The following is a 53,628-nucleotide window of genomic DNA, read 5'->3' as shown; positions in this document are numbered from 1 at the left end:
CGGCTTCGTCGTCGGCGTCTACCTCCAGCAGGGGGCGGGACTCAGCGCGACGGCGGCGGGGCTCGCGAGCCTGCCGATGACGATCCTGATGATCCTGCTGAGCTCCCGTGCCGGCCGGTGGGCAGGGCGCTGGGGCCCGCGCATCTTCATGACCGTCGGGCCGCTGATCATGGCCGTCGGAGCGCTGATGCTGCTGACCGTGAACGCCGCGTTCGACTACTGGGCGCAGGTGCTCCCGGCCATGATCGTGATGGGCCTGGGCCTGTCGCTCACCGTCGCCCCGCTGACGGCCGCGATCCTCGGGGCCATCGATGAGAACCACTCCGGCATCGCCTCCGCCGTGAACAACGCCGTCTCCCGCGTCGCCGGTCTGCTCGTGGTCGCGATGCTGTCAACCATCGTCGGCGGCACGCTCGACCTCGACGGCTTCCACAACGCCGCGTGGGTGACGGCGGCGCTCCTCGTGCTCGGCGGCGTCGTGTCGTGGATCGGGATCCGCCGGAACCCCTCGGAGGCCGCGGCCCCGCCCGCCGACGCCCCGGCGCAGCCGACGCCTCAGCCGCGATGAGCCTCCCTCGTCCCCCGCGCGGTCGCGTACACGGCCAGCTCCGACGGCGTCTCGGCGAGCTGTGCCCCGATGCGCTTGCCTGCCGAGCGCCTCGGCGTCAAGTCCCTGGCGGTCGCCGCTCGCGCGGGTGAGGATGCGGGTGATCGATCCGATGGGAGCCCCTCCTCATGACCGTTTCCACCCTCGACGCCGACACCGCCGTCGCCTTCTCGCCGCGCGGCCCCTTGTCGAGCGCCGTCCTCGGCGTCCTCACGGGTCGCGGTGACGACGCCGCCACCCTCCCCGACCTCGCCGCCGCAGCCGTCGCCGCGAGCGACGACGTGGTCAGGGACGACGACATCCAGCTCGCCCTGTTCGTCCTCTACGCGTCCTCCTACGGCTCGCTTCCGCAGCTCGATGCGAGTCTCGAGTGGGATGCCGGGGTGGTCACGGCACGCCGCATCCTCGAGGACGCCTTCGAGGCCGCACTGCGTGACACCGTGCCGGTGCCCGAGCTTCCGGAGGCCACGGTCGACGCCGTGGGTCGCGCCCTGTTCGCCCTCGCCGCCGCGGACACCGGCCCCAGCCTGTCGCGCCACATCGCCAGGAAGGCCACCCGCGAGCAGGCCGAGGAGTCCCTGATCCTGCGATCGGTGTACACGCTGCGGGAGGCCGATCCGCACTCGTGGGCGATTCCGCGGCTGACCGGGCGCCCCAAGGCCGCGCTCGTGGAGATCCAGTCGGACGAGTACGGCGGCGGCCGCCCGCAGCGGGTGCATGCGGAGCTCTACGCCCGAGCGCTGCGCGCCGCAGGACTCGACGACACGTACGGCGCCTATGTCGACGACGCTCCGGCGATCACGCTCGCCTCGCACAACATGATGAGCCTGTTCGGGCTCAACCGCCGGCTCGTCGGCGCGATCGTCGGTCATCTCGCCGCCTACGAGATGACCTCGTCCATCCCGTGCCGGTTCTACGCCGACGGTCTGCACCGGCTGGGGTTCGCCGACGAGGTCGCCGCGTACTTCGAGGAGCATGTGGAGGCCGACGCGGTGCACGAGCAGATCGCCGCCCGTGACCTCGCGGGCAGCCTCGCCGAGGACCGTCCGGAACTGCTGGCGGACATCCTGTTCGGCGCGGCCGCGTGCCTCACGGTCGACGGCTGGGCCGGAGCCCACACCCTCGACGCCTGGAGCGAAGGGCGCTCGGCACTGCGGGAGAGGACGACCGCATGAGCGGCCGGGACGAACCGGTCACGGTCACCGCGTACCCCGACGGCCCGCTGCTCGTGCGCGGCGAGATCGAGCTGCACGCGAGCGACGGCACGGTGATCGACCCGCGCCGACGCACCGTGGCCCTATGCCGCTGCGGGCTCTCCGCGCTCAAGCCCTTCTGCGACGGCACGCACAAGGCGGCCGGCTTCCGCACCGAGGACTGAGCAGGGTCAGCCCTCCGGCCAGTAGTGACTGTCGGGGACGGCACGCGCACCGAAGATCGCCTGCCCGACCCGCACGCACGTCGCCCCCTCCTCGACGGCGATCTCATAGTCGCCGGACATGCCCATCGACAGGGCGCCGTCGCCGATGAGTTCGGGGGTCTCCTCGCGCGCCCTGTCCCGAAGAGTGCGCAGCAGCGCGAAGCACTCCCGCACCCGGGCGTCGTCCGGTGTGAGCAGCGCGAGCGTCATCAGCCCGCGGACACGGAGGGCACCGTAGGACGGCAGGGCCTTGAGGAACCCCGGGAGCTCCTCGGGCGGCATCCCGAACTTCGAGTCCTCGGCCGAGGTGTTCACCTGCACGTACACGTCGAGGCTGCGCCCCGCGGCCTGCAGGCGCCGGTCCAGGGCCTCGGCGACCCGGAGCCGGTCGAGCGCCTGGAACTCCGCGGCGAACGAGGCGACGTCCCTGGCCTTGTTCGTCTGCAGGTGGCCGATGACCACCCAGTCCACGTCGAGATCGGCCGTCTCCCGGTTCTTCCGCACGGCTTCCTGCACCTTGTTCTCCCCGAGCCGGTGCAGCCCGGCGCCGATGGCCACCCGCACCCGCTCGGTCGGGACGGTCTTGCTCACCGGGAGCAGGTGCACCGCACCGGGTTCCCGTCCCGCACGCTCGGCGGCGGCGTCGATACGGGCGCGGACGGCGGCGACGTTGGCGTGGAAATCCGCGGCGGTGACCGCCGTCGGGTAGCGCTCCGGGCCATCTCCCACGATCTCGGACTTTGACATAGGCCAAAATCTAACATAGCTTCGGGACACGTCGCGCGCCCGCCGACGCCCCTTTCGCGAAGGAGCCCTCTCATGTCCGCACCCGGCCTGTTCTCCGACATCGCCCTCTCGACCCCGCGCCTGCGTACTGAGGTCCCAGGGCCGCGGAGCCGGGCGCTGCACGAGCGCCGGCAACGGGTCGTCCCCCGCGGCGTCGGCAGCGTGCTCCCCGTCTACATCGAGCACGCCGACGGCCCCTGGGTCACCGACGTCGACGGCAACCGCTTCCTCGACCTCGGCAGCGGCATCGGCGTGACGACGATCGGCCACACCAACCTCGCCGCCGTCACCGCCGCGGCCGAGCAGCTCGATCGGGTCACGCACACGCTCTTCACCGTCACCCCGTACGAGGGCTACGTGCGCCTCGCGGAGCTGCTCGCGGAGAAGGTGCCCGGCACTCACGAGACCCGCACGGCCTTCGCGAACTCCGGCGCCGAAGCCGTCGAGAACGCGGTGAAGATCGCCCGGAGGCACACGGGACGGCGCGCGGTCGCCGCCCTCGACCACGCGTTCCACGGGCGCACCAACCTCGCGCTCGCCATGAACCACAAGGCGGCGCCGTACGGGACCGGGTTCGGCCCGTTCGCTCCCGACATCCACCGTGTCCCCAATTCCTATCCCTACCGGGACGGCCTCGACGGGACGGAGGCCGCGGCGCGCACGATTGCCCATCTCGAACAGCACATCGGCGTCCACGACCTCGCCGCCGTCATCGCCGAGCCCATCCAGGGCGAGGGCGGCTTCGTCGTCCCTGCCGCGGGCTACCTGCCGACCCTGCAGGAGTGGTGCACCCGGAACGGCGTGGTGTTCATCGCCGACGAGATCCAGACGGGCCTCGGGCGCACCGGGACGTGGTTCGCGAGCACGCACTTCGACCTCGTTCCGGACCTCGTGCTCACGGCGAAGGGCATCGCGGGCGGGTTGCCCCTGGCCGGGGTGACCGGCCGCGCCGAGATCATGGACGCACCCGACCCGGGCGGCCTCGGCGGCACGTTCGGCGGAAACCCGGTCTCGATCGCCGCCGCCATCGCGGTGTTCGACGAGCTGGAGCACGGGACCTTCTTCGCAGACGCCCGGCGGATCGGCGCGCACCTGTCCGCGCGGCTCGAGGGGCTGCGCGCCCGTCACGCCGTCGTCGGCGACGTCCGCGGGATCGGTGCCATGCAGGCCTTCGAGCTGAGCATCCCTGGCACGACGCGACCGCTGGCCGGGGCCGCCTCCATGGTCGCGGAGTTCGCCGCCCAGCGCGGCATCCTGCTGCTCACGGCGGGCAGCGACGGCAACGTGATCCGCTTCCTGCCGACGCTCACGACGACGGACGAGCAGCTCGACGTCGCGGTGGACGTCATCGACGAGGCCCTCAGCGCGCTCCGCTGAGCACTTGCAGGCACAGCGCTTCGCCGCTCCAGCGCACGCGGGCGAGGTCGTGCACGATCAGGTCGGGGTGGGCCGCCGCAGAGCTGGCGCCCACTCCGACCACGAGCCCCGCGCCGGCCGCCCGCGCCGCACGGATCCCCGGGGCCGAGTCCTCGAAGACCACGCAGTCCCGCGGGTCCCGCCCGAGCAGACGCGCGGCGCGGAGGTAGGGGTCGGGCGCGGGCTTGCCGCGGTCCACGTCTTCGGCGGCGACGAGCAGGGCGGGTGCCGGGATGCCCGCACCCCGCATCCGCGCGGTCGCGACCGCCCTGTTGCTGCTCGTCGCGACCGCCCAGAGCTCGGACGGCAGCGCAGCGAGCAGGGCAGCGGCCCCCGGGATCCCGGTGGTCGCCGGGGCGACGGCGAGCTCTCGCGCGAGGAGATCGACGGTCGCCTCGGCAGCCCGCTCCGGCCCGACGATCGCCGCGACCACCTCACTCGGTCGCATGCCGTGCGGGGCGTCTCGGAGGAAGTCGAATCCCGGGGCGTACAAGTGGGCCCAGGCGTCCCACGCGATCGCCGCCGAGGGGACCGAATCCACCGGCACGCCATCGCAGTCGAACAGGACCCCCGCGGCGTGCACGATCACCTCGGAGCCCTGAACCTCCTGTGCTATTTTTGGCATAGGTCAAATCTATCCGAGGAGAGTGCATGTCCGCGTCCCGCACGCCCCGCACGGCCGTCGCCGTCCGCCACGTCCCCTTCGAAGACCTCGGGATCCTCGCTCCCCTGCTGACGGAGCGCGGTTACGAGACCACCCTCCTCGATGCCGGCATCGACGAACTCGACGCGGACGCCGTCGCCGGAGCCGACCTGCTCATCGTCCTCGGCGGACCGATCGGGGTGTACGACGACGATCGCTACCCGTTCCTGCGCTCCTCGAAGGCCGCCGTCGCGGCGCGACTCGACAGCGGCGGCGCCACGCTCGGCGTCTGCCTCGGCGCGCAGCTCCTCGCCGAGTCCCTGGGCGCAGCGGTCCGGCCGACCGGCGCGGTCGAGATCGGCTTCGGTCCGCTCACGCTGACGCCCGAGGGCCGGGAGTCGGTCCTGGCCCCGCTCGACGGCGAGCCGGTGCTGCACTGGCACGGGGACGAGTTCGCGATCCCCGCCGGGGCGCAGTCCCTGGCGCACACGCCCGGCTTCCCGCATCAGGCCTTCGCGGTGGGGCGCACTCTCGGCCTCCAGTTCCACCTGGAAGCCGACCACCGCGTCATCGAGCGCTGGCTCATCGGCCACGCCCATGAACTGCATCACCACGACATCGACCCGCGGGTGATCCGGGAGCAGGCACGCGCCCTCGGCCCCCGGCTCGAGACGCTCGCCACCCGCGTCCTCACCGACTGGCTGGATGCGGTCGAGGCCTAGCGAGCCGGCCGGGGCAGCGGAAGAGGCCGGACCCCCAGCGAATCCGGCCTCTGCTCCCCTCGACCTCAGGCGGCGCGACGCAGCGGCACCGTCGGGAAGTCGATCGGCACGTCGAGCGCGATGTTCACGTAGTTCGTGAAGAGGTTCAGCGCGACCTGGCCGATGGTCTCGACGATCTGCTCGTCGTTCCAGCCGTGCGCGCGGAGGGCGTCGACGTCGGCCGAGCTCACCTGACCCCGCTCCTCGACGAGCTTGAGCGCGAAGGCCAGCAGTGCCGCCGTGCGGGGGTCGTCGGAGGCGCCGTCCTGGGCGGCGGCGAGCACCTCGGTCGACAGGCCGGCCTTCTTGCCGAGCGCGGTGTGCGCGGCAAGGCAGTAGCCGCACGAGTTGCGGTTCGCGACGGCGACGGCGATCTGCTCACCCAGGGCCGCACCAAGCGTGCCCCCACCGTAGGCGCCGAACGCGCTCCACATGCTGGTGAGCGCGGCGGGCGAGTTCGCGACCGCGCGGAACATGGCGGGGACGGCACCGAAGGCGGAGCCGATCTGCTCGAGCTGGTCCTTGACGGGGCCGGTGGCGGTCTCACGGTCGACGAGAGGGACGTTGGGCATGGGTTGCTCCTTTGTTCGAGACGAGCCGGGTTCGGCTTCCCCTTCAGTCTTCCGCGGCAGTGAGTACGATACGTATCATTTGATCTTGCATTCATGACACATCGTCCAGAAGAATGGAGGAATGCCGCCGCTCGACCGCCTCACCCCGTTGCTCGACCGCTTCCGGGTGCGCAGCCGCCTGTTCCACACCGGACCACTCTGCGGCACCACGGTCTTCGCGGCGAGCGCGGGCCACGGCTTCCTCCACGTGCTGCGTCGCGGCGAGATGGAGGTGACGCATCAGCGCCCGGACGGACGCATCGAGCGCGAGACCATCACCCGCCCGAGCCTGTTGTTCTTCCCCCGCCCGATCGATCACACCTTCCTCAACGCCCCGACCGAGGAGTCCGACTTCGCCTGCGCCACGATCGACTTCGACGGCGGGACGACGCATCCACTCGTGCGCACCCTGCCCTCCGTGATCGTCCTACCGCTCGACGAGGTGGCCACCCTCGCGCCTGCGCTCGACCTCCTGTTCGCCGAAGTCGACAACGTGCGCTGCGGTCGTCCCCTGCTCGCCGACCGGATGTTCGAGGTCGTGCTCATCCAACTCCTCCGCTGGATGCTCGACCACTCCGGTGAGCTGGCGCTTCCCCCGGGACTGCTGCCCGGACTCTCGGACGAGCGTCTGGCACCCGCGCTCGTGGCGATGCACGAGGCGCCCGGCGACCCCTGGAGCCTCGACACGCTCGCGCGCACCGCAGCCATGTCGCGCAGCGCCTTCGCCGCCCGCTTCAAGGAGGTCGTCGGCCGCGCGCCGGGCGACTACCTGACGGAGTGGCGGCTCACGATCGCCCAGGAGCAGCTGCGTGCCGGCATGTCGGTGAGCGCGGTCGCCGCCGATCTGGGCTACGCCAGCGCGTCGGCGTTCTCCCGCGCGTTCGCCCAGCGGCTCGGCCATTCGCCGCGCGCCTGGCTCGGCCTCGCGGCCTGAGGGCGGCGGGGGTATCGGCTCAGAGGTGGAGGCAGGAATCGAACCTGCGTGCACGGTCTTGCGGACCGCGACCTGGCCACTCGGTCACTCCACCGGGTTCGGGCGTCGTCAGTCCCGGGGCGGTGAGTACCCCTGCAGGAACCTGCCGAAGCGCTGCACGGCGTCGACGAGGACGTCGGTCTCGGGCAGGAAGGCGACGCGCACGTGGTCGGAGTCCGTGCCGTTGAAAGCCCGCCCGTGCACCAGGAGGATGCGTTCCGCATCGAGGAGGTCGAGCACCAGGCGCTCGTCGTCCTGGATGCCGTAGACCTCCGGGTCGAGCCGCGGGAAGAGGTAGAGTCCGCCACCGGCCTCCTGCACCGCGACACCGGGGATCTCCCGCAGCGCCGCCGTCGCCGCGTCGCGCTGAACCGTCAGACGCCCCTCCTCCGCGACGAGGGCGTCGAGCGACGTGTCGTGCTCCAGCGCCGCCGTGATCGCATGCTGCGCCGGTACGGACGCGCACATCCGCATCGAGGCGAGCAGCCGCACCCCGGAGAGGAAGGCGTCGTCTGCCGCGAACCCGGTCGTCAGCGCCCAGGCCGCCCGATATCCGGCGACGCGGTGCGTCTTCGAGAGTCCCGCGAAGGTCACACATGGCACATCGGGCGCGACCTGCGCCGTAGAGAGGTGCGTGAAGCCGGGGTACACGACGCGGTCGTAGATCTCGTCCGAGAGCAGGAGGAGTCCGTGACGACGGGCGAGGTCGGCGATGCCCTCCAGCGTCGCGCGGTCGTACACCGCCCCGGTCGGGTTGTTCGGGTTGATGATGACGATGGCCACCGTGCGCGGTCCGATCGCCGCAGCCATGGCCTCGAGATCGGGACGCCAGCCGGCCTCCTCGACGCAGGGGTAGTGGACCGGCTCTCCTCCGGCGAGGACGGTCGATGCCGTCCACAGCGGATAGTCGGGGCTCGGGATGAGCACCTCGTCCCCCGGTTCCAGGAGCGCCTGCAGGGTGAGGCCCACGAGCTCGGACACCCCGTTGCCGACGGTCACCGCGTCGATCCCCAGGGCCGGGAATCCGGGACGGCGCGCATAGTGCGCGCAAATCGCCTCGCGCGTCTCCGGCAGACCGGGGGACTCGGAGTAGCCGTGGGCACGGGGAAGCGCCGCTCGCAGCGCCTCCACGATGACCGGCGGCGCCTCGAAGCCGAACGGGGCGGGATTGCCGATGTTCAGGCGGAGGATCTGCTCGCCGCGGGCTTCCAGCTCTGCCGCCCGCTCCGCCACCGGACCGCGCAGGTCGTAGAGCACGCCGTCCAGTCGCGACGACCGCCCGACCCGGAAGACACCCGCTGTTTCGCCCTGCGTCACGCGCCCTCCTCGGTCGAGACCGGGCCGGCAGCTGCGGCGACATCGTCGGCCAGGCGACGCAGCTCCGCATCGTCGAGCTCGTGCACGGTCACCCGCACCTGGCGCCCCCCGGCGGATTCGTCCTCCAGAGTGAACTCGGAGCCCGGACGGACGAGCCAACCGCGGCGCGCCAGTCGATCCGCGACCACGGCGGCCTCCTCGCGGACGTCGACCCACACGTTCAGGCCGCTCTCCCCGGAGGCCTCCACTCCGCGGGCGGCGAGGAGCGCCACGAAGGACCGGTTGCGAGCGGCGTAGCGGGCGCCCGCCGTCGCGATCAGCCGATGGACCTCCTCGTCACGGAGCATGGCCGCGGCGAGCTGCTGCATGACATGGCTCACCCACATCGTCCCGGGGCTGAGCCGGAGGGCGAGCCGCTCCGCCGTGACCGGGTCCGAGGCCGTCACCGCCAGGCGCATGTCCGGCCCGAGGAACTTCGACACCGACCGCACGAGGGCCCAGCGTTCGTGCGCCGGGCCGATGATGCTCGCGTAGGGCGTGGGGGCGAGCAGGGAGAAGTGATCATCCTCGATCAGGAGGACATGCGGATGGGGCGCGAGCACCTCCTGCAGCTCCGCAGCGCGGGCGGCGCTGGTGCTGACCCCGGTGGGGTTGTGTGCACGGGGCGTGCAGACGATCGCGCGCACGCCGGCCTCCAGAGCCTCGCGCACTCCCTCCACGGTCAGCCCCTCGTCGTCGACCGGGATGGCGACGGGCGCGTACCCGGCCAGCCGCGCGGTCTGGATGCTGGAGAGGAAGCAGGGGTCTTCGAGGCCCACCCGGTCGCCGTGCACGAGCGTCTGGGCGAGCAGCCGCTCCACGGCGTCGACGGCGCCCGCGGTGACCGAAAGCCGGAAGGGGCGCGGCTGGTCCTCTGCGATCCAGCGCGTCGCCCATTCGGCGAGTTCGGCGTCGATCACCGACTCGCCGTAGAGGACGGACCGGGGATGCACCGTCGCGAGCGCCGAGGCGAGATCGGGAAGGAAGGTCGCCTGGGGGTTCCCACTGGCGATGTCGCGCAGGGCCGTTCCGGGCGTGAAGCCCTCATCCGGCGTGGCAGCCGGTCCGAGCACCGTCGTGCCGGTGCGCCCGCCGGTGGTCGCGATGCGCGCCGTCACGAGGGATCGATAGGCCGCGAGCACGGTGTTGCGATTGACGCCGAGGCGCTGTGCGAGCGTGCGGACAGGAGGGAGGCGGTCGCCGGCGACGAGGGTCCCCCGTTCGACGAGGTCACGCACGCTCTCGGAGATCTCGGCGGCGGTGACACCGCTGATCGCATCGGTCTCGCCGTCTCTGCTCTCCGCCGTGCCCATGACTCGACGGTAGGGGAGATTTTGACCTATGTCAAAACCTCCCCCACCGATCAGGGACGGTCGTCGACCTCCACGCCGTCCTCGATCTCCTCCGGCTCCAGATCGGTCACGTCGACCTCCGGGGCGTCGCCTTCTCCGTTGTTGGCGGTCGGGGGCTCCCCCTGGAACCCGGTCGTCTCGTCCTGGCGCGGATCGGTCATACTGCCTCCTCGGTCGATGGGGTTCCATGATCTCCGTACCGTCGGACGGCGGCGAGCGCCTTGACAACGCCGACTCCTCCCGCTCCCTGCGCACGCAGGCGGAGTCCAGGGAAGCGCGATACCGTGCAGAGGCGATGTCTGCTCCGACGGACCCGCTCTCCACGATCACCGCGATCCCCCGACAGAGGACACGATGACCCCCGGCACCCTGCCCCTCGCCGCTTCCACCCCCGGCTACGACGGATTCATCGGCTGGGTGCTCAGCCTCATCGAGACCCTCGGCGAGGTCGGTGTCGGCCTCGCGGTGCTCATCGAGACGTTCGTCCCCCCGATCCCGTCCGAGGCGATCCTGCCCGCGGCGGGTTTCCTCGCCTACGACGGCCGGATGAACGCCTGGGGCGCCTGGGCCGCGGCCACCCTCGGAGGGCTCGTCGGCGCGTGGATCTGGTACGGGCTCGGCGCGGCGGTCGGCCGGGACCGCACCCGACGCATCGTCGGACGCATCCCCCTCCTCGACCACGACGACTTCGACAAGGCGGAGGCGTTCTTCGCCCGCTGGGGCGGCGGCGCGGTGCTGTTCGGCCGCTGCGTTCCTCTCGTGCGCTCCTTCATCTCGATCCCCGCCGGCATCGAACGCATGGCGCTGTGGAAGTTCACGCTGTACACCCTGGCCGGGTCGGCCGTCTGGAACGGCATCTGGATCGGCCTCGGGTTCGCGTTCGGCCCCGCCATCCGGCCGATCCTCGAGCAGTGGAGCGGCGTGATCTCCGACGTGGTCGTCGGCCTGCTCATCCTGCTGCTCCTGGTGTTCATCGCGCTGCGCATCCGCCGCCGCGTGCGGGAGGCCGCGGCACGGCGCGCGGAGGACAACGGGTCCGCCTGAGTGCCCTCCGTCCGGCGGCTTCACGGAGAAGTCCGCCGAGACGAAGGGCACCGGGAGTCAGTCCCTCGGAGTGGCGGAACGAGCCGCGGCGACGGCGTCGGAGGGGATGACCAGCGTGGGCCTCGTGGCGTGGTGGAGGACGTTCGCGGAGGTGCTGCCGAGAACCGTCGCGGCGAGTCCCCGTCGTCCCCGCGAGCCGAGGACGATGAGCGTGCTGTCGCGTTCCTCCGCGGCGGCGATGATCGCCTCCGACGCGGAGACGACGCTGGACGACACCAGCGGTTCGGCGCGGAGGCCGAGCGCGCGGGCGAGTTCCGCTCCTGCAGCCGCGACCTGCTCAGACGCGTCGAGGAGCGCCGCATCCACGCCCTCCAATCTCTCGAGCACCGGGTGCCCCTGAAGGTGCGCCGCGAAGCCCTCCATCGGCTGCCGGGCGAAGAAGATCACGGCCTCCGCACCCGGGAAGAGGGTCGCAGCGGCCTCCACGGCCGTGCGGGAGTTCGGGGATCCGTCGTAGGCGATCAGGACTCTCGGAATGGACATGGTGGTCTCCTTCGTTCGGCGCGGCAGTTCCGGTTCCGCGGTGTTCACAGCGTGCGGGTGGAGATCGTCTCCACCGTCCGGTCGGGTCGGCGGGTGCGGAAGAGCACCGCGACGAGCAGGGCTCCGACCAGGGCGATCCCCCCGGCCGCGACGAACGCCGCGGAGTATCCGGAGGTGAGGGCCGCGGCGTCGCCCAGGTGGCTCGCACCGAAACCTGCGGCGACCGCCGACACCGCTGCGAGGCCGATCGCCGAACCGACCTGATAGCTCGTGTTGACGATGCCCGAGGCGAGGCCGCCCTCCTCCGGCGGTGCAGCCGAGATGGCCACCTGCAGGGACGGGATGAACGCGAGCGCCTGCCCGAAGGCGACGACCAGCGACGGCCCGAAGGCATCGACCCAGTAGTTCCCGTCCGGGCGGATGAAGGCCATCCAGCCGAGGCCGGCGGCGAGTACGACCAGACCCAGGACGATGGGCATCTTCGGCCCGAACGCGGCGATCACCCGCGGAGCCAGCACGATCATCCCGAGCATGATGAGAGCGGTCATCGGCAACAGGGCCGCCCCGGCGGGGAAGGCGCTGAATCCGAGCACCTGCTGCAGGTAGAGGTTGAGGAAGAACCACATCGGGATCCATGCGGCGCCGAGCAGCACCTGCGCGAGGTTCGCCGCACCGAGATTCGGCGACCGGAAGATCGACAGGCGCATGAGGGGTTCCCGCTTCACACGCTGGATGATCAGGAAGAGTACGAGCAGGACGACACCGGCGCCGATGGCGATCCAGGTCTCAGCGGCCGCCCACCCGACGACCTCGGCGCGCACGATGCCGTAGACCAGCGCGGCGAGCCCGAGGGTCACGGTGAGGGCCCCGAGGACGTCGACGGAGCCCTTCGCGCCGAGCGTGCCACCGGGAAGCGCACGCCACATCAGGGCGAGGACCAGCACCGCGATGGGGACGTTGATGAAGAACACCCACGGCCAGGAGGCGAACTCGGTGATGACGCCGCCGAGGAACACGCCCGCGGTGCCACCCGCCGGGGCCGCCGCCCCGTAGAACGCCATCGCCTTCGTGAGCTCGCGCGGGTTCTGCCCGAACAGCATCATCAGCAGCGTGAGCGCGGCAGGCGCGATGAGGGCGGAACCGGCGCCCTGCAGCACACGGCCGACGAGTTCGGTGACGACGTCGCCGGCGAACCCGGCCACCAGGGACCCGGCTGCGAGGATGACCCACCCGGTCGCGAACATACGTCGCGGCCCGAACAGGTCGGACAAGCGCCCGCCCAGGAGCAGCAGGCCACCGAGGGCGATCACATAGGCGTTGAAGACCCAGGAGAGGGTATTCGGGGTGAACCCGAGATCCTCCTGCATCCGCGGCAGCGCCACGCCGATGATGGATGCGTCCATGATGACCATGAACTGCGCCAGGGCGATGAGGGTCAGCCCCCACCAGCGCGCGGGACTTCTCGTTGACGATGACACGTCGTGCTCCATTTCCGTCGGGAGGAGGCGCCGAACGGCGCCTTTCGTGTTAATACCCTAGGGGGGTATGGTATTCCGGACAAGCGGAGAGATCATCGCCGTGAGCAGTCGCCGGAACCCTCAGCGCTTGCGATCAGAGCCGCTCGAACGCGCCGACGCGCCGAAGGAACCATTCGTCGTCCCACCAGCCGGTCGCGCGCGCATGCTTGACGTCGTCCCAGATCCGGAAGAGGCCACGCCGCGCTGAGGCCCCGCGGGCGAGTGGACGACGGGCCACCGCGCGCTCCCAGAGCCTGAGCCCCTCGGCCGCGTCGGCGAGGTGGAACAGGTCCAGCTCGCGGTGCGAGTACCGCGCAGCACCGGGATCGATCACTCCCGTCAACACGAACGCCTCCGGATCGACGAGGAAGTTGCCGGCGTGGCAGTCGTCGTGGATGAAGACGGGAGGGTCATCGGCGAGCGGGCGGAGGAGGTCGGGCACCGCGCGTGCCGTCCCACGGATACGCTCCCGGAGTCCTGGGTCGATGTGATCCGCCTCCTCGAGCCAGGAACCGAGGTCACGGACATCCGCGGAGTAGCTGGCGAGGAAGTCGGCATGGGTGCCGCCGCGAAGGTCCTCGAACGCGGCCCCCTCCTGCGCATGCCAGTGGGTCACGACGTCCACGACCTGCTCGGCGAGAGCGTGCGCCGCCGCGGACGACGGTTCCGGCGTGGCCTCGGCGAGGGGCACTCCCGGCACATAGGTCTGCACCATGACCTCGCGGTCGCCCTCACGCTGCAGCGCGATCAGCTTCGGCACAGCGATCCATGGCGGCGTCATCCGGCCGAGCGCGGCGAGGGCCACCGCCTCCCGCGCTGCGGTCCCCGGGCGATGGAAGGCCTTCACCACTCGGCGCCCGCCGAGGACGTCTTCGACACGGACGGTCGCATAGAACCCTTCGAAGACCTGCATCGACGCCCTCCCCGCGAACTCCATCTCGCCCTGATCCTCGAACGTAGTCGGCACGCGACAGCCGGGAAAGCGCGGCGGTGTCGGCGGGGCAGGGCACGATGGGGTCATGACGGACGGCTACGACCCCGGGTTCCTCGGCATCCCGCTCCCGCTCCCCGTGCCCCCGATGGCGGTGCGCACCCTGCCGGCGCCGCGGTTCACGGTGCTGCTGGACCCGGAGCGGCGGCTCGCCGCGGTGACGGCCGTCACCATCGACGGCGCCCGCCTGCGGGATCTCCCCCGGACGGGCGAGTGGCGTCTTGACCCGCGGGTGCCGGCGGAGGAGCAGGCGGGTCCGGCGGTCTATGCGGGGAACGATCTCGACCGCGGGCATCTGGTGCGCCGCCGCGATCCGGGCTGGGGCGAGCGCGCCGACGCCCGCGCGGCCATGGAAGCCACCTTCACCTACCCCAACGCGGCGCCGCAGGCGGCCGTCTTTAACCAGTCGAAAGACCTCTGGCTCGGGCTGGAGGACCACGTGCTCGCGTATGCCGAGACGACCGCACAGCGCCTGTCCGTCTTCACCGCCCCGGTGCTCGCCGACACCGACCCGCCGTACCGCGGCATCCGCATCCCCCTCCGGTTCTGGAAGATCGCGGCCTGGAGCTCCGAGGGCCGACTCGCCGCCGCCGCGTTCCTCCTCGACCAGACCGAGCTCGTCGACACCCGGGAGGGCGCCCTCGCCGTCGCGTCGCTCGGAGCCTTCCGCACCTTCCAGGTGCCCGTCGCCGAGGTCGCCACCCTCACCGGAGTCGACCTCGGCCCGCTGCCCGACGCCGACGTCCTCCCCCGACGCGGGATCCGCGAGACCGCATGGCGCCCGCTGCACACGGCCGACGACATCGTCGTGTGACAGCGGGCGCTCCGCATCACTCGCCGGCGCGCGCGACCTCCAGGGACGGGTAGTCGATGTACCCCTCGGCGGTCGAACCGTAGAACAGCTCGGCGCGGGGTTCGTTCAACTCGGCCCCGGTCCGCCAGCGCTCCACCAGGTCGGGGTTGGCGATGACGGGACGCCCGGCCGCGACCGCGTCCGCCCAGTCCTCGGACACCAGCTCCTCTGCCGCGGCACGGGTGGTCTCGACGCCGAAGCCGGTGTTGACGATAAGCGGCGCGCCCGCGGCCCGGCGGATGGCCTGGACGAGCTCTCCGGCGGGCTCGGGGTGCAGCACATCGACGAAGGCCAGCCCCAGAGGAGCGAGCCCTGCGGCGAGCGCGGTGTAGGTCGCGAGGACGTCGGCCACGTCGTCCTCGATGACGCCCTGGATGCCGTGGGCCGGAGAGAGCCGGATGCCGGTCCGATCGGCACCCACGGCGGCGGCGACCGCCGTGGTCACCTCGATCGCGAAGCGCGCGCGGTTCTCCGGCGCGCCGCCGTACTGGTCGTCGCGGACGTTGGACACGGGAGACAGGAACTCGTGGACGAGGTAGCCGTTGGCGCCGTGCACCTCGACGCCGTCGAAGCCGGCCGCGATCGCGTTCCGCGCGGCCTGGACGAACTGCTCGACGACCACCGGGATCTCGTCGAGGGTGAGGGCGTGCGCGACCGGCAGGTCGGCCTTGCCCTGGGGCGTCCGCGTCTGGCCGGGTGCCGCCAAGGCGCTCGGGGCGACGACGCGGGGCTCACCGGAGATCTCCGGGTGGCCCACCCGACCGCCGTGCATGAGCTGCATGACGATGGTGCCGCCCTCGGCGTGCACGGCGTCGGCCACGCGTCGCCATCCGTCGATCTGGGCGGGGGTCACGATCCCCGGCTGCCCGGGGTACGACTTGCCCTCGAGGACGGGCCACACGCCCTCGGAGATGATGAGCCCCTGCCCCGCGCGCTGACGGTAGTACTCCTCGATGATCGCGGTCGGCACGCCGTCGGCGTCCGCACGCGTGCGGGTGAGCGGCGCCATGACGACGCGGTTGGACAGGTGCAGCGAGCCGAAGTCGGCGGAGTCGTAGAGAGTCACAGAGGGACCAAGGACACGGCCGGCCGCTGTATTCCCGTGAATCGACCAGGTGTCCCGGTGTATCAACCGCCCAGATCGGCGAGGAGGTTCGCGAAGTGGTCGAGGTCGGCGGCCGTCCAGCCGCGCAGGCGCTCGCCGATGCGCCCCTCATACCGGGAGCGGGCGAGAGCGACGCGCTCCTCGGCCAACGGGGTCGCCACCAGCACCCGGGCGCGGCGGTCCTCGGGATCGGGGATGCTCTCGACGAGCCCGAGCTGCTCGAGCTGACGCACCTGCCGGCTCACGGCGGATTTGTCCGTCTGCAGGCGCTCGATGAGAGCCCCCGCCGAGGTCGCCCGTCCGGCGAGGATCGAGGTCAGCACCTGGTACCCGAGCGGCTGGAGGTCCGGATGCACGGTGGCGGCAGCCTCGCGCCACCCGACGCGGATGCGGGCGAACAGACGGCCGAGCTCGTGCTCGACGCGGGCGACCGCCTGGTCGAGATCGTCGAGGGGAGCGTCGTCAGCGGGATCGTCGGACGAGGCGCTCATATCGCCAGTGTACGGCGAAGCCCCGCGACCGCAGGCGGTCGCGGGGCCCGGTTCAGACCTCGGCGAGGAGCCGGAACACCTTGGACGCGGCGTCGATCTCGGCGGGCGTGAGCTCGTCGATCACGGCGCGGAGCCGGGTGCCGTACTCTCGCCGGACCTCGGTGAGTGCGGTGCACGCGGCGGGCGTCGCGGTGAGCACCCGGAGCCGGCCGTCACGCTCGTCCGGCACGGAGGCGATCAGCCCGAGGTCCTCCAGCATCCGCACCTGGCGACTGACGACGGACTTGTCCATCTCGAAGCGCTCGGCGAGCTCGTGCGCGCTGGCCGAGCCCGCCCGGTCGATGAACGTGAGCAGCTTGTACCCCGCCACCTGCAGCTCCGGGTGGACCCGGGACGCCGATTCCTTCCACAGCGACCGGGTCCGCGCGAAGATGAGGTTGAGATGCGCCTGGAGGTCGCTGAGGGCGGTGTCGACGTCGGGGGTGCCGACCGCCTCGGACGCGATCATGTCAGCGCTCCTGCTTCCGATCGTCGCGCTCGAGCACGCTCACCGACCCCGTGGTGGTCGCCGGTCCGGCCTGCCCGGTGCGGATCGTCCCCGTCGAGAGGTGGGCCCCGACCTCGGCCTCGGAGACCTCGATGACGGACTCCTCGGCCTGCTCGCGCAGCTGCTCCGCGGCGTTCTTGGTGGACAGCGGCTTGTTCTTGATGAACGCGATCGCGATGATCGCGATCACGGCCAGCGGGATGGCGAGGATGAACGCGTCCGCGATGCCGTGCCCGTAGGCGCTCTCGACGATCGTGCGGATCGTGTCGGGCAGCTCGCCCACCTTCGGCACGTCTCCGGAGCCCAGGCGCTCCAGGGCGCTGATCTCGTCGGGCGTGGTCGGGACGAAGCCCTTCAGGCCGTCCTTCATGAAGTCGGCCACGCTGGTCGACAGCAGCGATCCCATGACGGTCACGCCGATGGTGCCGGCGATCGTGCGGAAGAAGTTGACGTTCGACGAGGCGGCACCCAGCTGCTGCGGTGCGGTGTCGTTCTGCACGATCAGAGTGAGGTTCTGCATGACCATGCCGAGGCCGGCGCCGAGGACGAACATGTACACGGCCACCAGGGTGAACGGGGTGTCGTAGCGCAGGGTGGCCATCAGGCTCACACCGATGGTGGCGAGGATCGAGCCGGTGACCATCCAGCCCTTCCACTTGCCGAAGCGGCTGACGAGCTGTCCGATGATGATCGACGCGCCCATCTGACCGATGATCATGGGGATGGTCATCAGGCCCGACTCGGTCGGCGTGGCGCCACGGGCCAGCTGGAAGTACTGCGCGAGGAAGACCGAGGTCGCGAACATCGAGACGCCGATCGCGATCGAGGCGATGACCGACAGCGTGAAGGTGCGGTTGCGGAACAGCGACATCGGGACGATGGGTTCCTTGACGAAGAACTCCACGGCGACGAAGGCGGCGATGGCGACGCCCGCGGTGACGGCGAGGGCGATGCTGGTCCCCGAGTCCCAGTCGAACTGGTTGCCGCCCATGGAGACCCAGATCAGCAGGGTCGAGACGCCGACGGCGAGCAGGACGATGCCGAAGTAATCGATGGACACCTTGGTGCCCCGCAGCGGCTTGGGCAGGTGCAGGGTGAACTGCAGCAGGACGAGCGCGACGATCGCGAACGGGACGCCGACGAAGAAGTTGGCGCGCCAGCCCCAGGCGTCGGTGATGACGCCGCCGAGCAGCGGGCCGCCGATCGTGCCGAGGGCCATGATGCCGCCGACGACACCCATGTACTTGCCACGCTCGCGCGGGGAGATGATGAGGGCCACGGCGATCATGACGAGCGACATGAGGCCGCCGACGCCGATGCCCTGCACGACGCGGACCGCGATGAGCATGTTCGTGTCGGTCGAGAAGCCGGCGATGACGGTGCCGACCGTGAAGAGGATGAGCGAGATCTGGATGAGGACCTTGCGGTCGACGAGATCGGCGAGCTTGCCCCAGATCGGGGTCGAGACGGCGGTGGCGAGAAGGCTCGCGGTGATGACCCAGGTGTACTGCGACTGGGTGCCGCCGAGGTCGGCGATGATGACGGGCATCGAGGTCGAGACGACCGTGCCGGAGAGCACGGCGACGAACATGCCGACGATAAGGCCGGAGATCGCGGTGAAGACCTCGCGGGCCGAGCGCGCGGTCTCGGAAGAGGATGAGGTGTGTGTCACGGGGGAATGCTCCTGCATAGAAAGTTGATCGAGATCAACCATACGCCGATAGTTGCTGTTTCGCAACTATCGACTCGTACCGCACCCGCGGGATGCGGTCAAGGACGTCGCCGCAGCGGACGGACCGGACGACCCTGACCCCATGACCACCGCTGCCCCCTCCCGCCTCGACCGGCGCCTGCTGCTGTCCGGCTTCCTGTTCGGGTGCGGGGTCGCCGCCTCAATGATCGACCTCTTCGTCTTCCACCTCGTGCTGCACTGGCACCACTTCTACGATCTGTCGACCTCCGACGTCGCCCTTGTCTCCGACGGCTTCTTCCATGCGTTCGGCTGGTTCCTCACGATCCTCGGCGCCTTCCTCCTCGCCGATGTCCGCCGCCGTGGCCCCGTGCGCTGGACGCGCTGGACAGGCGCGGTGATCGCCGGGGTCGGGTTCTTCCAGCTCTTCGACGGCGTCGTCGATCACAAGCTCCTCCGGATCCACCAGATCCGCTATGGCGTCGATCTCGTTCTCTACGACACCGTCTGGATCGTCTCGGCCGTCGTGCTGCTGGCTGCCGGAGTCCTCACGGTGTGGCGGACCCGACCCGCCCCGAGAGGGTGACAGCCGTGCACGACGGGCACGACGGCCACGACGATGCACCGCGGCTTCCGGGCCTCGGTGCGGACGCGACGGGCGGGGGCGTCGACGTCCTCCCGTTCCTCGCTCTCGCCCTCCTCCTCGGCGCCGCCGTGCTGTACCTGGTCGCGCTGCGGCGGACCCGCGACCGCAGCCCCTGGCCTCGACCGCGGACGGCCGCCTGGATGAGCGGTCTGCTGTGCGCCGCGGTCGGCACCGTCGGACCGTTCGCCGCCCTGGCCCACAGCAGCTTCCCGGTGCACATGGCCGGCCACGTTCTCGTGGGCATGCTGGCCCCCCTCCTCCTCGTGCTCGGGCGTCCGGTCTCCCTGGCCCTCCGCGCCCTTCCCGTCGCCGAGGCCCGCGCGCTCTCCCGGGTGCTGCGCAGCGCCCCGATCCGGGTGCTCACGCATCCGGTGGTCGCCGGCGCCCTCAACATCGGCGGGTTGTGGCTCCTTTACGCCACGCCGCTGTTCCCCCTCATGCACGCCTCACCGTGGCTGCATGCTGCGGTGCACCTGCACGTCCTGCTGACGGGGTATCTGTTCACCGCGAGCATCCTCGGCCTCGATCCCGATCCGCATCGAGCCTCCGTCACCGTACGGGCGGCCGTCCTCATCGTCTTCATCGCCGCGCACTCGATCCTCGCCAAGTGGCTGTGGGCCCACCCGCCCGCCGGCGTCGACGTCGGGGACGCGCGGATCGGGGCGGAGCTGATGTTCTACGCCGGCGACGCCGTCGACGTGCTGCTCATCGTGCTGCTGCTCCGGCAGTGGTACGTGGCGACGCGACCGCGGGAATCGGCTCAGCCGCAGAAGGAGGAGAGTCCGTCGTGGAGGCGCTCGATCGCCTCGACGGTCTCCGGGGCCTGAAGGTCGGTCATGCCGCCGAGCTGATCGGCGCCGGAGCGGATGAGGTCGCCGAGCTGCCCGTCCATTCCATCCGCGACGCCGTCGAGGGTGGCGACGAGGTCGTCGCGGGCGGCATCGAGTTGCTCCGCGGACACGTCACCCTGGGCGAGCAGGTCCTGGTACTGCGCGTAGGCATCGTCGATCGTGGCACAGGTCTCCGCGACCGGGACGCCGAACGCGTCTCCCGCGGCCTGGGTGACCTGGGCACACCCGGCGAGGAGACCGGCGGTGAGCAGCAGAGGGATAAGGGCGATGCGGCGCATGACCCGAGAGTAGCCGCGCCACCTGGGGCGCGGCTGACCCTCGGGCGGTACGGCGGTCAGCCGCCGGACGGGTTCTCGAGGGGCTTGCCCTCGTCGTCCGTCGTCTCGCGCTCGAGCACGTCGTCGGTGCTCTCGCCGCTGTCGTCGGGAGCGCCGCCGGAGGCCGTGTCGGCTTCCTCCTCGGCGCCGGGCGTGCCCTGCGTGTTCTGGGGGTCGCTCATTGCTCTCCTCCTCTGTTCGGTCAGACGACCGTACGCGCGCCGGTCGCGCCGGGCGCAGGGGGTTGACCGGGCGTCCGGCGACGACCACACTGCCGCCGCCGCGACGTCACTCCGCCACCCAGAGCCGCTCGATCGGCACCGCGTGTCCGAGGATGCGTTCTGCGGCGCGGTGCCCGGAGAACAGGGCCGCGGGCACGGTCGCAGGATCGTCGGTCCAGGTCGCTTCGCCCGCGAGGTGGAGCACGCCGCCGACAGGGGTGGCGAGGTCGTCGTGATCCGCGGTGGTCGACCCCACGGTCATGTAGGCGTACGAGCCGTGGGCGAACGGATCATCCTGCCAGGCCGTGCGGTGGAGCCCGATCGGCTCGGGGACCTCTCCGCCGTACAACCGGCGAAGCTGCGTCATGATCGATTCCTGCACCTGCTCGTCCGTCCAGTCGCGCGTCGCGAGCGCCGCGGGCCCGGCGGCGAAGGTGAGCAGGAGCGGCTCGTCGTGCAGCGCGGTGAGGTCGTACCAGGAGTGCCACCACCGCGACTCGGGGCCCTGCTGCCGGAGGGCGTACACCCCGTCCTCCCAGAACCGCGTCGGAAACCGCAGGAAGAGCTTCTCGAAGGCGTTCATGCGCAGCCGCCCCAGGGCGTCGGCGTTGACGGCCGGCAGGGGCGGGACGATCTCCATGGTTCCGGCCTGCAGCACGCCAACAGGGACGGTCACCACGACCGTCTCGCCGGAGAAGTCGCCGGCCGAGGTCCGGGCCCAGACGCCGTCCTCGCTCCAGTCGATACGGGTGACGACGTGCGCCAGCCGGATGTCGAGACCCTCGGCGAGCCGCTCCGCGAGCACGCCGTACCCATCGGGGAAGACGACCTCGTCACCGTCGATCGCGTCGTCATCGAGGCCGTGCGCGGCGAGATCCTCGATCCACGCCCCGTACTGCTCCTCGGCGCGATGCTCCAGGTACTCCCGCACCCGCTGCGTACGGTCGTCGTCCCACCCCTGGCGCGCGAGGGCTTCCTCCGTGACGTCTCGGTAGGACGCGTCAGGAGCGGAGGCGGAGATGACGTCCGGCAGCGCCGCGTCCACCGCGTGGACATCCGCTGCGAAGGCGCGCGCTTCCTCTGCGGAGAGAGGGCGCCCGTCGGGCCCGTGATAGGCGATCGGCCGACTGTCCACCTGGAAACCGCCGACGGTGAACTCCACGGTCCGCATGCCGAACGCCTCTGCGGCGGCGGCCACGGGGCTGCCGTCGATGCCGTGGATCCAGGAGGCGCCCAGATCGAGGGCGCCGTCCGAGCGGTCCGTGTGCACCCGTCCGCCGATCCGGTCCCGAGCTTCGAGCACCACCACCGTCCGCCCCGCGTCCCGCAGCAGCCGCGCGGCCGTCAGCCCCGCGACTCCGGCCCCGACCACGATCGTGTCGACGTGCTCCATACGCTCCTCCTCGCAGCCCCGCCCCCGCCGAGCCGTGCCCCGACGATAGCCCAACGCGACGGACGCCGACAGGGATGCCGAGCCCGCCGACCGGACCGCCGCCTCGTCAGGACGCGTGCTGGATGAGCCCGAGGAAGTTCCTGTCCGGGTCGAAGAACTTCAAGAACAGGGCGAAGCCGCCGTCATCGAAACTCACGACGTCGACGCCCTCGGCCGCGCACCGTTCCGCGAGGGCGTGGATCTCGGTCGTCCGCAGGAAGAAGAGCGGTCGCTCCTCCCCCGACACCGTCAGCTTCATCGGCGCGTGCCCCGGCGCCTCCCAGAGCATGAGGTCGGGACCGCCCCGGCGCGCAGCATGGCGCTCGTGCCGTAGTCGGTGAGCACCCGGAAGCCGAGCAGGCGCTCTTACCACGCGATGGACGCCGCGAGATCGGAAACGGGAAGCTGGACGTGATCGAGTCCGGCGACGACAGCTGCCATGGGGAACCCTCCGTGGTCGTGTCCGTTCACCGTAGCGCCCACCACGGACCACAGCCCACGCCGGATGACAACCCCCTGGGCACCACCCCGGAGAGCGCGGACCCTGGGGTCATGAGCCACCACCCCGATGACATCAAACAGCCCCTGGACCACCTCCCGCCGGCGGACGAACGGGACAAGGCGGTCGAGATCGACGAGCCGCACTATCCGACGTCCGGCACACCCACCGATCGGCCGGACGTGACGCCGGAGACCGCGGCCGAGCCGGACAAGCCGAACCGCCACGGCGTCGACAAGCTTCCGCCGACCTCGCGCTGACCGTTCCGCCCGTTCCTCAACTATTGTTGAGGTCCACGGAAGGCGGCTGATGGAACCGGACGATCTCCTCCCGATCGGGGAGGTCACCCGACGCACGGGCGTCGCGCCCTCCGCGCTGCACTTCTACGAGCAGCTCGGCCTCATCGCGTCGACGCGCACGCCCGGCAATCAGCGACGCTATCGCCGCCACATGCTGCGACGGATCTCGATCATCGTCGTGGCCAAGCGCATCGGCATCCCGCTCAGCGAGGTGCAGGAGCTCTTCCAGACCCTGCCCGTGGACGCGCCGCCTTCGCATGGCGATTGGCGCCGCGTGGCCAAGCGCTGGCGCGCCGAGCTCGAAGAGCGGCGCACCCAGCTCGAGCATCTGCAGCGCGAGCTCGCGGGCTGCATCGGCTGTGGCTGCCTGTCCCTCAAGGCCTGCCGCCTGCTGAACCCCGAGGATGCCCTCGGCGAGAGCGGCCCCGGCCCCCGCCGCATCTGAGAGCGGCGACCTCCGCCTCGGCCGACTGGACGAAGGTGGGGTGGTGCAGAGCCCGGATCGGTGAGAGCGTGGAGACATCCCCACCAGCGATCAGTATGGTTGCGCCTCTTGGCAACGGGTTCCTGTGGAGATGGAACGAAGGATCCATCGAATGGGCAAGTTCATCTATGAGGGTGGTCCGAAGATCGAGATCGAGGACCGCGCTCTCACACATGTCCAGCTCGTCATGACGACGTAGCTCCGGCGAGGCGAACCGATGCCGTTCTCGTGGAAGGAAGACGCCTCCGTCGGCGGCGGCCGGACGACGGTCTGGGTGCACGCGCACTCGAACATCGTGTTCAAGTTCTTCGGCAGCAGGCCTCCGGCGATCAACCGGCGGTGGGTGGACGCGCTGGCGTACACCGCGAACACGCCGAACGGTCTGTATCTGGTGCCGGAGCCGACCGAGTCGAGCACCGCCTCCCGGCAGCTGGCGGATCTCACCGCCTGACACCGGCTGCCGAACGCGAGGGCGCGGCCCCGGGGACTCAGTCCTCGAGGTCGGGGTCCTCCTCTTTCGCCTTCTCGGCGCGCTCCTGGGCCTTCTCCGCTTCCTTCTCGGCGCGCTCCTCCGCCTTCCGCTGCTCGTCAGCCGCCTTCTGCGCGGCCTTCTCCGCGGCTTCCTGCGCCTTGTCGACCTTCTCGCCGTCCTGCCCGCGGGGCACCGGTTCCGGTGCCGGGGCCGGGGCCGGGGCCTCGACCGGGGTCACCGGCTCATCCGCCTCTTCCGGCACGGTCACGGGCACGACGACCGTCGGCGTGGACGACGAGCGCGGGGTCGGCTCGGTGTCCACAGGGGTCACCGCGGGAGTCGGGTTGAGCGCTCCCGCCGCCCAGAGCGTTCCGGCGACGGTGAGGGCGCCCGCGACCGCCACGGCTCCGGTCAAGAATCCGCGGCGTCGCCGGGCCCGCTGCACTCGAGGAGTCCGGGCGCGGAGCATCCCCTCGGGAGACGAAGGAGTGGGCAGCACGAGGGTTCGTGTCGAAGCAGACGGACCGGCCGGCTCCTGCTCCGCGAACGCTGCGGCGGCGATCGGGGCCGGCACCGGCGGTCGCGGCGGAATCGACGGGTCGTGCGCGAGCGCGGAGACCGCCGCGAAGACGCCGGCGGCGCTCGGCCGGTCCTCCGGATCCGTCGCGGTCATCCGCTGCAGCAGCGCGGACCACGCCGGACCCACGGATTCCGGGATCGCGGGGGGATCGATCAAGCGGGCCAGGGTGGCACCGATCCCCTCGGCCTCCGCGAAGGCGCGCTCTCCCGTGAGCGCTTCGCGCAGGACCAGGCCCAGCGCATAGATGTCGGCGGCAGGCGCCGGCGCCGCGCCGTTCAACTGCTCCGGCGCCAGGTATGCCGCGGTACCGATCACGGTTCCGGGCGACGTCAGCCGGGCCGCGTCCACGAGCACCGAGATCCCGAAGTCGGCGAGCTTGGCGCCCGACCGGCTCCCGGCGAGGGAGCGCCCGGTGAGCAGCACATTGGAGGGCTTGATGTCGCGGTGGACGATCCCCGCGCCGTGCACGACATGGAGGGCCTCCGCCAGATCGGCCGCGAGCGCCGCCACCTCGTCCGAGGGCAGCGGCCCCTGGGCGATCCGCTCGGCGAGGGTCGGGCCGTCGACGAACTCCATGACCAGGTATTCGGCTCGACCCGGATGCAGTTGCGCGTCATACAGCGTGACCAGCGCGGGGTGGTTGAGGGAGGCGAGCACGGTCATCTCGCCGCGGGCGCGTTCGGAGGCGGCGCCCTGTTCGGTCTCCGCGCGGAGCATCTTGATGGCGACCGTGCGCCCGAGCAGCGAATCCTCCGCGCGGTACACGCGGGCCATCCCGCCCTGCCCGACGCACTCCCGGAGGTGGTAGCGCCCATCGAGCAGCGCCTCCGTGGGAAGCGAGTCATCCGTCATCGTCGAATCCTCCTGCCACGGCGTCGGGAGCGGCGCGGCGAAACCCCACTGTAGAAGCAGGGCCGGGGGCCGTCTCGGGCCTTGACAGACGGGCCGTCGATCGGGTGGCCCTCGTCCGCGGGAGAATGGGAGATATGCCCGCGCGTTCCCCCCAGCGACTGCTCCTGTCCGTCCGCCGGCTGCTGCACACGGATCCGTCCGCCGTCGCCCACACCGAGGCGATGCCCGTGATCGACGAGCACACGGTGCCGCGGGTCCTCGATCTGGCGACGCGCATCGGGGAGTCGATGTTCGCGGTCGGCGCCTCCGCGCACGAGGTCACGCTCGCGATCACGCGCGTCTGCGAGGCGTACGGCCTCAAGGGCGTCCAGGTCGACGTGACCTACAACTCGATCACGGTGTCCTTCCACCTCAGCGGGGAGGTGTGGCCGGAGACGCTCGTCCGCGTGGTCCGCGTGGCCGCCCCCGACCACGCCAAGCTGCAGCGCGTGCAGGCACTCGTGGCCGACATCGACGGCGGACTGGACCTGGAGGCCGCGCGCACCGCGTTCCGGGTCATCCGCCGCGTGCCGTTCCGCTATCAGCAGTCCGTGGTGATCGTCGCACGGGCGCTCCTCGCGGTCGGCGTGAGCATCATGCTCGGCGCCTCCCCGCTCATCGTGGGCCTCACTTTCGTCGCCGCGTTGGGGGCGGCGCTCACCCAAGCGGGCCTCGCCCGGCTGCGGGTACCGCTGTTCTTCAGTCAGATCGCCGGAGGCCTCGTCACCACGGTCGTCGCGGTCGCCGTCTCGGCGCTCGGCAGTGCGGGGATCGAACCGTTCGTCGGCATCCGCCCCTCGATCATCGTCGCCTCGGGCATCGTGCTCATGCTCGCGGGACTCACGGTGGTGGGCGCCGCGCAGGATGCCATCGACGGCTTCGCGCTCACGGCCGGCGGCCGCATCCTCGACCTCACGATGCAGACGCTCGGGGTCGTGATCGGCATCCTCGTCGGCCTGGAGCTCGGCGGCGTGCTCGGCTTCACGATGGAGCTGCCGGACGATCCCGCGCCCTTCGGCCCGCTGCTCAACCAGTTCGTCGGGGCCATCATCATCGCGGTCGCCGTGGCCGTGTTCAACGGCGCGGGCATCCGCATCATCCTCGTCAGCGCCCTGCTCAGCGCCGTCACCCTCGCCGGGTACGCGGGCACCGTCGCGCTTCAGCTCCACCCGGCCGCGGCGAGCGCGGTCGGAGCACTGCTGGCGAGCTTCATCGGCATGCTCATCGCGCACAACCTGCACGTGCCCTCGGTCGCGGTGACGACCGCCGCGATCGTCCCGCTCGTGCCCGGTGTCGCGGTGTTCCAGGGCCTCCTCGAGGTCGTGCACGCAGCGGGCACCTCCACCGGGATGCTCACCGTCGGCGGATCGCTGATCGACGCCGCCGTGATCGGGATCGCGCTCGCCTCCGGCGCCTCCCTCGGCCTCTACCTCGGAACGCCGGTGCGAGCGACCCTCGCCGGTGTCGCGAAGACCAGGGCGCGCGTGCGCCGCTGACCCGGCGCGGTCATCCCGCCGACACGACGATGCGCCCGCCGCGGACGGATCCACGACGGGCGCATCGGTCGGCGGTCAGTGGCCGCCGAGGTCCTTGACCAGCTCGGCCTCGTCCTCCTTCGACAGCGAGGTCTGCACGACGGTGCCGTTGTACGGGGCCAACGCCTCGGCGAACTTGTCCTCCGTGAGCTTGAGCGCGTAGATGACGACGGCGGACTTGCCGGCCGTCACGGTGGCCTTCACGCGGTCGCGGAACTCGGCGTCGATGCCGGTCTTGTCGAGGCCGGAGAACAGGGCCCCGAGGAGGCCGCCGAACACCAGGCCGGCGACCGGGATGAAGAACAGGATGCCGATCAGGGCACCGAACAGAGCGCCGGAGGCGACGCCGAGGCCGATCCTGCTCCCGGCGCCCGGGTACTCCACCTTCGTCTTGCCCTCGCCGTCCACCTTCACGAGCGCGAGGCCGGCGAGCTCGACGACGAGGTCGTCCTGCAGGGCCTGGACGCGGTTGTAGGCACCCTCCGCGTCGCTCTCGGTGTCATAGGAGATGACGATCAATTCAGCCATGGTTTCCTGCTTTCGGTTGCGATCGGAGATGCTCTCCACGCGCGCAGAGGCACCGGTCTTCGCCACCGACCCTAGGCGCGCGCCTTCCGAGAGGACAGAGCCTCCGGAGATGTTCACCCTGGTGACTCCGCAGCGGCGATGTCCGTGGCCCCGCCTACCGTCGCTGTCGTGCCCGAGCCCGTGCAGCAGTGGTGGGCGAGACGCCAGTTCTCGCGAGGACTCGACGTGCCCTATGCGGTCGGCACTTACCGGGCGGCGTGGGCGGCCTACCCGGAACTCATCCGCCAGTACCACCCGGAGCACAATCACGGCATCGCCCTCACGCAGATCCCGTTGGCGGCCGATGTGCTGCTCTGCTGGGAGTGCGCCGTCGGCCACCTGTTCGCGGCGACCCCGACCGAGCAGCGCGAACGCCCGGGGCGGGTGCGACGGCGCTCGTCCTGGTGTCCGGAGTGCGCGGCGCTGGCACGGCCGCAGCCGGTGGTCCTCGGAGAGGCACGGGCGCTCCCTGCCCGTCCGAAGAAGCCGGCGCCACCGCTGTGCACGAAGACCCCGGCGCTGCCGACGGGGAGCGCGTTCCTGAGCGTGTGCGCTCCGAGACCCGCTTCAGCCGCCGAGGGGAAGCTCCGGCAGGCGCTCACCGAACGGCTGCTGTTCCCCGACGACGTCAACGCCATCAAGGTCGCGCGGCCGTTCTTCCGGCATACGGAGGTGTGGCCCGACATCCTGCTCCCGGACCTGCGGATCGCGATCGAGTACGACACGGTCGGCCGGCACGGGCTCGAGCACGTCGGGAAGAGGGAGGAGGCCGACCGCCGGAAGGACCGCGCGGTGCGCGGCGCCGGCTGGGAGGTGGTGCGCGTGCGGATGGGGAAGCTCGAACCGCTGGGACCGTTCGACCTCCCGCTCGCCTCCCTCGGCACGAGCGGCATCACCCGGCTGGTCGACCGGCTCCGCGACATCCGCGGCGCCCTCCTCGTCGACGCCTATCTCCGCTGACGCGCGGTGCCTCACCCAGTTAGATACTCGAAGGCGGAGCGATTTAACCGTTCTCGCCCGCGAGCGCAACCCCCATGCGCGACGGCGGCGGGCAGGCGATGATGCCCGCATGAAACTCGTCTCCTACGCCGGCCAGCAGCTCATCACCTCTGACGACGTCGCGGAGACGCTGCTCACCCTGGCCGCCGCCATCGCCAGGGAGGGCGAGTCCGAAGCGGTCGAGATCCCGATCCTCCTGGAGGGCGAGAAGGACTGGGCCGACCTCCTCGTCGGCGTCGGCAACGACGTGCTCGTCAGCCCCCACCACACCGGGGAACCCGATCCCGACTTCTCCGCCGAGGTCGACGAGCTGCAGGCCCACCGCCTGTTCCCGAAGCCGCGGGGCGACTCGTCGTCTCCCGGCGACATCGAGGTCCCCGCGCTCTCCGACTTCGACATGGGCCACGGCCTCTGATCGCGCTCCGCTGAGCGGCTGGTCCGCTCAGCGCGACGCAGAGAGCCTCATGCCGTCGCGGAGCGCGATCTCGCGGTCGGCATCGGCGATCAGGGTCGCATCGTGCGTGACGCAGAGGACGAGCGCCCCGCGATCCGCCTCCTCCCGCAGCACTGCCCGGATGCGACGGACCGATGCGGCGTCCAGGGCCGTCGTCGGCTCGTCCACGAGCAGGACGCCTGCTTCCCCCGCGAGCCCTTGAGCCAGGAGCACACGCTGCTGCTGGCCGCCGGACAGCGTCGCGAACGGCAGACGCTGCAGAGTCGACACGGCGGTGCGCTCCATCGCCGCCGCCACCGCCGCACGCGCCCGCCGATCCCGCCGCCGGAAGGCCCCGAGCCGACGCCACGTCCCGACCGTCACGACGTCTCGCGCCGTGAGCGGAAGGCCCGGAGGCACCGCGGCGCGCTGCGGCACGAAGGCGATCGGACCGGTCGCACTCCGCCGCCCCCTGGTCGGTGAGCGCACCCCGGCGGCCACCTCCAGGAGCGTCGACTTCCCCGCGCCGTTCGGACCGGTGACGACGACGAACTCCCCCGCCTCCATCTCCAGGGTGACGCCGCGCAGGGCCTCGTGGTCTCCGAGCCGGACGGAGACGTCGTCGAGACGCAGGGCGCCGTCGGCAGGACGGGGGGTTCTTGTCATGTCTCCAGTTTATGAATTTGATAATCATTCTCAAGTACGAATAGGCTCGCGTTCCGTGACCCCCTCGCTCGCCGCCCTGCTCACCCCGTTCACGCTCGAGTTCTTCCAGCGCGGACTCGTCGGCGGCGCTCTCGTCGCGGTCCTCTGCGGGGTCGTCGGGACCTGGGTCGTCGTCCGCGGGATGGCCTTCCTCGGTGAGGCCCTGGCGCACGGAATGCTACCCGGCGTCGCGCTGGCCACGGTGCTCGGGGCACCCGTGCTCGTCGGCGGGGCGGTCAGCGCCGTCGCGATGAGCATCGGCATCGGCGCCCTGCAACGACGCGCCCGGCTCTCCTACGACACGAGCATCGGACTGCTCTTCGTCGCGATGCTGGCGCTGGGGGTGATCGTCATCTCCCACTCCGGGAGCTTCGCCACGGATGCCACGGCGATCCTCTTCGGCGACATCCTCGCGATCACCCGCGCCGACCTCCTCCTGCTCGCCGCGGCCGCGGTCGTGGGAGTGACGGTCGCCGTCCTCTGCCATCGGCCGTTCGTCGCGCTCGCCCTCGACGCCCGCATCGCGACGGTACTCGGGCTCCGCCCCCGGTGGGCCCAGGCGGCCCTGGTCGGACTGGTGACCCTCGCGGTCGTGGCGTCGTACCAGGCGGTCGGCTCGCTGCTCGTCGTCGGTCTGCTCCTCGCCCCCGCGGTCGCCGCCGGACAGTGGACGTCGCGCCTGCCCACGCGGATGGCGCTCGCGTGCGCCTTCGGCGCGACTGCCGTCCTCGCCGGTCTCCTCGCGTCCTGGTATGCGGCCACTGCCGCGGGAGCGTCCGTCGCCGCGGCCGCGATCGCCCTCGCCGGTCTGTCCTGGGCGGCGCGGGTCGCCGTGCGAACCCGACAGCCGATCGCCCCTCCCGTGCCTATCACCACCTCCTGATTCGTCCCGAAAGGCTCATCGTGCACTCCCGCCTCCTTCCCCTCATCACCGTCGCGGCCCTGACTCTCCCCCTCGCGTCCTGCGCCGGGCCCGCGGCGCAGAGCCCCGCCACCTCCTCCTCCGCCGGAGACGGCCACGGCGCGATCGCCGGGGCGGAAGAGGTCGCGGAACCGCAGCTCGGACTCACGACCATCGACGCGCAGGGTCGGGTCACCCACCTCGACCTCCTGGACGAGAGCGTCACCGACATCGGCACGGTGGCCACCCCGGAGGGCATGACGACCGACGGCCGGTACCTCTTCGCAGACACCGGCGACGGCGTCGAGGTCGTCGACAGCGGCGTCTGGACGTGGGACCACGTCGACCACTTCCACTACTACCGCGCCGATCCCGCCCTGCTCGGCACGGTGGAGGGCGACGGCGCGGCGACGGTCGCGACGACGAACAGCTCGACCACCGGCGGCACCGGCATCTCCTTCACCGGATCCGGAGACGCTGTCCTCCTCGACACGGAGGCCCTGTCGAAGGGGGAGATCCGTGAGCTGTTCCGCATCGAGCGCTCCCCACACGAGGGTCTGGTGGTGCCGGTCGGGTCGTTCGCGCTCGTGACCGAGGCCGACGGGGAGGCGGGCGGAGTCGTCGTCGGCTACACGGCGGACGGCGAGCGCACCGGCCTCCGGGAGGACTGCGCCGCACCGACCGGCACGATCACGACCAGGGTCGGCGCGGTCATCGGCTGCGCCGACGGTGCCCTGCTCGCCCGTATCGAAGCCGGGGCGCTCACCGTGGACCGCATCCCGTACCCGGACGGAGCGCCGGCCGGAGCCGTGTCCGCGTTCCACAACCGCGAGGGGCGCCCCACGGTCGCCGGCCTCGCCGGACCGACCGACATCCGGGTCCTCGACACCCGCGCGCAGGCCTGGACGCTGCTCACCGCCCCCACTCCCCTCGCGCAGGTCACCGCGGTCGGCGATGAGGACGACACCCTCCTCGCGCTGACGCAGGACGGACGCGTGCTCGTGCTCAGCGCTCTCGACGGGACGGTGCGGGCGGAGACCGCCCCGGTGGTGGCGGCATCGCTGGCGGCGGGCGAGGCTCCGGCACTCATCGCCGATCAGCACCGCGCCTATCTGAGCGGCCCGGCGGAGCACCGGCTGTTCGAGATCGACTACGCCGACGACGCCCGCCTCGCGCGGACCTTCGATACCGCCGACGCCCCGGCGTTCGTCGCCGAAACGGGACGCTGACATGCGCCCCGTGCGACCCCTCGCCGCGGTTCTCGCCGCGCTCACCGCCGCCGCTCTGACCGCCTGCGCCCCTCCCGCCGATACGCGGCCGGTGGTCGTCGTCTCGACGAACATCCTGGGCGATGTGGTCGGCGAGCTCATCGGCGATCAGGCTCGCGTCGTCACCCTCATGAAGCCGAACGCCGACCCGCACTCGTTCGAGATCTCGGCGCAGGAGGCCGCCACGCTGCGGGTCGCCGACCTGCTCGTCTCCAACGGACTCGGGCTCGAGGAGGGTCTGCAGCAGCATCTCGACGCGGCCGTCGCGGCCGAGGTGCCGTCCTTCGTCGCGGGCGACGCGATCGACGTCCTGGACTACCGCGACGGCGACGCCGCGGGAATGCCGGACTCCCACTTCTGGACCGATCCGGCGCGGATGATCGACGTCGTTGACGCCCTGGAGCCCGCCCTGGCCGCGCTCGACGGGGTCCACGCCGACGTCCTCGCGGCCGACGTCGCCGACTATCGCGAGGAGCTGAGGGCACTCGACGACGAGATGACGAGCGCGTTCGCCCGGATCCCCGACGACCGTCGGGCGCTCGTGACCAACCACCACGTCTTCGGCTACCTCTCCGACCGCTTCGACTTCGAGGTCGTCGGCGCCGTCATCCCGGGCGGCACCACGCTCGCGGCCCCCTCGGCCTCCGACCTCGCCGATCTCGTGGGTGCCGTGGAGGAGACGGGTGTGCCCGCCGTCTTCGCGGAGTCCTCCTCCCCCGACCGCCTCGTCCAGGCGCTCGCCGACGAGGCCGACGTCCACGTCGCGGTGATCGAGCTGTTCACCGAGTCGCTCACCGCGGAAGACGGCGGCGCCCCGGATTACCTGACCATGATGCGCGTCAACACCGAGCGCATCGCCTCCGGTCTCACCCGCTGAGACCATCCCTCACAAGAAAGAAGCACCGCATGAAGACACTCCCCCTGCGCCGGGCGCTGGTCGGGGCCGTCGCCCTCGGCGCCGCCGTGACGCTCGCCTCCTGCTCGACCACGGCCGGAGCCGGCTCCGCCGCGAGCGACGCCGCGGAACCGGACGCCGGCCCCCGCGTGGCCATCTCGTATGAGGGCGGCATCCTCGTCCTCGACGGCGAGACCCTCGACACCGTCGCCGACTTCGACTCCGAGCCGTTCACCCGCCTGAATCCGGCCGGCGACGGTCGCCACGTCATGGTGACGATGAGTGACGGCTTCCAGGTGCTCGACACCGGGGCCGGATCAGCCGACGAGGCGGTCCTGACCGACACGGTGTTCGAGGCCGACACCCCCGGCCACGTCGTCCGCCACGGTGGCAAGACCATCCTCTACGCCGACGGCACGAGCGACACCACGATCTTCGACACCGCCGACCTCGGCGACGGCGGTCTCCCGGAGGTGGAGACCGTCGACGGCGTCGAGGCGCACCACGGCGTCTCGGTGCTGTTGGAGGACGGCACGTTCCTCACCACGGTGGGCGATGCGGACGGTCGCAGCGGCATCGTCGTGCGCGATGCGGACGGTACCGAGATCGCCTCGTCCGACCAGTGCCCCGGCGTCCACGGCGAAGGGACCGCGGCCGACGAGGTGGTCGTCTTCGGGTGCGAGGACGGCGCGCTCGTCTACAAGAACGGCGAGATCACCAAGCTCGCCGCTCCCGACCAGCCGTACGGCCGGATGGGCAACGCGTACGTGAGCGAGACGAGCTCGATCATCGTCGGGGACTACAAGAACGACCCCGACGCCGAGGGCTACCTGCTCGGCGCCGTCACGCTCATCGACACCGCGGCGATGACGTCGGAGGTCGTGTCCCTGCCCGAGGGGGCGGAGTACACCTTCCGCGACGTCGCGCGCGGCCCTGGCGACCTGGCCTACATCCTCGGCGCCGACGGCGCCATCCACGTGCTCGACCCCGAGACCGGCGAGATCACCGACTCCTACCCGGTCATCGAGGCGTGGGAAGGGCCCGCCGAGTGGCAGGACCCGCACCCCGCGATCGTCGTCGCCGGCGACATCGCGTACGTGACCGAGCCCGCCGCGGACAGCGTGCACGCGGTCGACCTCACCACCGGCGAGGTGCTCGCGAGCACCCAACTGGAGGTCACGCCGAACGAGATCGCACCGGCCGCCGGCTGAGCCTCGACACGGCGGGTCCGTCCTCTCGGGGGGCGGACCCGCCGTGCGTGGGCGGAGAGGTCGGATCAGCGCGATCCGGGATGCCCGTGCCGCGTGCGCCGAAGCCGCCGCGCCGCGAGGAGCGCGGCTCCGAGGAGGACGAGCAGACCACCGGCGCCTGCCGCCGCGGCCGCGCCCGGCGCGAGACCCGTCGTGGCCAGGTCGGAGGCCGCCCCACCGTCCGCCCCGGTCGCCGTCCCGGGGTCGACATCCGTTCCCGGATCCGGGTTCTCGGGTTCGGGTTCCGGCTCGGGCTCGGGGTCGGGACCGGAGCGGGGGTCGTAGACGTTCGTCACCGTGCACACGGTGTCGACCCCTGCGGTCACCTGGACGACGTCGCCCTCCAGCGCGCCCCCGGTGCACTCCCAGCCGTCGCTGCGGTAGTCCGCGGTGGGCGCGCCCGCGACCGCCCGCTCCGAGAGCCGGAACGCACCGGCCCCGAGCGGAGCCAGGGTCACCGCCGTCTCGCCGGACGCTCCCTCGATGCGCGGGCGCGGGAACTCCCCGCCACCGATCGCACGCAGGGTCCAGTCCGTGGCGGCGGCGGGCCCGGCCGGGGCTCCCGGACCGTCCCCGACGACGGTCTTCCGGAGCGTCAGAGTGCCGCCGACGAAGGTGTTCGTGGCGGTGCAGATCGCGTCTTCCCCGAATCCCAGCGTCGCCGTGGTCCCGTCCCAGGTCGTGCCGGTGCAGGACCACTCACCCTCATAGCCGCTCGGGCCGTCCTCGGAGAAGATGTACTCCCCCGGCGGAAGCTGCATGTCGGTGACGAACTCCGACCCACTGGGGCCGGAGAGCGCCGCGTTGCCCGGACCGCGGGCTTTCAACTCGAAGTCGCCGGGCACCGCGCGTCCGCGCTCGCCGTTCATGACCTGCTTGACGAGAGTCAGGCTCGGCGTGATCGATGCATTGGTGAGGATGCACACGACGTCTGCGGACGGCGGCACCTGGACCACGTCGCCGGTCACCGTCCCGCCCGAGCAGTTCCAGCCGAGCGGATCGTAGCCGGTGGGGCCGTCCTGCTCGCTCAGCGTCCATGCGCCGGGGGCGACGGCCGCCTGCGTGACGGCGGGGGAATTGGCGGGCCCCGACACCGTTGCGGCACCGCCGGTTGCGGTCAGCGTCCACGCCGAGGGCAGCGCCGGCGTACCGAAGGCGGAGGCGACCTGCTTGCGCAGCGTCAGGGTCGACTGGGTCCACCGGTTCGTGACGGTGCAGATCACACTCTCCAGCGGCACGACCTCGACGGTGTCGCCGGAGCCGACGGGGGTGCCCTCGTCATCGACGCAGGACCAGCCCTCGCTCACATAGGAGCCCGCCTCCGGAGCGGTGCTCGCCTCCGACAGGGTGAAGGTCCCCGGAGCCACCGCCGCGAAGCTCACCTTGCCCGAGCCGGAGACGCCGCTGATGACGGTGTCGGCCGATGCCGCGGTGAGCTCCCAGTCCTGCGCGGTGAGGGGACCGCCGCCGGCGTTCACGACGTTCTTCACGAGAGTGAGCTGGCCGACCTCGAGGGTGTTCGTGACCGTGCAGGTCACGTCCGCTCCGGCGCCGACGGTCACGGTGTCGGTAGCCAGGGCGCCGCCCGTGCACGACCATGGCCCGGCCGCGTATCCGGCGGGTCCGTCCGCCTCGGCAAGCGCGTAGTCGCCGACCGGCACCGGGACGCGGGTGACCGCAGCGGATCCGGAGGCACCGGTCACCGTCTCCGGTCCGGCGGCCGTCAGGGTCCAGTCGGACGGCGGCCGGTCGCTGCCCACCACGTTCTTGACGAGGGTGAGCCAACCGCCCGCGAAGGTGTTGGTGATGCGGCAGGTGATGTCGGAGCTCTCCCGCACGTAGAGAAGCGCACCATCGATCCCGCCGTCGCCCGTGGCGTCGACGCAGGTCCACGCACCGCCGCTGTATCCGGCGGGACCGCTCTCGGCGAGCGTGTAGGCGCCGGGGTCGATGGAGGCGTGGTCGACGGCGTCCGAGCCGGAAGGACCGGAGATCCGCTCGGGTCCGCTCGCGCTCAGGACGAAATCCGACGGGGCGGCCAGCGGGTATCCGGTCGCCGCCGGGTCGACGACCTCCTTGACGAGCGTCAGGTGGGGCAGGTCTCCGGTGTTCGTGATCTGGCAGGTCACCGCGCCGCCGAGGGTCATCTCGAACTGATCACCGGCCACGGGAACGGCAGTGACCGCGCCGGTCGTCAGATCCCGCCGCTCGCAGGTCCAGGGCCCCGGCACATAGCTCCCCGGTCCGACCGATTCGCTCAACGTGTAGGTGCCGATCCGCGCCGGCTGGTTCTGCACCGCAGCGGAGCCTCCCGCCCCCTCGATGGTCGACGGTCCCTGGGCCCGCAGCGTCCACTCCGACGGGGCCGCGCCACCGCCCTGCACGTTCTTGACGAGCGTGAGGCTGCTCCGGATCGCATTGTTCTGCACCGTGCACGTCATCGACTGGTTCGCGGTGATGGTGATCGTGCGCTCCGGCTGCGTCGTCACGTCGCCGTCGCAGTTCCAGGAGAAGAAGGCATACCCGGCCACGCCGCCGGTCTCGAAGATGCGGTAGGTGCCGGGCGGGATGAGGCGCGACTGCATGCCGTTGAGGCCGTCGCCGGTGAAGGTCTCCCCCGTGGCCACGTTGACCGCGTGCATCGTCCAGAGCGTGCGGTCTCCGAGACTGGCCCCCGTATCGAGGTTCTCGATCGCTTGAAGAGCGAGAGCCTTGCCGTGGGTTCGGCGGCGACGGCGGGAAGAGCACCACCGATGCCGACGACCGCGGCCAGCAGCACGCCCAGAACTCCGAATCGGACTCTTCTCATCGAACGGCCCCCGCCCCGGGTGCGGATCCCCACCCGTCACCTCACCGTAGGTGCGGGGACCGCGGCAGGGCAAGGGTCGTCGGCGGATGGGGACGAGTGGGCTACGGTCGCCTCATGTCTGAGCCGTTCTTCACCATCGGGCACTCCACCCGCACGATCGACGAGTTCCTGGGGCTCGTGCAGGAGAGCCGCGTGGAGAGTGTCGTCGACGTGCGGCGACTCCCCGGCTCGAAGCGGCATCCGCAGTTCGACCAGGACGCGCTGGCCTCCTCCTTGCGCGCCGCAGGGATCACCTACCGCCGCGCGGAGGGGTTGACGGGTCGCCGCCCGGTGAGCCGGGATGTGCCGTTCGAGACCAACGCCTGGTGGCAGAACCGCAGCTTCCACAACTACGCCGATCACGCGCTGTCGGCGGAATTCGAGCAGGCCCTGGACGACCTCCGCGCCGAGGGTCGCGCACGGCGCATCACGGTCATGTGCTCGGAGAGCGTGTGGTGGCGATGCCATCGACGGATCATCGCCGACCACCTCCTCGCGCGGGACGAGGTCGTCCGCCATATCCTCGGCCCCGGGCACGTCGATCCGGCGGAGCTCAGCATCGGCGCCGTGATCGGGGGGAACGGGACCGTCACCTACCCCGCGGGGTGACCGCGAGCTCCCACAGCATCCCCCTCGTTTCGGATTCGCGCAACCCCGGTGCCCGAACACGTCCTCTTCTCGTAGGACTGGAATCCGCGAGCAGTGCTCGCCCCGATGTCGAGGAGGAGCCATGTCGAAGGCAGCCACCCACGGGAGCGGATCCGCGTCCGCTCCACCGCCCGAGCACGACGAGAAGCCGGACAGCCCGACCGATCTGCAGAAGCGGTCGTGGAAGTACGTCCTCGTCAAGAGCGTCCGGGAGTTCTCCGCCGACCAGTGCATGGACGGCGCGGCAGCCCTCACCTACTACGCGGTGCTCTCGATCTTCCCCGCCATGATCGCCGTCTTCTCGCTGCTCGGCGTGTTCGGCCAGGGTGGGGCCGCCGCCGACGCCGTGCTGGGCATCATCGGCGACGTGGCACCGCCGGAGACCGCGAAAGCCCTCCGCGGTCCCATCGAGCAGATCTCCCAGGCGCCAGGCGCCGGGATCGCGCTCGTGTTCGGAATCCTCCTCGCTCTCTGGTCGGCGTCGGGGTACGTCGGAGCGTTCAGCCGGGTGATGAACCGCATCTACGAGATCGAGGAGGGGCGGCCGTTCTGGAAGATGCGTCCCATGCAGCTGCTCGTCACGCTCATCACCGTCGTCTCCCTGACGATCGTCGCCATCGTGCTCGTGCTCTCCGGGGATGTGGTGTCGGCGCTGGGCGACGCGATCGGTGCAGGCGAGGGCGTACAGCTCGCGTGGAACATCGCCAAGTGGCCCCTGCTGCTGTTCGTCGTCGTCTTCCTCGTGGCGATGCTCTACTACGCGACCCCGAATGCCAAGCAGCCGAAGTTCCGGTGGATCAGCGTGGGGGCCCTCGTAGCGATCGTGGTGCTGGCCGTCGCCACCCTCGGCTTCGTGCTCTACGTCACCACCTTCTCCAACTACGAGCGCACCTACGGATCGATGGCGGGCGTCATCGTGTTCCTGCTCTGGCTGTGGATCGCGAACCTCGCCCTCCTGTTCGGCGCCGAGTTCGACGCGGAGCTGGAGCGCGGCCGTCAGCTGCAGGCCGGGATCGCCGCCGAACGCGACATCCAGCTTCCCGCGCGCGACACCCGCCAGAGCGACAAGCGCGCGGAGAAGGAGCGGAAGGACATCGAGGAGGGACGGCGCATCCGCATCGAGAACGACGACGACGAGTCGCCGCAGGACGGAGCACGTCGCCGCTGAACGCCTTTGAGGGACGCGGCAGGAACCGCGTCCCTCGGACTTCACGGAGCGTTGGCGGACATGTGACCGGCAGACGTCGCGAAGCCCTGCGTCATCGCGTCCGCTCGAGCAGGCGAGCGCGGCGGTGAGCCACTCCCAGGAGGACGCCGGTCGCCGCCAGGCACACGAGGACGGAGACGACGCTGCCCTCCGGCCCGAACGCCCCTCCCGTCAGCCAGTCCGGACCGGAGGCCTCTCCGGTGAACAGAGCCTCCCGGGCGGCGGCGCCGGACACCACCGTGCCGAAGACGCCGCCGATCGCGACGTTCCAGCCGAGGTGCAGTCCGATCGACAGCCACAGGGAGCCGGTGAGCAGGTACGCCGCGCCGAGCATGAGCCCCGCTTCGATCGCGACGGCGAGTGCTCCCCAGAGCGATGCGCCGGGATTGACGAGGTGCAGGAGCCCGAAGAGCGTCGCCGATGCGCCCAGCGCCACCACCGTCCCCCAGCGTCCCCGGAGCAGACGGAACACGACGCCGCGGAAGAACACCTCCTCGGAGACCGCGACGGCGCACATCGTCCCCACGACCGCCAGAGCCCCGGCGATCGATCCCCACCCGGTGATCCGATACCCGCCGAACAGGGCGATGATGCATATCGACACGCTCGCCAGCCCCAGGCCCCCGAAGCCGCCCAGCACGAGATGCCTCCGCGCCGACTCCCGCGGGAACTCGTCCACGGTACGTCCTTCGACGTGGCCGCCTGTCCAGACGTACAGGGCGATCGTGCCCGCGGCGAGCGCCGGGCCGACGACGAGGCTGAGCGCGGGGTTCCGCACCGCGGCGGCGGCGGCATTCACGCCGAGCATCACCCCGGCGAACCCCACAATGAGGATCGCCGTGCGCACCCCCCTCCGGTTCCGTATTCTGCGCCCCGTCGCGCTGCTGGGCTGCCGGGGATCCTGCGCCGTCTCGTTCATCGTTCCTCCTCATGGCTGATGCAGGAACGACGCTACGGAGGGCTGAGGGCCGGCGAATCGCCCGATCCAGGACACCTCCGGTCCCTCGCTCGGGGGATGCGGCAGGTCGCTGAGCCGGCTTCCTTCGGTCGCTGAGCCTGCTTCCTTGGGCCGCTGAGCCTGTCGAAGCGAGACGTCTCAGGTGGCCAGACCGAGGCGGTGCGCCAGCACGACCGCCTGCACCCGATCCCGGACCCCGAGCTTCATCAGCACCCGAGACACGTACGTCTTCACGGTCTCCTGGCTGATCACCAGCTGAGCCGCGATCTCGGCATTCGAGCGACCGTCGGCGAGGAGGACCAGCACCTCCCGCTCGCGGACGGTGAGCGCGTCGAACCGATCGTTCTCCTGTCCGGATGGACGGAGACGCTCGCCGTAGCGACCGATGAGCGCCCGCGTCACCGCCGGGGCGATCAACGACTCCCCCGCGGCGACGGTCCGGATGGCCGCCGTCAGCTCGGCCGGCCGCGCATCCTTCAGGAGGAACCCGCTCGCCCCGGCGCGCAGCGCGTCGTACACGAGGGCGTCCATCGTGAAGGTGGTGACCACGAGGACGCGTGCCGGCTCGTCGACGCTGGGCCCGGCGATCCTCCTGGTCGCCTCGATCCCGTCGAGGATCGGCATCCGGATGTCCATCACCACGACGTCCGGGCGCTCTCGAGCGGTGACCCGAACAGCCTCCTCGCCGTTGGCCGCCTGCCCGACCACCACCATGTCCGGCTGGGCATCGAGGATCGTGACGAACCCCGTGCGCACGAGCTCCTGGTCGTCGCACACCACGATGCGGAGGGGTGCCCGCGCGTCCGATGGGATCATCCCGGGATCCGCGCTCTCACCGCGAAGAGATCGCCCTCTGTCACGGCGCGCATCTCGCCACCCAGACTCTCGACCCGCTCGCGCATCCCAATGATCCCTCGCCCTCCGCCCGTCGCGCCCGGAGCCACCCTGTGGCGGCTCGGACTCGTCACCTCGACCAGGATGGCATCCGAGACGTACTCCACGAGGACATCCGCCACGCCGTCTCTGGCATGCTTCCTCGCGTTGGTGATGCTCTCCTGCACGACGCGCACCACGGCGAGACCCGCGGCGCCGTGCAGCACCCGCGGCTCTCCCCGTTCCTCGAGCCGAACCGTCTGACCGGTCGACCGCGCGCGGGCGACGATCTCCGCGACGGTCTGCAGTGCCGGTTCCCGGGAGTCGTCGGCGGTCGCCTCGAGCGCGCCGAGAAGACTCCGCAGGTCGACGAGCGTCGCGCGGCCGCCCTCGGCGATGGAGGAGAGGACGCGGCTCGTCTCCTCGTCGAGGTCAGGCCGGAGCCGGCCCGCCTCGGCCTGGATCACCATCGCGGTCACGTGATGCGTGACCACATCATGCAGTTCCCTCGCGATGCGCGAGCGCTCCGCGGCGATCGCATCCGTCTCCGCCTGGAGCGCCCGCTCTCGGCGAGACGCCCTCTGCGTCCGGAGCCAGGAGCCCCAGAGCCACAGCGCCGCGAGCATCAGCCCGAAGACCACCGCATCCGTGACCGCGAGTCCGCGATCGACCTGAAGCAGCACCACCGCGAAGACCACGTAGCCGGCGAGCACCGCCCCCGCGATCACGCCGCGGTGTCGGGACGCGAGGGCGCCCGCCCCCACCAGGCAGATCAGGAGCCCCAGGGCGGCGACGGTGGTCGGATAGCCGAGAAGCTGATAGCCGGCGAAGGCCGAGAAGCACACGGCGAGCGCGAGTCCCGGCCATCTCCGCAGCAGTGCCACGCTGCCGCCCTGCGCCGCGATCAGGCAGAGGCCTCCCGGATCCAGAGGTCGGTCCGGGAGGCCGGCAAGCTCCAGACCCTGCTGCGCCACTCCCGGCACGAAGGACAGGAAGACCAGGGCGCCGGCGACGACGACGTCCCATCGGGAGCGCAACAGTTGCACGATGACGTTCTATCCCCTCGACGCCTTCTCGACCGCTTCCGCCGAACCGCCGTCCAGCGGGACCTCCGCCGCGGACGACGCCCCCGCCAGCGCGTGCAGACGCCCCGCCCCTTCGACATCGGGGATGATCGACGCCACCAGGGTGGCGATCACGCCGATCACGGCGATGACCGCGGAGTACACGACAACCGGCCAGAAGGCGCCGCCGGCCGCCGCCACCAGAGCCGTGCAGATCAATGGCGCGAGACCGCCGCCGAGGGTGTTGGAGATCTGGTAACCGATGTTCACGCCGGTCGTACGCGCCTCCGGGTCGAACATCTCGGCGAGCATCGTCGCGAGCGTGGCCTGCATCGCGACTCCGAAGACGACGAAGCCCAGGATCTGCCCGAGCCAGATCAGCCACATGTTGCCCGTGCTGAACATCATGAAGGCGGGGTAGACCATCGCCGCGAATCCGAGGCAGCCGATGATGTAGACGGTGCGGCGCCCGATCCGATCGGAGATCGCGCCCCACAGTGGAGCCACCACGATCTGCAGGAGGCCGACCATCATGGTTCCGGCGAATCCCATCCAGGCCGGCAGCTCCTCGTTGGAGACCATGAACGCCAGGCCGTAGGTGAGCACGACGTAACCGGCGATCGACTGCGGGAGACCGATGAGGACGCCCATGATCGCGTTCTTCGGGTGCCGGAACGCCTCGACCAGAGGGTTGACCTTCTTGCCGACCAGGCTGAGCTGCAGTGTCTGCGTCTCGGTGAAGGCGTCCGATTCCTCGAGCTGTCGCCGCAGCAGCACGGCGGCGATGGCGAGGACGATCGAGAGCACGAACGGAATGCGCCAGCCCCACTGCAGGAACCACGAGTCGTCCGTGGCACCCAGTGCCGCCATCAGCCCTCCGGAGAAGACGTTGGCGATCCCGGCGCCGCTGATGAGGAAGGCGCCATAGAGCCCGCGCCTGCCGGTGGGTGCCGCCTCGACCACCATGGTCGCTGCTCCCCCCATCTCTCCGCCGACGAAGAAGCCCTGCAGGAGCCGGCACAGCAGAAGCAGGAGCGGTGCCGCGATCCCGATCGCCTGATCGGACGGGATGAGCCCGATTCCGGTCGTGGCGACGCCCATGCCGACCACCGTGCTCATGAGCACGACCTTGCGCCCGACCCGGTCGCCGACGATCCCCCAGATGATGCCGCCGAGCGGACGGAGGAAGAACCCGACGGCGAACGTCGCGAACGACGACAGCTGCGCGACGACAGGGTCGTTCGAGGAGAAGAACACGGCCGGGAAGACCGCCGCCGCGGCCAGGCCGTACAGGTAGTAGTCGTAGTACTCGATGATGGTGCCGATCGCGCCACCGGCGACCGTCTTGCGCTGCTTCGATGTGAGCCTGCCCCGCGCCGTCGTGATCATCCCAGCCTCCTTGCTCGATGAGTCGGTGCCGAGCCGCGGTCGCCCTCGACCGCCGTCCTCGGCGTCGATAAACTAACAGGGGCAGAGACAATCTGTCCATCAGTCGTATTTTTTGTTCAATTAAGGTGTGTGCCCGTGTCCCCATTCCCGGTCGGCGACGGAGCCGTCCCGTCGCTCCCGCTGTCACCGTCGCGCGAGACCTACGAGAGCGCGGAGGAGGTGCTGCAGCTGTATCGCCCCCTGCTCCCTGCGCTCGCCGCTGCAGCGGGCCCTTCCGTCGAGGTCGTGCTCCACAATCTCGACGGGAACGACGTCGACCTCGGCCACACGATCGTCGCGATCGAGAACGGCCACGTCACGGGCCGAGCCGTTGGCGGCCCCTCCACGTCGCTCGGACTCGACGTCCTTCGGGATCGGCAGAAGAACCACGACGCCTTCGGCTACACGGCCTCCACGAGCGACGGTCGGGAGCTCCGTTGCTCGTCCATCTACTTCCACAACCGCGAGGGCGACATCATCGCCTCCCTCTGCATCAACGTCGACGTCAGCCCGTTGCGCCAGGCTCGCAACCTCCTGGATGCGCTCCTGCCGGCCACCGCGGCCGAGACGACACCGACGGAGCATTTCGGCACCGACCTCGTCTCCGTGATGGATGCGATGATCACGGAGGCGATCCGTGACATCGGCCGGCCGGTCGAGGCGATGTCACGGGACGACAAGATCAGCGTCCTCGAGCGCCTGGACCAGCGAGGCGCGACCCAGATGCGGAAGTCCGTGGAGGCGATCGCGAAGAGGCTCGGCATCTCCCGCGTGACCGCCTACAACTACCTCGAGGAGGCACGCGCGCGCTGAAGTCCGCGACGCGCTGCCCGGGAATTGCTTTCTGCCGGGGCGGGGCTATGGTGAAGACCATGACCCGGCGCGCCGCCTGTGCGGCGCGTCTTTCCTATGCAGGGAGCATCGAAGCCATGTGGAAGCGTCAGCGCCGAAGGGCGTGGGAGAGCATCGCCGGCGGTGCGGCGATCGCCGCCATCCTCGCCGGCTGCACCGCGATCCCCGCCGATGTCGACGGCACCCTCGACCGCGTCGAGGAGGGGGAGGTGCGCGTCGGCATCACCCACAACCCCCCGTGGACCGACACGACCGACCCCTCGGACCCAGCCGGCGAGGAAGTGCGCCTCGTGGAAGAGTTCGCCGAGACCCTCGACGCCACCGTCGTCTGGACCGTCGACAGCGAGGCGAACCTCGCCGAACGGCTGCATGACCATGCCCTCGACCTGGCCATCGGCGGATTCACCGACGACACCCCCTGGGTCGACAAAGCGGCGATGACCGTCCCGTTCGACGATGCGACGACCGCGGGCGAGACGAAGAAGCACGTCATGCTCACGGTTCTGGGGGAGAACCGATTCCTCACGACCCTCGAGACCTTCCTGCTCGAGCGAGGAGGCGCCCGATGAGAAGCCATCCCGCCCTTCCGCCCGCTCAGCAGGACACGCTTCGCCGGGCGATCCGCTTCGAGTGGTACACGCTCGCGTTCCTCGCCGTCGCGATCACCGGCGTCTACCTCGTGATGGGCAACTCCCAGGCGATGAAGGCCGCCTGGATCGAGGACCTGCTCTCCCTCGCCCCGCCGATCGCCTTCCTCCTGGCGGTCCGCATCATCGCGAAGCCGGCGACCGCGAAGTACCCGTACGGGTTCTTCCGCTCGGTCGGCGTGGCCCACCTCGTGGCCGGCGTCGCCCTGTTCACCATGGGTGCTTTCCTCCTGGTCGATTCCGTCATCGGGCTGGTGAGCGGGGATCGGCCTCCGATCGGTTCCGTGCAGGTGTTCGGCCACGTGATCTGGTCGGGGTGGCTGATGATGGGCATGATGGCCCTGACCATCCCGCTGCCGATCTACTTCGGTCGCGTCAAGATGCGCCTGGCGAAGGACCTGCACAACAAGGTCCTCTACGCCGATGCGGACATGAACAAGGCGGACTGGATGACCGCGGCCGGATCGATCGTCGGAGTCGGCGGAATCGGCCTCGGGCTGTGGTGGGCGGACGCGGCGGCCGCGACGTTCATCGCGGGCAGCATCCTCTGGGACGGGTGGCGCAACACCGGCGCCGCGATCACCGATCTCATGGACACCCGTGCGACGACGTTCGACGATGAGAAGCCCCACCCCGACTCCCACGCCGTGCTCGACCACCTCCGGACCCTGCCCTGGGTCCGTGATGTCGCGGTGCGGACGCGGGATCAGGGACAGTTCTTCCACGTCGAGGCGTTCGTCGTCCCGGTCGACGGTGCCCTGCCCTCGCTCGCCGAGCTCGACCGGGCGCGGCAGGAGTGCCAGGACCTGGATTGGAAGCTCGTCGATGTCGTCCTCGTGCTGGTCCCGGAGCTCGCCGACCATCTGACGCGACGGGACGACGACGCCGCCGCATCCTCAGCGGAGCGTCGCGCGTCGCCGCACACGTAGCAGAGCACCCGCGAGCAGGAGACCCAGCCCGGCCACCGTCAGCGCACCCGTCATCGGCGTCGGTCCGGAGGCGGCGAGCCCTTGGCCCTCACCGCTACTCTCGCCGCCACCGTTGCTCGGCGTCTCGACGGGGTCGTACGTGTTGGTCACCGTCACGACGACGGGCTCCGTCGCGGCCGCGTCGACCGTCACCGTCTCCGGTTCGATGGTCTGCGCGGCGAGCGTGACCGCATCGTTGGCGCCGTCCGCGGATTCGCTGACCGTACACGTCGCCCCGTCCGGCAGGCCGGTGAAGACGACGGGATCCGCGCTCGTGGCCCCCGCAGGAATCGTGGCGGAGACGACGACGCCTGCAGCCGGGGCGGGAGTGCAGGCGAGGTCGATGGTGATGGCGTCCTGCAGCCCCGCGCCGTCTCCGGCGATGATCTTCTGCACGCTGATCTCCCCGGACGCGTAAGGGGTGGCGCGCACGCCGGTCCGAAGCGGGAGCGTCGTGGTCTGCGCCAGGACGAGCTTCTGCGCCGCGGGCCTGTCCGACGACTCCGTGTCGTAGAGATACACCGTGCCCTGGGTGAGCGAGGCCTGGGCCGTGATCCGGAATCCGTTCACCGGCGCAGCCGGCCCGGTCCACCGCGCCCAGAGCTGCATGCCGGCAGCGACCGCGGTGCCGACGGGAACGGGCTGGGTTCCCGCCTGATCCAGGAAGACCTCCACGCCCACGGCCGCGTCGAGCGTGCCGCTGGTGGTTCCGGAGACCGTGAAGGGTCCCACGATCGATCCGTCCTCCGGCACCGTGGTGGTGTCGGGGTCGATCGCGAGCGTCGGCAGAGCCGGCTCCGGGAGGCCGCCGCTGTCGAGGGCGGCCTGTACGACGGCGGCCGTCGCATTCCGGATGGTCGCGTTGGTCCCCGTAGCCAGCACGAAGCCGTCGCTGAAGTACCAGATCGCGCTCTGCACCGCGGCGACCTGCTGCGAGAGCGGGAGACCGGAGAGCGGGTTCGCGGTGTTGAAGGGGAAGTAGTTGTTGAGGATGTAGTTGATGTAGTCGAGGTTGGGCACGTTCGACGCGTCCCACTCCCCGATGTTGTAGCCCGCGCCGATGCCGGTCTCCGTGCTGAAGTCGATGCAGTAGGCCGACGCGGTCGCTCCGGAGACGGGGTCGGCGATGGTGATGAGCTGCGGACTCACGGCCTCCACCGAGGCGCCGGTCGCCGGATACGCGCCGGGAGTCGGCGCCAGGGTCGTGAGCTCACCCGTCACGTTGGTCGGGTACTGCGAGCCGGTGATGGTGACCTGCGTGAAGAAGCCCGCCCGGGGCAGCACGGGGTCGGGATCCCACAGCGCCGATGCCGGCGTCGCGCCGAAGAGCACCATCGCCGCCGCGATGGCCGTCGCCAGAAGTGCCCCTGCTGTTCGAGTGCGCGCGCGCGTGGTCTCCGTGTGCATGGTGTCCCTCGATCTCGCCGATGATCCGAGTGACGGGTTCTCCGACTGCGACAGCCCGCCGTTGGTCACCGACGATAAGCCTGAGCGTCGCGCGATCACAGGGGCGGAGCTGATGATCACCCGGGTGAGTTGAGCCAGTGCGGTCCATCGGAGGAACGCACTCGCAGCGGAGCGCCCGCCGGGGGAGGGAGGTGAGTGGCAGGCGCTCCGTCGGCCGCAGCGTGACCGTCGAGGCCCCCCAAGCCGGCCCGTGCAGCACGTTCAGGATGAACCATGCGCACGGTCCGCGCAACGGGTGTGTCCGTCAGTGTCCGTGCGCGAGTTGCTGCACGAGCACGACGACGCCGCCGAGCCCGACGAGGATGCCGAGTGCGATGAGCTGCTGCCACCACCTCACCCCGGTCCGGCGGACGGCGACGTACCCGATGAGCCCGAGGATCGCGACGTAGACGATCGATGCGATCGTGAGAGCCGTCCGCAGCTCGATCCAGCCCAGGACGGCCGCGAGGAGGACGAGCAGCGGCACCGCCGCCGAGCCGAGCGCCGTGCCGGTGAGCCGCAGCACATCGCGCAGGTCTGCGCCTCGCGGGAAGCCGCCGTGCGCCGCGAGGTGCGCGACCAGATCGGCGGCGAAGCCCGCCAGCGCGATCGCGACGATGCCGATGAGCAGGGTCACGGCGGCCTGCAGGGCGCCGGTGTGATCGACGTTGGAGTTCTGCACGAGCACGATGGCGAGGCCCGTGAAGGTCGCGTACACCCGCTCCTTGATCGCGGCGCGGTCGTGCTCGGGCCGAGCGGCGTCGGAGTCCGGCGTGCTCATGGGCGGGATGCTATCAAGACAGCCCTGCCGACCGCAGCGCATCGTCGAGCACCGTCGCGGCGGGAGCGATCGCGGGCTTCCCGTCCTCGATGTCCCACAGCGCGTTCTGCAGGAGCCGCGCGGTCGTCCAGCGTGCCGCGCGTGCACGGTCGAGGTGCAGCATCTCGGTGAGGATGTCGAAACGACGCCGCACGATGCGGGCCGCACCCACGGTGCCCGGATCGCGGCTCCAGCCGCTGTCCAGCGCCGGCCACAGATCGAAGCCCGCGTCGCCGACGAGGGGTTCGGGGTCGATAGCCAGCCACGGTTCGCGCTCCGCGCTGAGGACATTCCCGAAGTGCAGATCCCAGTGCAGGAACCGGCTGCCGGGTGCCGCGGCGACGTCCGCGACGAGGCGCCGCCACCGGTCGAACCGCCGCCGATGCTCGCCGGACAGCTGCGTGCCCGCCTCCGTCGCATCGTCCAGCATCTGCGACACCACCGCCTCCAGTCGCGGAAGACCGGGCGGCGGGTCGACGCTGTGCAGGCGTTCGAGGAGGGAGCCGACGATCCGTGTGGCCTCATCGTCATCGTCCATCGCCTCGAGGCTGCGCTCGGCATCGAGCCGCTCCAGGAGCATCGCTCCGCGATCCGGCGCGCTCGCGAGGAGGCGGACGATCCCTCGCCCGTCCCACCGCGCCAGCCCGAGCACTGCCGCATCGACCTCCGGCCCCGGCTGCTGCAGCTTCACCGCGGCGGCGAGGCCGTCCGCCCGCCGGACCGGGACGACGATCCCCGCCTCGCCGGACAGGAGAGGCCCGTCCGGAGAGAGCCCCCAGGCGTCCAGGACCTTGGCGACCCGTGCAGGCAGCGGACTCTCGTGCGCCATGTCAATCCAGGCGCGCGGACAGCTCCGCGGTGATCCGGGAGACCTGGGTCCGCGCCTCCGCCAGTCGCCCGACCTCCTCGTCGAGCCCTGCCTGCATCGCGGCCGACGCGCCGTGCCTGCGAGCGAGCTGCAGATTCGCGCGGAGGTTCAGGGACGCCCCCGCCAGCCCCGCGGCGAGCGCCTCCGTCGCCACCGCGAGGTCCACCGCGACGTGCGGGTTCCCGTGGGCGGCGAGCGCGCGCGCCTCATCCACCACGGTGATGCCGATGCGACCGAGTCGCGCGACGGATGCGGCCGCATCGAGGGCGGCGCCTCGCACCGCCTCCTCCCGCTCGGGGTCTTCCGACGCCCGTGAGAGCGCGGCGCCGAGATCCGCCGAGACTACGCCGTCGGCTTCGACCGCCTCCAGAAGCTCCGCGCGCGTGCCGTCGAGACCGCCGGCGATCTCGGTGACGGCATCGTCGTCGCGGGTGTATCCGGCGACCATGCCCATCAGCCCGGTCGCCAGACCAAGCATCACCCCCGCCGCGGCTCCGCCACCTGGCGAGCCGGTGGGCTGGCTGAGCGCGTCCAGCCAGGCGTCCAACGGACGTGATGTCGGGATGTCTGTGGAATCCGTCATGCCGCTCAGACTATTCGCGTGCAGGTGCGAGCCTCGTTCTCTCTACGATGGAGTCGTGCAGCTCGTGGACACCGTCTCCGTCGTCGGCGAGGTGCTGTCCTGGATCGGCCTCGGCGTCGGAGTGCCGTTCCTCATCGGGGCCCTGCTGATCCGGCTCGTCGAGGGGCAGTGGGTCCCCGTCGAGATCGCCGTGATCGATCGGGACGGCCGCCTCATCGCTCGCTGGTTCGCCGGCGGCGACTTCCACGAGCGACCGCTGCGCCGCAGCGAGCCCACGGCCACCACCGATGGATGGCTCGACGGGTTCCACAGCTCGAACGACCCGGCTCGCATCCGGATCGGTGAGCCGCCGCATCTGCGCCGGGTCCTGCGGACTGTCGGGGTCGTCTTCGCCGCGGTCGGTGCCGTCGGCCTGATCGTGTCGTTCCTCCCACTCGTCCTCTGACCCGGCCCGCGGGGCGTCACGCCCTCGACGGGCGCTCCGAGGGCCCTCGACCGAACGAGTCCAGCGCCGCGCGGTACGCGGCGGCGTCGCTCCGCACCTCATCGGTGACCAGGAGCGCGTGCGGTCCGATCTGCCGGACGTACGTCCCCCGGCAGGGCAGCGTCACCACCCTTCCGAGGCCGCGACGCCACGCGTCGGCCAGGGTGGCGACGTCGCGGCGTTCGGGGCTGTCCGCGAGCGTCGTGAGGTGCGTCGCGAGATGTGCCTCGGAACCGCGCCGCTCCCACGCGCGGTACGCCGCATCATCGGACACCTCCACCCCGAACGCGTCCTGCGCTGTGGGCCCGACGAGACGAGTGAGCACCGCTTCCCGCTCATCCGGACTCAGCGTCGTGGCGACGGCGCGGTCGAGCAGCGCCGGGTCGGGGTCGGTCGCGGCGTGCGCGACGGCGTCGCCCCAGATGCGTGGCCAGGCCTCCGCCCAGCGCGCCCGGGTCTCCTCGTCCACGCGCCGCTCGGCCGCCGCCGGTCGGTCGACCAGCGGCGGCGGGAGCGCGTCATCGGCCGGATCCAGCTCGTGCGCCTCGCGGATCCAGAGGAGCTCCAGCAGCGTGTGCGGACGGTCCTCGACGGTGAGGGTCATGTCGTGCGGCCACGGGTTCCCGGGCATCGGTCTCGTCGAGCGCATGCGTCCTCCCTTCCCCCCCCGTCGGCCGACCACCGCCGACCGACAGTCTTATATACTGTCTTATACAGAATCGCAGGGAGGAGGGAACGACCATGACCGTCACATCCATCGACATCGACCCCGACGAGTTGAAGCAGGCCAAGAAGCTCGCCGGCACGACCTCCAACCGCGAGACCGTGGATCTCGCCCTGCGCACCCTCATCGCGGTACGTCGCCAGCCCGCCGCCGTCGAGCGCATCATCGGCCGCCGTTTCGAGGCCGAACAGATCGACGCACCGACGGTGGCTCCCGAGCCGATGCCGGAGCGGCGCGAGGGCGCTGGACGGAGCGCGAGCACTCCCCGGTGACCATCTACCTCGTCGACAACAGCATCTGGCAGAAGGCAGGGAGAAGCGCCGCGATCGCCGACCGCCTCCGTTCCCTCTCGCCGAACCACCTCCTCATCACCTGCCCGCCGCAGGTGCTCGAGTACTGCCACTCGGCCCGTGACGCGGAGGAGTACGCCGCTCTGCGGGAAGACATGGAGGAGCTGCTCCCCGCCTGGGAGCATCCCGACGAGGAGGTCGCCCTGGACATCCAGCAGGCGCTCTGGACGAACGGATTCCTGCGAGCCGTGGCCGCCTTCGACTGCCTGATCGCGGCGTACGCCGTCGCCAACGACGCCGTGATCCTCAACTCCGACCACGACTTCGGATACATCGAGCTGGCGACGGCGGGCCGAGTGCGCCAGGAGTACGTCGCCGCCTGAGCGCACGCTCACGCGATCGCGTCGTCGTCCCGCGGGCGCGGCACCGTGGCGCCGTGCGCGGGGATGAGCCCGAAGTCCGTCAGCAGCTCTCCCATCTGCGTGTTGTCGAGCTTGTCGAGGAGGCGCCCCTGGAGGAAGTTCGGGCCGGGGATGTGGACGGCCTCGCCGTCGCGCAGCCGCGCGGTGGCCTTGAGGAGGTAGCGGATGTCGTAGGTCGAGTTGAAGACCTCCGGCACGCCGCGTTCCACGTCGAGCAGCTGATACGTGGCCTCCATCGCCGTGCGCACGGAGTACTCGGTGGTGAAGATCGTGTCGCGCGTCGTTTCGGCGAACTGTCCGAGGAAGGCGAAGTTGACGCTTCCCTCCGGGACCACCTGCGGACGGTCGCCGGCCCGGCGCGGCATGAAGAAGGAGGTCACGTACGGCATCATCACCGGGACCGTCTTGGCCGCCGACGCGGCGAGTTCGGCGATGTCCTCCACCGGGACGCCGAGGTGGTAGAGCCACTCCTGCGCGATCTCCTCGCCCGTGCACTCCTGCATCGGCTTCTTGACGAAGTCGCCGGGAGTCTCGACGAAGAGCCCGTAGACCCAGGCCACGATCTCGTTCGGCTTCTGCGCCTTGAAGTGCGGTTGCCGGTTCACCGTCCAGCTCATCAGCCAGGCCGAGTCCTTGGCGGTGACGATCCCGCCGGTGACGACCTTGCCGCTGAAGGGGTCGCGCTTGCAGATCTTCTCGATGTACTTCGGGATGCGCTCGTCGACGGTGGTCACCGTGGCGGATTCCCACGTCGTCTTGTCGATGTCGCTGCAGAACACCTCCGGTCGCCCGAACGCGGGCGACTTCGCGGCGATACGCTTCCAGAGATCCCAGGCGGGCGCCGGGCCGGTCTTCAGCTCCGGAGCGGTGTGCTGGTCGCCGTTGCCGGAGTTCTCGGTCAACGACCCGATCGTCGCCAGACACAGGTCGTCCGGACCGAGGTCGACGCCGCCGGGCTCGCCGTCGGCGATCCAGTCGATGCGCGTCGCCTGGATGCGACCGTCCTCGATGTCGAACTGGATGTCGGTCACGGTGTGATGGAACCGGAACTGCACGCCGTGGTCGTCGAGGAATTTCCGCATCGGCAGCACGAGCGACTCGTACTGGTTGTACTTCGTGAACTTCAACGCGGACAGGTCGGGCAGCCCGCCGATGTGGTGCATGAAGCGGTGCAGATACAGCTTCATCTCCAGCGCCGAGTGCCACTCCTCGAACGCGAACATGGTCCGCCAGTACAGCCAGAAGTTGCTGCCGAGGAAGTCGTCGCCGAACACCTCGTCGATCCGCTTGCCCTCCATCTCCTCGCGCGTGGCGAGGATGACGGCGACGATCTCCTTCTGCGCCTTCTCCGAGAGGGTGAAGAGCTTGTTCGTATGCGCGTCCTGCCCCTGCTTCTCGGTCACCCGGCACAGGGAGACGTTGGGGTCGTCCTTGTTGAGCCAGTAGAACTCGTCGAGCACGCTGGCACCCTCGATCTCCAACGACGGGATGGAGCGGAACATGTCCCACAGGCACTCCATGTGGTCCTCCAGCTCCCGGCCGCCGCGGATGACGAACCCCTTCTCGGGGTACTTGATCCCGTCCAGCGCACCGCCGGGCAGCCCCAGCTCCTCGAGGATCGTGATCCGCTCCCCCGCGACCTGCCCGTCGCGGATCATGAAGATCGCGGCCGCCATCGCGGCGAGACCGCCGCCGACCAGCCAGACCGTCTTGTCGTCGGCCCCCTCCGGCTTCCGGGGTCGTGCGAATGCTTCGTAGTTCCCATTGCTGCGGTACATCTGTCCCACCCTCCGATTGGTTCGACACCGATGCGCACAGTCCAGCCGAAACCGATGCGGAAAGGAAGGGCTTCCTCCGCCGACCGCATCTACGCCGACGTGGTCGCGCTGTTACGGTCGCGTTCCGCTCCCCAGTCGAAGAGGAAAGTCGCGAGGGACCCGACGACCATCGCCACCGCAAGGAGACCAGCCCACGCGACGGGGAGGGCGAGTACGGGTTCTCGACCTGAGCTGATCGCGTTGAGGGCCTGCATGAACCACGTGCTGGGCAGCGATTGCGAGATGGCATCCACCCAGTCGGGCAGCGCGTTCAGTGGCAGCGCCAGTCCGGATGTGGCGAGGACGACGACCGGCGCGATGAGGCTGATCTGCATGACCAGATCGACATTCTTGCCCCGTGCACCGAGCAACAACCCGAACGCCAGGAACATGACAGCGCCACACACGAGGGTGATCGCCGCCTCGAGAAGCCGCGCGGCGGAATCGATGCCCGTCACGGCCATCAGGATCAGGACGACGGCAGCTTCCACGGCGGCGATCGCACCTCGAACGGGAAGCTGCCCCAGGAGGAAAGACGATCGCTTCAGCGGAGTGGTGCCGAGAAGACGCAACGTACCCCGATCACGATAGGTGACGAGCGGCACCGAGGTTCCGACGAATGCCAACGCCATGAAACCGATCGCGGGGACAATGCCGATGTTCGAACGGAGGAAGGAAGCGCCGCTCAACTCCGATCCGAGGAAGGCGTCCAGCAACAGCAGGATGACGATGA

Annotated in this window: 60 protein-coding genes and 1 tRNA gene (2 of these 61 only partly in view); 28 read left to right on the top strand and 33 right to left on the bottom strand. The window is 70.7% G+C overall.

Translation table 11 applies throughout. From position 1 onward, the window contains the following. The 3 genes from AUV07_RS13550 to AUV07_RS13540 form a co-directional block, all read left to right on the top strand. On the top strand, positions 1–568 hold the end of the coding sequence (locus tag AUV07_RS13550) for an MFS transporter (RefSeq protein WP_062636835.1). Its footprint begins 839 nt before the window's first position; only the last 568 of its 1,407 coding nucleotides appear in the window; its start codon lies off the left edge, out of view; the stop codon is at positions 566–568. A 167-nt stretch (positions 569–735) separates the two neighbouring features. Continuing rightward, the gene (locus tag AUV07_RS13545; protein WP_062636833.1) at positions 736–1,782 is read left to right on the top strand and encodes an iron-containing redox enzyme family protein; all 1,047 of its coding nucleotides are present in this window, start codon (positions 736–738) and stop codon (positions 1,780–1,782) included. Then, positions 1,779–1,985, top strand: coding sequence for a CDGSH iron-sulfur domain-containing protein (locus tag AUV07_RS13540; RefSeq protein WP_025102521.1), 207 nt, complete (start codon positions 1,779–1,781; stop codon positions 1,983–1,985). The genes AUV07_RS13545 and AUV07_RS13540 overlap by 4 nt, the downstream gene beginning before the upstream one ends. Positions 1,986–1,991: 6 nt before the next feature. Here the strand turns inward: AUV07_RS13540 and AUV07_RS13535 are convergent, their stop codons facing one another. Then, positions 1,992–2,771, bottom strand: a complete 780-nt coding sequence (locus AUV07_RS13535; RefSeq protein WP_062636831.1) for a YggS family pyridoxal phosphate-dependent enzyme — start codon at positions 2,769–2,771, stop codon at positions 1,992–1,994. A gap of 72 nt (positions 2,772–2,843) precedes the next feature. Between AUV07_RS13535 and gabT the strand changes: the two genes are divergently transcribed. Next, positions 2,844–4,187 carry a 4-aminobutyrate--2-oxoglutarate transaminase gene (gene gabT, locus AUV07_RS13530; RefSeq protein WP_062636830.1) on the top strand — a complete coding sequence of 448 codons (1,344 nt, stop codon included), beginning with the start codon at positions 2,844–2,846 and terminating at the stop codon, positions 4,185–4,187. On the opposite strand, the gene AUV07_RS13525 is transcribed toward gabT, so the two are convergent. Further along, the gene (locus tag AUV07_RS13525) at positions 4,171–4,851 is read right to left on the bottom strand and encodes an HAD-IA family hydrolase (protein WP_062636828.1); all 681 of its coding nucleotides are present in this window, start codon (positions 4,849–4,851) and stop codon (positions 4,171–4,173) included. The two genes, gabT and AUV07_RS13525, sit on opposite strands and share 17 nt — an antisense overlap. A gap of 26 nt (positions 4,852–4,877) precedes the next feature. Here AUV07_RS13525 and AUV07_RS13520 point away from each other — a divergent pair, with 26 nt between their 5' ends. Beyond that, positions 4,878–5,591, top strand: coding sequence for a glutamine amidotransferase (locus tag AUV07_RS13520; protein ID WP_062636826.1), 714 nt, complete (start codon positions 4,878–4,880; stop codon positions 5,589–5,591). A gap of 65 nt (positions 5,592–5,656) precedes the next feature. Here AUV07_RS13520 and AUV07_RS13515 read toward each other — a convergent pair whose 3' ends face one another. After that, the gene (locus AUV07_RS13515; protein WP_062636825.1) at positions 5,657–6,202 is read right to left on the bottom strand and encodes a carboxymuconolactone decarboxylase family protein; all 546 of its coding nucleotides are present in this window, start codon (positions 6,200–6,202) and stop codon (positions 5,657–5,659) included. Positions 6,203–6,323: 121 nt separating this feature from the next. On the opposite strand from AUV07_RS13515, the gene AUV07_RS13510 reads away from it, so the two are divergent. After that, entirely contained in the window at positions 6,324–7,175 is an 852-nt protein-coding gene (locus AUV07_RS13510) for an AraC family transcriptional regulator (protein ID WP_062636823.1), read from the top strand. Between the two features lie 23 nt (positions 7,176–7,198). On the opposite strand, the gene AUV07_RS13505 is transcribed toward AUV07_RS13510, so the two are convergent. From AUV07_RS13505 to AUV07_RS17660, 4 genes are all read right to left on the bottom strand, one after another. Further along, positions 7,199–7,269: transfer RNA gene (locus AUV07_RS13505), tRNA-Cys, on the bottom strand. A gap of 14 nt (positions 7,270–7,283) precedes the next feature. Beyond that, positions 7,284–8,531, bottom strand: coding sequence for an aminotransferase class I/II-fold pyridoxal phosphate-dependent enzyme (locus AUV07_RS13500; RefSeq protein ID WP_062636821.1), 1,248 nt, complete (start codon positions 8,529–8,531; stop codon positions 7,284–7,286). Then, on the bottom strand, positions 8,528–9,883 hold the full coding sequence (locus AUV07_RS13495; RefSeq protein ID WP_062636819.1) for an aminotransferase class I/II-fold pyridoxal phosphate-dependent enzyme: 1,356 nt from the start codon (positions 9,881–9,883) through the stop codon (positions 8,528–8,530). Before AUV07_RS13495 ends, AUV07_RS13500 begins: the two co-directional genes overlap by 4 nt. Before the next feature lie 50 nt (positions 9,884–9,933). Continuing rightward, positions 9,934–10,083, bottom strand: a complete 150-nt coding sequence (locus tag AUV07_RS17660) for a hypothetical protein (protein ID WP_153245002.1) — start codon at positions 10,081–10,083, stop codon at positions 9,934–9,936. Positions 10,084–10,276: 193 nt separating this feature from the next. On the opposite strand from AUV07_RS17660, the gene AUV07_RS13490 reads away from it, so the two are divergent. Continuing rightward, positions 10,277–10,966: a DedA family protein gene (locus tag AUV07_RS13490; protein WP_062636817.1), complete on the top strand. Its 690-nt coding sequence runs from the start codon at positions 10,277–10,279 to the stop codon at positions 10,964–10,966. Positions 10,967–11,023: 57 nt separating this feature from the next. Here the strand turns inward: AUV07_RS13490 and AUV07_RS13485 are convergent, their stop codons facing one another. From AUV07_RS13485 to AUV07_RS13475, 3 genes are all read right to left on the bottom strand, one after another. Beyond that, positions 11,024–11,509 carry a universal stress protein gene (locus tag AUV07_RS13485; protein WP_062636929.1) on the bottom strand — a complete coding sequence of 162 codons (486 nt, stop codon included), beginning with the start codon at positions 11,507–11,509 and terminating at the stop codon, positions 11,024–11,026. A 44-nt stretch (positions 11,510–11,553) separates the two neighbouring features. Then, positions 11,554–12,987: an MFS transporter gene (locus tag AUV07_RS13480; protein ID WP_062636927.1), complete on the bottom strand. Its 1,434-nt coding sequence runs from the start codon at positions 12,985–12,987 to the stop codon at positions 11,554–11,556. Positions 12,988–13,120: 133 nt separating this feature from the next. Beyond that, positions 13,121–13,993, bottom strand: a complete 873-nt coding sequence (locus AUV07_RS13475) for a phosphotransferase (RefSeq protein ID WP_180964565.1) — start codon at positions 13,991–13,993, stop codon at positions 13,121–13,123. Positions 13,994–14,045: 52 nt separating this feature from the next. On the opposite strand from AUV07_RS13475, the gene AUV07_RS13470 reads away from it, so the two are divergent. Further along, positions 14,046–14,831 (top strand): DNA/RNA non-specific endonuclease, encoded by a 786-nt coding sequence (locus AUV07_RS13470; RefSeq protein WP_062636813.1) that lies wholly within the window; start codon positions 14,046–14,048, stop codon positions 14,829–14,831. A 16-nt stretch (positions 14,832–14,847) separates the two neighbouring features. On the opposite strand, the gene AUV07_RS13465 is transcribed toward AUV07_RS13470, so the two are convergent. The 4 genes from AUV07_RS13465 to AUV07_RS13450 all read right to left on the bottom strand — a co-directional run bounded on the left by AUV07_RS13465 (position 14,848) and on the right by AUV07_RS13450 (position 18,703). Next, a complete protein-coding gene (locus AUV07_RS13465) occupies positions 14,848–15,936 on the bottom strand; it encodes an alkene reductase (protein ID WP_062636811.1) in 1,089 nt (362 codons plus the stop codon). Positions 15,937–15,998: 62 nt separating this feature from the next. Further along, positions 15,999–16,466 (bottom strand): MarR family winged helix-turn-helix transcriptional regulator, encoded by a 468-nt coding sequence (locus tag AUV07_RS13460; RefSeq protein ID WP_062636809.1) that lies wholly within the window; start codon positions 16,464–16,466, stop codon positions 15,999–16,001. Between the two features lie 52 nt (positions 16,467–16,518). Further along, positions 16,519–16,974: a MarR family winged helix-turn-helix transcriptional regulator gene (locus AUV07_RS13455; RefSeq protein WP_025102534.1), complete on the bottom strand. Its 456-nt coding sequence runs from the start codon at positions 16,972–16,974 to the stop codon at positions 16,519–16,521. Position 16,975: 1 nt separating this feature from the next. Next, on the bottom strand, positions 16,976–18,703 hold the full coding sequence (locus AUV07_RS13450; RefSeq protein WP_062636807.1) for an MDR family MFS transporter: 1,728 nt from the start codon (positions 18,701–18,703) through the stop codon (positions 16,976–16,978). Between the two features lie 124 nt (positions 18,704–18,827). Here AUV07_RS13450 and AUV07_RS13445 point away from each other — a divergent pair, with 124 nt between their 5' ends. Together AUV07_RS13445 and AUV07_RS13440 are read left to right on the top strand one after the other, a co-directional pair. Then, positions 18,828–19,289, top strand: a complete 462-nt coding sequence (locus AUV07_RS13445; protein WP_062636806.1) for a DUF2243 domain-containing protein — start codon at positions 18,828–18,830, stop codon at positions 19,287–19,289. Between the two features lie 5 nt (positions 19,290–19,294). Then, complete coding sequence (locus AUV07_RS13440; protein WP_082802969.1) at positions 19,295–20,176, top strand: cytochrome c oxidase assembly protein; 882 nt, start codon at positions 19,295–19,297, stop codon at positions 20,174–20,176. Here the strand turns inward: AUV07_RS13440 and AUV07_RS13435 are convergent. The 4 genes from AUV07_RS13435 to AUV07_RS13425 form a co-directional block, all read right to left on the bottom strand. Beyond that, complete coding sequence (locus AUV07_RS13435; RefSeq protein WP_062636804.1) at positions 20,110–20,478, bottom strand: hypothetical protein; 369 nt, start codon at positions 20,476–20,478, stop codon at positions 20,110–20,112. The genes AUV07_RS13440 and AUV07_RS13435 overlap by 67 nt on opposite strands. Positions 20,479–20,534: 56 nt before the next feature. Further along, a complete protein-coding gene (locus AUV07_RS17830) occupies positions 20,535–20,699 on the bottom strand; it encodes a hypothetical protein (RefSeq protein WP_180964564.1) in 165 nt (54 codons plus the stop codon). A 106-nt stretch (positions 20,700–20,805) separates the two neighbouring features. Beyond that, positions 20,806–22,131 carry a flavin monoamine oxidase family protein gene (locus tag AUV07_RS13430; protein ID WP_062636802.1) on the bottom strand — a complete coding sequence of 442 codons (1,326 nt, stop codon included), beginning with the start codon at positions 22,129–22,131 and terminating at the stop codon, positions 20,806–20,808. A 106-nt stretch (positions 22,132–22,237) separates the two neighbouring features. Further along, entirely contained in the window at positions 22,238–22,429 is a 192-nt protein-coding gene (locus AUV07_RS13425) for a hypothetical protein (protein WP_157524073.1), read from the bottom strand. 293 nt (positions 22,430–22,722) lie between these two features. Between AUV07_RS13425 and AUV07_RS13420 the strand changes: the two genes are divergently transcribed. The 3 genes from AUV07_RS13420 (at position 22,723) to AUV07_RS13410 (ending at position 23,903) form a co-directional block, all read left to right on the top strand. Then, positions 22,723–22,929: a hypothetical protein gene (locus AUV07_RS13420; protein WP_062636800.1), complete on the top strand. Its 207-nt coding sequence runs from the start codon at positions 22,723–22,725 to the stop codon at positions 22,927–22,929. A 49-nt stretch (positions 22,930–22,978) separates the two neighbouring features. Continuing rightward, the gene (gene soxR / locus AUV07_RS13415) at positions 22,979–23,413 is read left to right on the top strand and encodes a redox-sensitive transcriptional activator SoxR (RefSeq protein WP_025102542.1); all 435 of its coding nucleotides are present in this window, start codon (positions 22,979–22,981) and stop codon (positions 23,411–23,413) included. Positions 23,414–23,669: 256 nt separating this feature from the next. Beyond that, positions 23,670–23,903: a DUF7882 family protein gene (locus tag AUV07_RS13410; protein WP_331709282.1), complete on the top strand. Its 234-nt coding sequence runs from the start codon at positions 23,670–23,672 to the stop codon at positions 23,901–23,903. A 37-nt stretch (positions 23,904–23,940) separates the two neighbouring features. Here AUV07_RS13410 and AUV07_RS13405 read toward each other — a convergent pair whose 3' ends face one another. Beyond that, positions 23,941–25,356 carry a serine/threonine-protein kinase gene (locus tag AUV07_RS13405; protein ID WP_062636799.1) on the bottom strand — a complete coding sequence of 472 codons (1,416 nt, stop codon included), beginning with the start codon at positions 25,354–25,356 and terminating at the stop codon, positions 23,941–23,943. Positions 25,357–25,490: 134 nt separating this feature from the next. On the opposite strand from AUV07_RS13405, the gene AUV07_RS13400 reads away from it, so the two are divergent. Continuing rightward, entirely contained in the window at positions 25,491–26,891 is a 1,401-nt protein-coding gene (locus AUV07_RS13400; RefSeq protein ID WP_062636797.1) for a threonine/serine ThrE exporter family protein, read from the top strand. Between the two features lie 75 nt (positions 26,892–26,966). On the opposite strand, the gene AUV07_RS13395 is transcribed toward AUV07_RS13400, so the two are convergent. Next, complete coding sequence (locus tag AUV07_RS13395; protein ID WP_025102547.1) at positions 26,967–27,458, bottom strand: DUF1269 domain-containing protein; 492 nt, start codon at positions 27,456–27,458, stop codon at positions 26,967–26,969. Positions 27,459–27,626: 168 nt separating this feature from the next. Here AUV07_RS13395 and AUV07_RS13390 point away from each other — a divergent pair, with 168 nt between their 5' ends. Both AUV07_RS13390 and AUV07_RS13385 read left to right on the top strand, forming a co-directional pair. Next, complete coding sequence (locus AUV07_RS13390) at positions 27,627–28,457, top strand: zinc-ribbon domain-containing protein (protein ID WP_082802968.1); 831 nt, start codon at positions 27,627–27,629, stop codon at positions 28,455–28,457. Positions 28,458–28,566: 109 nt separating this feature from the next. After that, positions 28,567–28,911, top strand: coding sequence for a hypothetical protein (locus AUV07_RS13385; protein ID WP_060922700.1), 345 nt, complete (start codon positions 28,567–28,569; stop codon positions 28,909–28,911). Positions 28,912–28,938: 27 nt separating this feature from the next. On the opposite strand, the gene AUV07_RS13380 is transcribed toward AUV07_RS13385, so the two are convergent. Next, entirely contained in the window at positions 28,939–29,595 is a 657-nt protein-coding gene (locus tag AUV07_RS13380) for a metal ABC transporter ATP-binding protein (protein ID WP_062636794.1), read from the bottom strand. 55 nt (positions 29,596–29,650) lie between these two features. On the opposite strand from AUV07_RS13380, the gene aztB reads away from it, so the two are divergent. The 4 genes from aztB to aztD are packed head-to-tail and all read left to right on the top strand — an operon-like array spanning position 29,651 to position 33,909. After that, a complete protein-coding gene (aztB, locus tag AUV07_RS13375; protein WP_062636793.1) occupies positions 29,651–30,517 on the top strand; it encodes a zinc ABC transporter permease AztB in 867 nt (288 codons plus the stop codon). Positions 30,518–30,537: 20 nt separating this feature from the next. Beyond that, on the top strand, positions 30,538–31,764 hold the full coding sequence (locus tag AUV07_RS13370) for a hypothetical protein (RefSeq protein WP_062636791.1): 1,227 nt from the start codon (positions 30,538–30,540) through the stop codon (positions 31,762–31,764). Between the two features lies 1 nt (position 31,765). Next, positions 31,766–32,680, top strand: coding sequence for a zinc ABC transporter substrate-binding protein AztC (aztC, locus tag AUV07_RS13365; protein ID WP_062636790.1), 915 nt, complete (start codon positions 31,766–31,768; stop codon positions 32,678–32,680). 29 nt (positions 32,681–32,709) lie between these two features. Continuing rightward, a complete protein-coding gene (gene aztD, locus AUV07_RS13360; RefSeq protein ID WP_082802961.1) occupies positions 32,710–33,909 on the top strand; it encodes a zinc metallochaperone AztD in 1,200 nt (399 codons plus the stop codon). A 65-nt stretch (positions 33,910–33,974) separates the two neighbouring features. On the opposite strand, the gene AUV07_RS13355 is transcribed toward aztD, so the two are convergent. Further along, positions 33,975–36,797, bottom strand: coding sequence for a hypothetical protein (locus AUV07_RS13355; protein ID WP_269454390.1), 2,823 nt, complete (start codon positions 36,795–36,797; stop codon positions 33,975–33,977). 74 nt (positions 36,798–36,871) lie between these two features. Here AUV07_RS13355 and AUV07_RS13350 point away from each other — a divergent pair, with 74 nt between their 5' ends. Beyond that, positions 36,872–37,405, top strand: coding sequence for a DUF488 domain-containing protein (locus tag AUV07_RS13350; protein WP_062636923.1), 534 nt, complete (start codon positions 36,872–36,874; stop codon positions 37,403–37,405). Between the two features lie 121 nt (positions 37,406–37,526). Beyond that, on the top strand, positions 37,527–38,612 hold the full coding sequence (locus AUV07_RS13345; RefSeq protein ID WP_062636786.1) for a YihY/virulence factor BrkB family protein: 1,086 nt from the start codon (positions 37,527–37,529) through the stop codon (positions 38,610–38,612). A 91-nt stretch (positions 38,613–38,703) separates the two neighbouring features. Here the strand turns inward: AUV07_RS13345 and AUV07_RS13340 are convergent, their stop codons facing one another. From AUV07_RS13340 to AUV07_RS13325, 4 genes are all read right to left on the bottom strand, one after another. Further along, positions 38,704–39,498: a CPBP family intramembrane glutamic endopeptidase gene (locus AUV07_RS13340; protein WP_231868271.1), complete on the bottom strand. Its 795-nt coding sequence runs from the start codon at positions 39,496–39,498 to the stop codon at positions 38,704–38,706. Between the two features lie 249 nt (positions 39,499–39,747). Further along, a complete protein-coding gene (locus AUV07_RS13335; RefSeq protein ID WP_062636784.1) occupies positions 39,748–40,425 on the bottom strand; it encodes a response regulator in 678 nt (225 codons plus the stop codon). After that, positions 40,422–41,528, bottom strand: a complete 1,107-nt coding sequence (locus tag AUV07_RS13330) for a sensor histidine kinase (RefSeq protein WP_157524071.1) — start codon at positions 41,526–41,528, stop codon at positions 40,422–40,424. The genes AUV07_RS13335 and AUV07_RS13330 overlap by 4 nt, the downstream gene beginning before the upstream one ends. Positions 41,529–41,537: 9 nt before the next feature. Beyond that, positions 41,538–42,935, bottom strand: a complete 1,398-nt coding sequence (locus AUV07_RS13325) for an MFS transporter (protein WP_062636780.1) — start codon at positions 42,933–42,935, stop codon at positions 41,538–41,540. A gap of 135 nt (positions 42,936–43,070) precedes the next feature. On the opposite strand from AUV07_RS13325, the gene AUV07_RS13320 reads away from it, so the two are divergent. Genes AUV07_RS13320 through AUV07_RS13310 form a run of 3 tightly spaced genes read left to right on the top strand, consistent with a single transcriptional unit; the run spans position 43,071 to position 45,402 of the window. Further along, positions 43,071–43,787 (top strand): helix-turn-helix transcriptional regulator, encoded by a 717-nt coding sequence (locus AUV07_RS13320; protein ID WP_062636779.1) that lies wholly within the window; start codon positions 43,071–43,073, stop codon positions 43,785–43,787. A 59-nt stretch (positions 43,788–43,846) separates the two neighbouring features. Further along, positions 43,847–44,395, top strand: a complete 549-nt coding sequence (locus AUV07_RS13315) for an ABC transporter substrate-binding protein (protein WP_231868270.1) — start codon at positions 43,847–43,849, stop codon at positions 44,393–44,395. After that, entirely contained in the window at positions 44,392–45,402 is a 1,011-nt protein-coding gene (locus AUV07_RS13310) for a cation transporter (protein ID WP_062636775.1), read from the top strand. Before AUV07_RS13315 ends, AUV07_RS13310 begins: the two co-directional genes overlap by 4 nt. On the opposite strand, the gene AUV07_RS13305 is transcribed toward AUV07_RS13310, so the two are convergent. From AUV07_RS13305 to AUV07_RS13290, 4 genes are all read right to left on the bottom strand, one after another. After that, positions 45,370–46,848 carry a thioester domain-containing protein gene (locus tag AUV07_RS13305; protein WP_062636774.1) on the bottom strand — a complete coding sequence of 493 codons (1,479 nt, stop codon included), beginning with the start codon at positions 46,846–46,848 and terminating at the stop codon, positions 45,370–45,372. The genes AUV07_RS13310 and AUV07_RS13305 overlap by 33 nt on opposite strands. 304 nt (positions 46,849–47,152) lie before the next feature. Next, a complete protein-coding gene (locus tag AUV07_RS13300) occupies positions 47,153–47,668 on the bottom strand; it encodes a hypothetical protein (RefSeq protein WP_062636772.1) in 516 nt (171 codons plus the stop codon). 13 nt (positions 47,669–47,681) lie between these two features. After that, positions 47,682–48,536, bottom strand: coding sequence for an aminoglycoside phosphotransferase family protein (locus AUV07_RS13295; protein ID WP_062636769.1), 855 nt, complete (start codon positions 48,534–48,536; stop codon positions 47,682–47,684). A 1-nt stretch (position 48,537) separates the two neighbouring features. After that, complete coding sequence (locus AUV07_RS13290) at positions 48,538–49,158, bottom strand: cyclodeaminase/cyclohydrolase family protein (protein ID WP_082802958.1); 621 nt, start codon at positions 49,156–49,158, stop codon at positions 48,538–48,540. 55 nt (positions 49,159–49,213) lie between these two features. Here AUV07_RS13290 and AUV07_RS13285 point away from each other — a divergent pair, with 55 nt between their 5' ends. Further along, positions 49,214–49,603 carry a hypothetical protein gene (locus AUV07_RS13285; RefSeq protein WP_062636766.1) on the top strand — a complete coding sequence of 130 codons (390 nt, stop codon included), beginning with the start codon at positions 49,214–49,216 and terminating at the stop codon, positions 49,601–49,603. Between the two features lie 16 nt (positions 49,604–49,619). Here the strand turns inward: AUV07_RS13285 and AUV07_RS13280 are convergent, their stop codons facing one another. Beyond that, positions 49,620–50,273, bottom strand: a complete 654-nt coding sequence (locus tag AUV07_RS13280) for a hypothetical protein (protein WP_062636764.1) — start codon at positions 50,271–50,273, stop codon at positions 49,620–49,622. Between the two features lie 110 nt (positions 50,274–50,383). Between AUV07_RS13280 and AUV07_RS13275 the strand changes: the two genes are divergently transcribed. Beyond that, positions 50,384–50,638 carry a type II toxin-antitoxin system VapB family antitoxin gene (locus AUV07_RS13275; protein WP_062636763.1) on the top strand — a complete coding sequence of 85 codons (255 nt, stop codon included), beginning with the start codon at positions 50,384–50,386 and terminating at the stop codon, positions 50,636–50,638. Continuing rightward, positions 50,635–51,039 (top strand): PIN domain-containing protein, encoded by a 405-nt coding sequence (locus AUV07_RS13270; protein WP_062636761.1) that lies wholly within the window; start codon positions 50,635–50,637, stop codon positions 51,037–51,039. The genes AUV07_RS13275 and AUV07_RS13270 overlap by 4 nt, the downstream gene beginning before the upstream one ends. Before the next feature lie 8 nt (positions 51,040–51,047). On the opposite strand, the gene AUV07_RS13265 is transcribed toward AUV07_RS13270, so the two are convergent. Both AUV07_RS13265 and AUV07_RS13260 read right to left on the bottom strand, forming a co-directional pair. Beyond that, entirely contained in the window at positions 51,048–52,856 is a 1,809-nt protein-coding gene (locus tag AUV07_RS13265) for an oleate hydratase (protein WP_062636759.1), read from the bottom strand. 89 nt (positions 52,857–52,945) lie between these two features. After that, positions 52,946–53,628 carry the 3' portion of an ABC transporter permease gene (locus AUV07_RS13260; RefSeq protein WP_062636757.1) on the bottom strand. The gene runs 103 nt beyond the window's last position, so only the last 683 of its 786 coding nucleotides appear in the window; its start codon lies off the right edge, out of view; the stop codon is at positions 52,946–52,948.

This window comes from Microbacterium sp. CH1, assembly GCF_001595495.1.
Lineage (GTDB): Bacteria > Actinomycetota > Actinomycetes > Actinomycetales > Microbacteriaceae > Microbacterium.
Note: the sequence above shows the minus strand (reverse complement) of the source record. Positions and strands in the feature narration are given on the sequence as shown.

Coding starts and splice junctions, on each gene's coding strand:
- AUV07_RS13540 (WP_025102521.1), top strand. CDS start 1,779: ATGAGCGGCCGGGACGAACCGGTCACGGTCACCGCGTACCCCGACGGC.
- AUV07_RS13435 (WP_062636804.1), bottom strand. CDS start 20,478: ATGCGCCGCATCGCCCTTATCCCTCTGCTGCTCACCGCCGGTCTCCTC.
- AUV07_RS13395 (WP_025102547.1), bottom strand. CDS start 27,458: ATGGCTGAATTGATCGTCATCTCCTATGACACCGAGAGCGACGCGGAG.
- AUV07_RS13420 (WP_062636800.1), top strand. CDS start 22,723: ATGAGCCACCACCCCGATGACATCAAACAGCCCCTGGACCACCTCCCG.
- AUV07_RS13280 (WP_062636764.1), bottom strand. CDS start 50,273: ATGCCCGGGAACCCGTGGCCGCACGACATGACCCTCACCGTCGAGGAC.
- AUV07_RS13275 (WP_062636763.1), top strand. CDS start 50,384: ATGACCGTCACATCCATCGACATCGACCCCGACGAGTTGAAGCAGGCC.
- AUV07_RS13490 (WP_062636817.1), top strand. CDS start 10,277: ATGACCCCCGGCACCCTGCCCCTCGCCGCTTCCACCCCCGGCTACGAC.
- AUV07_RS13385 (WP_060922700.1), top strand. CDS start 28,567: ATGAAACTCGTCTCCTACGCCGGCCAGCAGCTCATCACCTCTGACGAC.
- aztD (WP_082802961.1), top strand. CDS start 32,710: ATGAAGACACTCCCCCTGCGCCGGGCGCTGGTCGGGGCCGTCGCCCTC.
- AUV07_RS13455 (WP_025102534.1), bottom strand. CDS start 16,974: ATGATCGCGTCCGAGGCGGTCGGCACCCCCGACGTCGACACCGCCCTC.
- AUV07_RS13515 (WP_062636825.1), bottom strand. CDS start 6,202: ATGCCCAACGTCCCTCTCGTCGACCGTGAGACCGCCACCGGCCCCGTC.
- AUV07_RS13400 (WP_062636797.1), top strand. CDS start 25,491: ATGCCCGCGCGTTCCCCCCAGCGACTGCTCCTGTCCGTCCGCCGGCTG.
- AUV07_RS13445 (WP_062636806.1), top strand. CDS start 18,828: ATGACCACCGCTGCCCCCTCCCGCCTCGACCGGCGCCTGCTGCTGTCC.
- AUV07_RS13430 (WP_062636802.1), bottom strand. CDS start 22,131: ATGGAGCACGTCGACACGATCGTGGTCGGGGCCGGAGTCGCGGGGCTG.
- AUV07_RS13450 (WP_062636807.1), bottom strand. CDS start 18,703: ATGCAGGAGCATTCCCCCGTGACACACACCTCATCCTCTTCCGAGACC.
- AUV07_RS13295 (WP_062636769.1), bottom strand. CDS start 48,536: ATGGCGCACGAGAGTCCGCTGCCTGCACGGGTCGCCAAGGTCCTGGAC.
- AUV07_RS13380 (WP_062636794.1), bottom strand. CDS start 29,595: ATGACAAGAACCCCCCGTCCTGCCGACGGCGCCCTGCGTCTCGACGAC.
- AUV07_RS13460 (WP_062636809.1), bottom strand. CDS start 16,466: ATGAGCGCCTCGTCCGACGATCCCGCTGACGACGCTCCCCTCGACGAT.
- AUV07_RS13305 (WP_062636774.1), bottom strand. CDS start 46,848: ATGCACACGGAGACCACGCGCGCGCGCACTCGAACAGCAGGGGCACTT.
- AUV07_RS13495 (WP_062636819.1), bottom strand. CDS start 9,883: ATGGGCACGGCGGAGAGCAGAGACGGCGAGACCGATGCGATCAGCGGT.
- AUV07_RS17660 (WP_153245002.1), bottom strand. CDS start 10,083: ATGACCGATCCGCGCCAGGACGAGACGACCGGGTTCCAGGGGGAGCCC.
- AUV07_RS13405 (WP_062636799.1), bottom strand. CDS start 25,356: ATGACGGATGACTCGCTTCCCACGGAGGCGCTGCTCGATGGGCGCTAC.
- AUV07_RS13300 (WP_062636772.1), bottom strand. CDS start 47,668: ATGAGCACGCCGGACTCCGACGCCGCTCGGCCCGAGCACGACCGCGCC.
- AUV07_RS13520 (WP_062636826.1), top strand. CDS start 4,878: ATGTCCGCGTCCCGCACGCCCCGCACGGCCGTCGCCGTCCGCCACGTC.
- AUV07_RS13345 (WP_062636786.1), top strand. CDS start 37,527: ATGTCGAAGGCAGCCACCCACGGGAGCGGATCCGCGTCCGCTCCACCG.
- AUV07_RS13525 (WP_062636828.1), bottom strand. CDS start 4,851: ATGCCAAAAATAGCACAGGAGGTTCAGGGCTCCGAGGTGATCGTGCAC.
- AUV07_RS13265 (WP_062636759.1), bottom strand. CDS start 52,856: ATGTACCGCAGCAATGGGAACTACGAAGCATTCGCACGACCCCGGAAG.
- AUV07_RS13485 (WP_062636929.1), bottom strand. CDS start 11,509: ATGTCCATTCCGAGAGTCCTGATCGCCTACGACGGATCCCCGAACTCC.
- AUV07_RS17830 (WP_180964564.1), bottom strand. CDS start 20,699: ATGAGCGACCCCCAGAACACGCAGGGCACGCCCGGCGCCGAGGAGGAA.
- gabT (WP_062636830.1), top strand. CDS start 2,844: ATGTCCGCACCCGGCCTGTTCTCCGACATCGCCCTCTCGACCCCGCGC.
- AUV07_RS13310 (WP_062636775.1), top strand. CDS start 44,392: ATGAGAAGCCATCCCGCCCTTCCGCCCGCTCAGCAGGACACGCTTCGC.
- AUV07_RS13335 (WP_062636784.1), bottom strand. CDS start 40,425: ATGATCCCATCGGACGCGCGGGCACCCCTCCGCATCGTGGTGTGCGAC.
- AUV07_RS13315 (WP_231868270.1), top strand. CDS start 43,847: ATGACCCGGCGCGCCGCCTGTGCGGCGCGTCTTTCCTATGCAGGGAGC.
- AUV07_RS13510 (WP_062636823.1), top strand. CDS start 6,324: ATGCCGCCGCTCGACCGCCTCACCCCGTTGCTCGACCGCTTCCGGGTG.
- AUV07_RS13425 (WP_157524073.1), bottom strand. CDS start 22,429: ATGAAGCTGACGGTGTCGGGGGAGGAGCGACCGCTCTTCTTCCTGCGG.
- AUV07_RS13410 (WP_331709282.1), top strand. CDS start 23,670: ATGCCGTTCTCGTGGAAGGAAGACGCCTCCGTCGGCGGCGGCCGGACG.
- AUV07_RS13535 (WP_062636831.1), bottom strand. CDS start 2,771: ATGTCAAAGTCCGAGATCGTGGGAGATGGCCCGGAGCGCTACCCGACG.
- AUV07_RS13545 (WP_062636833.1), top strand. CDS start 736: ATGACCGTTTCCACCCTCGACGCCGACACCGCCGTCGCCTTCTCGCCG.
- AUV07_RS13290 (WP_082802958.1), bottom strand. CDS start 49,158: ATGACGGATTCCACAGACATCCCGACATCACGTCCGTTGGACGCCTGG.
- AUV07_RS13325 (WP_062636780.1), bottom strand. CDS start 42,935: ATGATCACGACGGCGCGGGGCAGGCTCACATCGAAGCAGCGCAAGACG.
- AUV07_RS13470 (WP_062636813.1), top strand. CDS start 14,046: ATGACGGACGGCTACGACCCCGGGTTCCTCGGCATCCCGCTCCCGCTC.
- soxR (WP_025102542.1), top strand. CDS start 22,979: ATGGAACCGGACGATCTCCTCCCGATCGGGGAGGTCACCCGACGCACG.
- aztC (WP_062636790.1), top strand. CDS start 31,766: ATGCGCCCCGTGCGACCCCTCGCCGCGGTTCTCGCCGCGCTCACCGCC.
- AUV07_RS13350 (WP_062636923.1), top strand. CDS start 36,872: ATGTCTGAGCCGTTCTTCACCATCGGGCACTCCACCCGCACGATCGAC.